This window comes from Paraburkholderia sp. BR14320 (genome assembly GCF_040948665.1).
GTDB classification, from domain to species: domain Bacteria; phylum Pseudomonadota; class Gammaproteobacteria; order Burkholderiales; family Burkholderiaceae; genus Paraburkholderia; species Paraburkholderia youngii.
In genome coordinates this window covers 1-57,671 of record NZ_JBFPKG010000033.1, presented here as the reverse complement: position 1 = coordinate 57,671, position 57,671 = coordinate 1, and the positions used below count along the sequence as shown (strand labels likewise).

Here is a 57,671-nt window from a genome sequence, read left to right as displayed (position 1 = left end):
ATTCGCGGTTACTGATTCAAGGCTTCGACTACTCCGACGACTCGCGGCAGCGGAACGCCTACGACACCCGCGTCGCCGGCGCCACACTACGCAGCGTCGTCGCCGTCGCCGGCAGATACTCCGGCACCCAGCGCCGCAGATCGCGCCGCACTTCATCGTCGGCCGGCACGCGATGCTGCATGAGCCACGGCAGCAGGTTATCGATCAGGCTGTCCGGCACTTCGCGCGCCTGCGCGATGCGCAGCTTCGGGTGCGGCGTGCGCGTGGTGGTTTCGTCGTCGGCGAGCAGTTCTTCGTAAAGCTTCTCGCCCGGGCGCAAACCCGTGAACACGACCCGAATCTGCTCTTCGGTGAAACCGTACAGGCGAATCAGATCGTGCGCGAGATCGGCGATACGCACCGGCTTGCCCATGTCGAGAATGAAAATCTCGCCGCCGCGCCCCATGCTCGACGCCTGCAACACGAGTTGCGACGCCTCCGGAATCGTCATGAAGAAGCGTGTGATTTCCGGATGCGTGACCGTCACCGGTCCGCCGCGCGCGATCTGTTCCTGGAACTTGGGAATCACGCTGCCAGCGCTGCCGAGCACGTTGCCGAAGCGCACGGTCTCGAACTGCGTGCGCCGCGCGCCCTGCTGCTGCAGCGCCGAGCACGCCATCTCCGCGAGCCGCTTGCTCGCGCCCATCACGTTGGTCGGGTTGACGGCCTTGTCGGTCGAGATCAGCACGAAATGCGCGACGTCGTGGCGGATCGCCGCGCGCGCGACGCGGTACGTGCCAAGCACGTTGTTGCGCACCGCCTGCCAGGTGTTGACCTCTTCCATCAACGGCACGTGCTTGTAGGCCGCCGCATGAAACACGATGTGCGGACAGTAGCGCGCCATCACCTGATCGAGCAGCAGCGAATCCTTCACGTCACCGACGAGCGGCACCACCGACACTTCCGGATACTTGTCGCGGAGCTCTTCGTTCAGGCGGTAGATCGAGAACTCGGAGATGTCGAACGCGACCAGTTGCACCGGACCGAAACGCAGGATCTGCCGGCACAGCTCCGAGCCGATCGAGCCACCCGCGCCCGTCACCATTACGACGCGGTTTTTCAGCAGCGCGGCGACGTGCTCGGTGTCGATCGTCACGGGGTCGCGGCCGAGCAGGTCTTCGAGATCGATCTGCCGCACCCGCGACAGGAACGCCTGGCCTTGCGTGAGCGGCGTGAGCGCGGGCAGTGTCATCGCGCGTACGCCGGCGCGCACGCACAGGGTGGCGATGCGCCGATGCGCCTCCACCGACGCCGACGGCACCGCGATGATCACGTGCTCGACCTTCAGCTCCGTGCAGATTTTCTGCAGATCGCTGATCGCGCCAACCACGCGATAGCCGTAGATTTCACGGCCCTGCTTGATCGGATCGTCGTCGAGCAGACCGACGAGGCGCCATTGGCCCGAGCGCTTCAGCTCGCGCACGAGGTTCGCGCCGGCATTGCCCGCGCCCAGCACGAGCACCGGCTTGCCCTGGCCGACCAGCCCGCCGTAGCGATAGAACTCCTTGGCCGCGCGATACAGCGCGCGTGAGCCGCCCATGGTCAGGAACAGCAGCATCGGCGACACGATCAGCACCGAGCGCGGCACCACCGGCGCCGGCTGCAACAGCGCCGAGCCGATCACGACGACGAGCGCGCCGACGCCGATCGCCTTCGCGATCCGCACCAGATCGGGCAGGCTCGCGAACACCCACATGCCGCGATAGAGGCCGTAGCTGCGAAACATCACCGCATAGATCAGCAGCACCCACACGAGTGCATGCAGCCCGCTCGACCAGAACGGCGCGGGCACCGGTCCGTTGAACCGGATCACATAGGCCAGCAGCCAGGCCATGGCCACCGCGCACAGGTCGAACGCAAACGCACTGAACGAAAGCCATCTGGCTTTGAAGCTTTTCATTGCGCAGAACCTCAGATTGGCCCGGAACGGGACACATGGCGCCGCCAGCGGCGATCAATACACAGCCCCGCTATGACCAGCACGGCAGCCCATGCGACGACAACCAGCCATTGATACAGAAGAGCGAATTGTAGCGCCCAGACAGCAAGCATTATGCCCGCCGCCATGAACAAATACCAAATCCACGCGGTCGATGCGTGCCCCAAACCCGACTGCACCAGTCTTTGATAGTAGTGTTCACGATGCGCCTGCCAAAATTTTTCACCGCGCAGCAGGCGCTTGAGCAGCGTGACCGACGCATCGCCGATGAATGGCGCGAAGCACAGCGCTGGAAACCACACCGGCCAGACGCCCTCGCGCCAGCCCCAATAGCCGAGCGCGCCGGCCAGAAAGCCGAGCGGGATCGAGCCGGCGTCACCGAGAAAGATGCGCGCTGGGTGAAAGTTGAACAGCAGAAAACCCGCGGCCGTGCCTGCGACGATCAGGCTCGCCGTGGCGAGCGCAGGGTCCGCGTGCCTCGACAGCGAGGCCGCCACTGCGTAGCCGCCGAAACCGAACAGCGCCATGCCGCCCGCCAAGCCGTCCGAGCCATCCATAAAGTTGTAGAGATTGACGAGCCACACCAGTAGCACCGCCATGCATGCGAGCGCCCACCAGGGCACGTCGGCCGGATAGACGGCGATCAGCGCCGCCACCGCCGCCGCATGGCCGCCGAAGCGCACGCGCGCTGGCAGGCCGCGTCGATCGTCGATCTGCGAGAGCGCCGCGAGCAGCGCCGCGGCAAGCGCCGCCAGCCACAGCGACGGCGCCGCGAGCACGATCAGCAGCACCGCGACCGGCACGATGCCCCAGCCGCCGACGCGCGGCGTCGGGCGCGTGTGCAGCGAGCGGTCGTTGGGGATGTCAGTGGCGAGCCGCCACGCGAGGCCGGTGCGCAAGAGCGTCCACAGGATCGCGGCGCAGGCGGCAAGTGCGGCGACGGCCCACACGAGCAGATGGAACAACGGGCAAGTGGTGAGTGCAGCGACTGGCATCGCCTTTTGTGGAAGCCAAAAGCTTAGAATTCTAAACCACCGCGTGTGTGCCGGCAGTCTGCATGGGGCAGCGCCATACGCGAGTCTTCCAACTGTGGGTCGCTCCGACGCACTTCGCGCCTGCGGTGTTACCAGACTGTACGTGCGACGCAGTCGCTTGGCCCTCCCGGCAACCAACCAAGGATGTCCTGGAACCCGGTATGATCGGAGCCCCAATTGAACCCTGCCTCAGAGGATGAATGTGAGCATAAATCAGGTGTGGATTGAAGTCTCACTTCTGGAGCACTGGGGACCAAAACCGCACGGCATCCCGCGCGTCACGCAAAACATCTTCCTGCAAAGCTTGCGTCGCGACGATGTGCGGTATTTTTACTACCACCGCACGGAAGAATCGTTCATTGCCATCCGGGACGTCGCGTACTTCAAGCGGCTTGCCGCTGGAGACGAACCGTTCAACGCGGACCGCTGCCCCGCAGGTCACCCGCTCACATCGCAGCTTGCGGAAGGCGATCGGATCTTCTTTTGCGAAGTCGGCTGGGACCACGCGCCGTACTATGGTTGTATGGCCGAATTGAGGCGTGAGCACCCGCGTACGATCTTCGAGTATCTTGTCCACGACCTGATCCCGATCAAATCGCCGATGTTTTTCGAGCAGGAATTCGGCAACCGTGCGGCTCAATTCCTCAGGTTGCTTCCGACTGTCGTCGACCGGTACGTCTGTGTATCGGATAGCACAGCCCGCGATGTGCGCAGCATCCTGGCACCGCGGGCCGAGACGGTCGTGATGAAGAGCGGCAACGATATGGGCCAGACGGGCGTCGCGCCGGACATCGACCGGCCATATGTGCTCAGCGTTGGAACGATAGAGATACGAAAAAATCATCTGCTGCTGTACTACGTCTGGCGAAAACTTGCGGCAGACCTCGCTGAACGCTGCCCAAAGCTGGTTCTGGTAGGTCGCGCGGGATGGCTGGCGAGCGATCTCGTCTATCTGCTTTCGCATGACCCGCTCGTCAAGGATCTGATCGAGATCCGTCACGGCATCACGGACGAACAGCTGGTCGGCTTGCTGAAAGGCTGCATGTTTACGGCATTCCCGTCGCATGCCGAAGGATGGGGTTTGCCTGCGAGCGAAAGCCTGTTTTACGGCAAAGTATGCGTCACCTCGAACAACACGAGCCTTCCGGAGATCAATCCGTTCCCTGCGCTGATGTTCGACTCGTACGACACGGGCCAGGCCTATAGGGTGATTCGCGGTCTGATCGACGACCCCGAACGACTGAAGGCCTATGAAGCGCAGATTCCACAGTGGTTCGAGCGACAAACGTGGGAAAAAAGCTTTGACGAACTCTTTGGCCTAATCGAAGCATAGTCGTCTAAAGCAAGTGCAACTCGGCGTCGCCTCATGGAGGACCGACGTAAATCCGTTCGGCAACGCGTTCGCCCGCGCTGGCGCATCGGGCGGCGCGCGTTGCGCGGGATCGGCTGCGCCTACTCGGTGAAAGAGGACTTGCGGTCATGCTTCTCCCTTGCGCAACCAGGACAGCCAAACGGCCTCTCGCAGCGCTCGCAGAGTGGATTATCGCGGCATGATAGTTAGCGATTCGATGCCGATTCCGATGCGGCGGGGATCTTCGATGCCGAGCCCAGGCAGATCTTTCGGCCGGCAAGGATGGGGAATGACGAACTCCAGCGCATTTGCGTCCACATCGTTGAAGCAAAATTCATAGGTCGTCGCCTCTTCGATCGGCGCGAGCTTCTTAGCGGACGTCTTTGCGCCGGCGCGTACCTGCAGGTCTTTTCTCACGTTGGGACCGAAGACGCTTTTGAGTTCCAACCTGAGCGCAAAGTCGCGTGGCAGCTTGTGCGTAAATTCAAACTTCACGATATCGCCGATAGTCCATCGTCCCCAACTTTCCGCTACCGAGAGTCCCGAAAACGAGGAGACATAGGCAGGCATTCCGTCGATGGATAGAGCTATTCCATCCTCCAGCGCAGCGGCATAGCGGCTCCCGTTATCAATCGTCCGATTGACGGTATTGAGAGGCTTTTGGCCAATGACGACTTGAGAAAGCGGGAGCGCGTCGACACAGCTGAACGTTTCGATGGAAAGCCCGAAATCGTCGAATAGCCGCTTGATATACGCACGCGTAAATCCCAATTCGAGCCAGCCCCAGCGGCGCATCGCCCGCAAGGACTCCCCGTCGAGGCGCGGCCCCCAAGGATAGGGAAGCAGCGAGTTCTCCTGTTCAAGGATAGGTTCCGCCGCCAGTATTATCTTTGCATCGAGCTCCAGGTGATTAATGAGCATTTCGCGCAGACAGTCTCGATGATCGATGACGTGATGGAACGACTCGAAAAAGATAACCGCGTCGTACTTGTAGTTTGCAGTCCTGGACGCTAACCATTGGTCCAATGTTTGCGCGATGACGTTTGGCGGCTCGGGATAGTGCTTCGTTGCATCGCGAATGATCTTGCACTGCAACTCGTTCGGATCGAGAGCGTCGACGCGATATCCCATGCGCGACAGATTCGTGGTCAGCGAACCCACACCGCAACCCACTTCAAGAATGCGCGCGCTCGGCGGAAGGTTGGCGACCTTGATAAGAAACCCATATGCAATCAGCGATATACCCACGGTCCCTGCGGATTTGGTACCCCAAGGATACGGCCAGTCCCGTTCATGCTCCGGATTGAGGTTCGCGTCCGGCAACCCTTCGAGATGGGCGTCATGCGTCCGACCAATGATTTCCTCGTGTACCGATTTCACACGGGCAATATAAGTATCGGAAACCGGGTCGAGGCGTTTCATTTCAGAAAGATCGCCACTGGGTGAGATAGAAAACGCCGCCAAGCGCCGAACGAGATCAGCATTATCCTGAGCAGCATGCTCGACATCTGCAAGCATGCGATCCAACTCTGCGAATTCGGCTTGATTAAAGAGAGTCATGGGTGCTCCTTTCTCCTCATGAGTTAAGTCGCACGGACGGCGGGTTCTATTCAGCCATTCAGAACGCCGCACGGTCTTCGCGGCGCCCCGCTCATTCGGCACTCGCGCTGGAGTTGCCGGCGCAGTCTGGTCTATTTCCGAGCGAGCTTTTCTTCAAGTGCCCAGATCAATCGCTCCTTGTCATTGACGACCTTCTCCAGCACTTCGGAACGGTACTCATAAATCCTCGCGCGTTCTTCCGCGGCTTTCGCTCGAGCGATCAATGCATCGATCTCATGCGGCAAAAGCCCCGCCCACGCTGGCAAATGGGCAGCGCGCCGCTCCTTGTATCGTTCGATGGCCGTAGCGACGCGATCCTTGTCGAACCCGGCAATGAGGTTGGTAAATTTGTTCTGCGTCAGGTGCTCATGAGCGACGTAATAGGCGACATTCTCGACGCGCATATCGCACGCTTCCAAACCGTGGATGGCGTAGATGTAAGGAAAGATGGAGAGGAGCCGTTCGCGAAAATCTGGAATAGTCATTCGTCGAAACATGGAAAGACACCAGTGATTCATCTCCATGAACACCAGAGGCTTGAAAGTTTCGAGGGTTGCGCGGGCGCCTTCGAAGACATCGAGCTCGAAACCCTCGACATCGACTTTCATCGCGTCAACACGCGCGAGGCCCATGGATTCGAATGCTTCGTCCAGACGATAGACCGGCACAGTGTCTACGAAATGGATGCCGTCGTTGATCGAGAACTTGTCGGCAACGAACGATCCAGCCAGGAAGTCAGGATTTCCCTGCATTTTCAATTCGCCAGCCTGCGCGCCCAACGCGAAATTAAGACGCGACACGTTAGTCACTCCAGCCGCGGACAGGTTTTTCTCCAATAGCTCGAAAGTTCGAGGCACAGGTTCAACGGCGGCAATCTTGCCGTTTGGGCAGAATGTAGAAAAAGCGATGGACGTAAATCCGATGTTCGCGCCTACGTCGATAACATGCGACTCGTTGGTAACCAGGGAGTGCAGCACGTCGAGCGTCGCCGGCTCGAATGTGTCGCCCATGCTGGTGAGATAGCCGCTGTCGCCAGTAATGTCGAAAATGGCATCAACAATGCGTACCTTCCTGCTTTGTAGACTCATTTGCAATCCTGAGGTGTAAGTATTTGTATACGATCCGCAGCTAGACAACGATTCTCTATAAGCAGAAGCGCAAATATGGCGTCACCCGAAGTCCCCACGCACCCGCCCGGCTTTGACATAGACGCGATCCCGTGACTCGAGCGGTACTCAACGATGAAATCGGCGAACGAGACTGCCACCATCTGTTGCCGGAGGTTTGGGCGTCGATCGCCGATACCATCTTTGCGATGATGTGCACGTCCCCTCGCCTGCAGTCAAAAGCTTTTCTCCGCACCGGACGATTCGCTACAGTTCGCGGAACGCAATTGAGCGAATTCCGACTCCGATCTGGCGGGCGTCCTCATTGCCCCACTCTGGCACTTCTTTGGGTCTGCCTGGACACGGGATCAGCAGCGTCAGCATCTTTGTCTTTACGTCACGAAACCTGAACGAATATGACTTTTTGTCTTCTACCATCCTTAGAGTCTCGACCTGAGACTTCTGGTCGATCACTACAGTGAGGTACTTGCCGACATTTGGCCCAAAGACTTGATGAAGTTCGAGCAGTATTTCCACGTTTGACGGTAACTGCTCGTTAAACACCAACTCAACGCGAGAGCCGACCGTCCATCGCCCCCAGTCCTCCCTGAACGAGAGGCCAGAGGCCCATTTGAGGAAGCTTGGGAACCCTTCTGCGGCGAGATTGAACCCCTCTTCGATCGTAGCCTCGTAACGACGAGAGTCGTCTTTCAGTAGAACTTCACAATATGGACGTTGAATGCGGCGCGATCCGACGACGATTTGCGATAACGGAAGGGCCAGGTCCGTTTCGAGACGCTTATATTGCATGCCAACCCGAGCCAATAAGTCTTGCAGATACCTTCGTGTAAACCCGAGTTCAAGCCGCCCCCATTTGCGCATCGAGCGCAGTGATGCGCCATCCAGACGAGGCCCCCAAGGATACGGGAGCAGCTCGGAAGTGCTCGGAAAAATTGACTCTGCGGCAATGATGATTTTGGCGTTATCTTCAATGTGCCCGTCTCGCGTAAGCTTCTCGAGACAAGACTTGTGATCCATGATACGGCGGAACGATTCAAAAAAAATCACTGCGTCGTATTTATAGCTTTTTTGGCGTTTATCGATCCAGTCGTTAAGCGTCGACGCGATGACATTCGGCACGAATGGCAGATCCCTGGTCGTGGCGACGACCGAATCGCATTGCGCGAAGCTCGGGTCGAGCGCGTCGACTCGATATCCCATACGCGCCAGATTCCAGGTCAGCGAACCCGTACCGCAACCGACTTCGAGGATGCGTCCGTGACGCGGGATGTCTGCAACCTGGATCAGGAACCCGCATGCGATAAGCATCGCAGCAACCGACTTCGGATGTCGGGCATCCCATGGATACGGCCCCGAACTTTCACCTTCATGGTTCGACTGACGCGTGGCTCGCGGCTCCAAAGTATGCATTTGACCCACGATCTCTTCGTGAACTTGGCGAATTTTCGTCAGGTACTCGTCGGAGAAGGGATCCATCTCGTTCAGCGTACGAAGTTCGCCGGCAGCTCTGATCGAAATCCTCGCCAAGCGGTCCTGCAAGTTGACGTCACGAGTGGCTCCGTTCTCGATGGAGGCCAGAATCTCGTCGATTTCTTTCAGTTCTCCCTGGTCGAAAATTGCCATAGAATCCTCGGAAAGTTAATGGACCGTTGCCTGGTCGGCATCCCGGCGCGGCCTGAAATAAGCCAGCGGAATACTCAATGGCGGAGCACGAAAGGTAGTTTTCGCGGTCAATCAAGCTGCATATGTGCTATCGAAAAGTTCGTCTCGCAACCTTACCTCAAAAGGTGTGTTCATGGTTCGCAGTCGAAACCGTTGGGGATATTTACGCTCGCCAATATATCTATCCGCATTCATTGTCCTCACGGTAACGTACTTTTCGCTGTTTCATTTTTTGGCACGAACCAGCGATGACGTGAACTCGTTGTTGGCAGCCCGAGACATAGTGCTCGGCAATCCTCTGCTTCGCGGTTGGGAATTCCCCCCCGACCCATTCTATTTCACGGATTTGCTTCCAGAGGGTGTGTTGACTCTCTTCCTGGGGTTAACCCCTCGAATCCTGTTTATTTTTCCAGCGATGGTCTGGGCAGCTGTTGTCTGCTACTGCATCTGGATGACCGGTCAGATCACCCCGGATAGCCGATGGCAACAGGCAGCGGTGTTCGTGTGCCTGGGACTTCCAATCGTCATCGACGACCACTCGATGCGTGTTCTCGGCACCGCACCCACGCACATCACGACGATCCTTCTCGGGGCAGGTCTGTTCTGGTTCGCGTATCGTCAATGGTGCGCGCCACAGCTTTCGAAGGCAATTTTTTTTTGGCTGGCGTTGCTCGCGTTCATGGGGAGCTTCAGCGACCCCTTTATCGTATCCGCCGCGATCGGACCCGCAATCGTGGTTTGCGGATTGCACTGGCTCGCTGCAGTCAAGCGCGACAAATGTGTCTGGGTCGCCGCTTCACTGGCGCTCGGCCTCGTCATTGGAAGGTTGGCCATTGTGGTGGTGGCAAAGGTCCACGGCTTCGCGATTTCGCCTCAACCTGCGGCCTTCGCGGATTTCGAACGGCTTTCGGGTAACTTCGCGCTAGTGACTCGCGGCTTGCTGATGATCTTTGGCGCGGACTTCACAGGCAGACCGCTAGCTCCCAGCGGCGGCATGAGCTTCAGAGAAGCTCTGGCCGCGACGCCGGTTACGATGTTCGCTCGCGTCGTATTTCTGGTCGCCGCGATCGCTGGTAGCCTGCTGATGGTCAGACGCATGTTCTCGGGCAGGCTCGAGCAGCTCAGAAACACAGACTTTCTATTGATGTGCTTCGCGTGGTCTAGCGTCATCGCCATGCTCGCCGCGCTTCTCAGCGACCAGATGCAGAACCTGACGTCGTATCGCTATCTTTTGCCGACGTTGGTGTATGGATCGATCGTAGGTGCAAAGCTGCTTGGCGGCAGCACTTTGGGACGATTGCTAATCGTTGCTGTCGGCATATTGTCGGCCGGATCGTTTTGGGGAACGCTCCATGTAGCGCGTGAAAACCCGACTTACTTTGGCCCTGCAATCCAGGGTCTTGCAGCGTGGCTTCAAGAGAATCGCTTGACTGACGGGTATGGGCCATATTGGTCTGCCTCGTCGACCACGCTCGCGTCAGGCAACTCCGTGCGTACGCGCGCCGTAATAAAAGGTGCGGATGGCTTGATCCGGCCATACTTGTGGCTATCGCGGCACGAGTGGTACGGATCTCCCACCGGGAAGCGATTCATCCTCGTCGACACGGTTAATCCGGACAACTACACCACAGCCGATGTTATCGCGCAGTTCGGCCAGCCCTCTGTGCTAAAGCGCGTGAACGGTTACGACATACTCATCTATGCCGACCCGGACTCGCGCCTTTCTCAGCTTGTGGCCAAGTGATGCCGGACGACGGATGGCGGAAAAAAATGTCGGCCGTTAACGGGAGCGCTGGCAAGGTGGTGGAATCGAGATTCGCCAGCAGCGATTTTCAGCGCGTCGCCCGATACCATGCTGCAGTTTGCAACAGTCCTTGTTCGACAGTGTGCGGCGGATACCAGCCGAGCGTCTTACCGATGTGCGAGCTATCGAGCCGTAACTCGCCGATCAGCCGGTCGACTTGCGCGGAACGCCCGCTAATCTTGCCCAGCATGCGCAGCACGCTTGGCGGCACAGGCACGAGACGGCACGGCGCGTGAAGTTGCGTCGCGAGCATGCGAGCCAGTTCGGCGACGCTCAAATCGTGCCGGTCCGTCACGTGAAACGTCTCCCCCGCCGCGCGCGGATCGGTCACGGATTGGACGATCGCATCGGCGAGATTATCGACGAACACGAGGCTGCGCCGCGCGGTAATCGCGCCAAGCGGCAGTGGAAGACCTCGGGATATTGCATCCATCAGCTGCAGGAAATTCGCCCGCACGCCCGGCCCATAAACCAGCGGCGGGCGCACCACGACCACTTCCAGTCCGCTTTCACGCGACAAGGCGAAAAGCGCCCGTTCAGCTTCGAGCTTGGATACACCATAAGGATCGCATGGGGCCGGCTCGTCGCTCTCGCGCAGCGGACGGCCCTCATCGCGTTCGCCAATCGCCTTGATACTGCTAACGAATACGAACCGGCGCGCACCGGCGCGGAGCGCTGCCTTGGCAACACGCAGCGTCCCTGCAACATTGGTCTCGCGGTAGGCGGCCAGTGGATCGGTACTGGTGTCGCGCATCATGTGCACTCGCGCTGCCAGATGCACCACCGTATCGGGAACGAGCGCCGCAGGCCAGCGACTGCCGACCTCCAGGAAGTCACTCGTTTCGAGAACCCACTCGCGCACTCCGTCGCAAGTAGTGCCCGGCTGGCGCACGACGCCTGTGACGGCGTCTCCGCGCTGCAGGAGAGCACGCGAAACGGCATGACCGACGAAACCGTTCGCGCCAGTGATGAGTACGGTGTGAGTCATGGTGGAATGCGCAAAATAAGGTGGTCCGGCACGAACCTCTGCACGCCGTAAGGTATGCGCGGGCTATGATCCGCGCATCGGCCTCGTTTCGGCCGGCAGAACAGTTCCGGGTTCGGTGCGGATGCACCCGATCGAACAGCAACCCATACGCGGTCTCTCCCGATCCGGTTCACATTCGCTCAGCGGTCGCTACCTGGTCGTACAGCCGTCGGTACGCGCGGCCTAGGGCGGGCGCTGAACACAACCGCTCATAACGGGCCCGCGCCGCCAGTCCCATCTGTCCAGCCAATGTTTCGTCGGCGAGCAACTGGCAAGCAGCCGCGGCGAACTCACGCGGAGATTCGGGCGGAACGACGAAACCAGTCACATTGTGCTCGTTCACAAACGACGTGCCCGAACCGACCTCACAGCAAACCATGGGTTTGCCGAACATCGATGCTTCGACCAGCACCATCCCGAACGCTTCCGAGCGGAGGTGCGAAGGCAGGAGCATCGCACGGCACCCCTTCAGCAATGCGATTTTCTCTTCTTCGCTGACCTGGCCGGCAAAGATGACATTGGAAGCACCGACATCCGCCGCGAGTTTCTTCAGGTTTTGCATCTCTGGCCCCGATCCCGCGATTACCAGGGTTGCCGGAATCAAGGGCGCGGCTTCGATCAGCGTGTGTAAACCCTTGTAGTAGCGCAGTACACCAAGCGAAAGAAAATACGGTTTATCGCCGAGTGCCATGCGGGCGAGCGTTTGCGGTCCGCATCGCTGGGCGAAATCGCTGTTCGCGTAGTCGCCGATCCCTAGCGGTATGACTTGCAGCCGCTGCGGCGCGACCAGCGAAGCCAGTACGGTGCTCGATTTCGCGTAAGCCGGCGAGGTCGCGACGACGGCCGACATCGAAGACAACGTGCGCGCCATCAACGGCCCGTATATGGAGCCGAGGAAGCGCTGACGGACGACATCGGAGTGATACGTCATGACGGCGGGTTTGCCGCTGCCGCCCATCATGCGCAACACATCGCCGAACGGCCAGGGGAAATGGAAATGCAGAACGTCGGCCCACTCCGCGAGCCTACGATATTGCCGGAACGCATCGAGACCGCCAAGATCGCAAGACGCGGGCGCCGCCCATGATTTGGATCGAATCACCTGCCCTTCTGCAACCGTCAGTTCGCGCGGCACAGGCTGAGGTGAAAGCGTAAATATCTTCGATTCGACGCCGCACGCCTTCGTCGCCAGGCTGATTTGCCGGATCGCCTCCTGAAGGCCGCCAGGGGGATCGGGAAAATAAGTGCGGTATATATGCAGCGCCTTCATACGGCTTCCTTCGCGCGGCAGACACGCATGGTTACGGAGCGCTCCGCGCTGGGCGTCCGATTCCGTCGTCGCGTGATCTGGTGGATTTCGTCGCCCAGCCGGTAAAAGAGCGGGCTCGTGGATTCGCGAGAACGTGGCCGAGCCCGTGCAGCGTTCCCCACCGCACGGTCACGACCGGACATCCTGTCGCGCAAGACTGCCGACATGCGGCTACGCGCGTTGCTGCAATTGCGCCGCGGCCAGACGAGCAAAGCGTTGTGCGCTCAGCGCCCACGTGTCGAATGTGAGACGACGCGGGTCCGGCACCTTGCCTTGCGCGTGCAATTCGAGCCAGCGGTGAATGGCCTGCTCGAGATCCGCCGCCTGCGTGCCGGTGAAATAGAAAGCCGCGTCGCCCGCGACTTCGCGAAAAACCTCGATGTCACGCGCGATCATGGGAAGACCGTGCTTGGCAGCTTCGATCAGCGGCAAACCGTACCCCTCACCTTCCGACGGCGATAGCAGGCAGGATGAAACGGCATAGACCCGTTCGAGATATTCGTCGCTGATGCCTTCCAGCCAGAAAAGGCGCTTGCCGAGTTCCGGCGCGTTGCGGATCGCCTCGACCGTCGCGGGAATGGTGCGCCGGTCGCTGGCAGGCAACGACTTCCACCCCTCGTAACCGACGATCACGAGATTGACGTCCACCCCCGCCTTCCACAGCTGCTCGAAAGCCTGAACCGCCTGCAAGTGCCCTTTGCGCGGTTCGATCGTGCCGACCATCAGAAACGTTGGACGCAGCTTCATCTGCTCCAGGGTCGCCTCCGCGTCGTCGGGCAGACCCGAGCTCGGGAACGATGCGTTGACATCAGCACCGTGATGCGACACCAGCAGGACCGGCTTGCGCGCCTGCGACGCATGGTGATCGGCCAGCCATTGAGCGACGTCTTTGCGCACATGTTCGGAGATGCAGAAAAGCATGTCGGAGTTAGCGCAGATCGTCGCAGCCCACGTCTTATGCGTGTCATGCGCCCACGGCGGGAAAAACTCGGGACGGGTAACTGGCAACAGGTCGTGTACAACGAACCCGATCTGGGCTCCCGCTGAGCGCCAATAGTTATACAGACCGTTCCCAGCCGCGGCAGCGACACCGTCCGAGTACAGGTCGAGCGCGATCAACGCATCGCCTCGTGCGGGGATGACGAGCTCGTCGATCGGATCGACAAGCTCGTAACCGGGCTGCTTCGACAGGTACGTCTGCGCCTTCCGCACGCGCCAGCGGCCGTTTTCCTGATTCAGATACACGGGAACGATGTTGTAGCCGTTCGGCGGGGTGACGAGCAACTCGCGCAGCAGCGAGCGGGCCACGCGCTCGATGCCGGTCTTCAGATCGTTGCGGGCGGTCGCCGAAATATCCAGGTAGATGCTCGGCTTGACGGGCGACGCAAGCAGATTGGTGGCGACCTGCACGCTATGGCGGTCCAGCGCCGCGGAAGGCGGGAACTGACGCCAGAACCGGGTCGCGGTCTGCTTCGTCTGCTGAAGCGCCCGCGTCTCGTATACATGCTCGATCACCGCCGCATAGCCAGCAGTGGTCTTGTGCGGCTCATGATTGTCGTAGATGTACTCTTTCGCTCGTGCGCCGAGCCGCTCGCGCAGCGACGCGTCGCGCCACAGGCGTTCTAGCGCGGCGACGAGATCGCCGGTCTTGAACTCGTCGTCGAGCTTGATCAGCGTGTCATCGGGATACTCGGCCATTGGACCGTTCGCGTTCACGATCAGCGAAACACCATGCACGAGACAGTCGAGCACGGTGCGGGACGTTTCTCCACGCGAACACGTGCGCAACTGTACCGCCACGTCGACAACCGACAGATAGTCGACGAACGACTCGTGGTCGACGAACCCCGTGATGCTGATGCGCGATGCACCTTCACTGCGGCTGATCGTCTCGTCGATGCTGAGGCCGTAGTCCGACTCTTCGCGGCCACCGACGAAAATCAGTTTGCAATGCTTGTCCTTGACGAGCGCCGAACGATCCCACGCTTCGAGCAACGTGTGATTCAGCTTCGTGAAGTCCATGAAGCCGAACGCGCAGACGACGAAATCGTCACTGGCAAGGCCGAGCTTGCGTCGTGCCTCGTCTCGCCGCGTGGTGTCGACAGCCGCTCGATGCTGACGGACGACGCGCATCTTGCCCATGAACGCTTTGCCATAGAAACTGCCGGCGAGTTCACGACTATAGTTCGAGTGAACGATCACCCCGAGCGCGTTCGACATCACGTCCACGCTGCAGGGCCACTGACGCTTCGCGGCCTGGCCGCCTTCGCGCGCATACTGCTCGAGCGCGCCGTAGCCATGCGAACGGACCAGCGCGTGCTTCATCGCGTCCGGCTCGCGACCGGTCATATCCATCCAGAGCACCAGCGAACTCAGATAGAAGTCGTGCGCCACGACAACGCCGGGATAGCGACGCATCAGATCGAACATGTGTTCGTGGAATGGCGAATTGCCCATCTGATACACGACACGATCGAACAGGTCCGCGTTTTGTTCGAACCACGCGATAGGCTTGACGTCGAAGATCTCGCCCGCTGGGCCGGGCAAAACTTCATCTCCCTGCTGATCCGAAATCACAGTGATTTCATACGTCTCGCCGAGCGTCGGCAATAATTCCGACACGTAATCGGCAATGCCCGTGCGTTCGGGCGGCAGCGGCGACACCATCGCAAGGCGTGGCCGACCCACCGGCGTCGCGGCACCGGGCTGCCCGGCACCGCGCCGCGCATCGTGTGCACGACGTTCGAGTTGCGCGGCCACGCCCGACTCGATCGCGCGCAAGGCGCGCTGCGCCGTCTTGTCCCACGAAAATTCCTGTGCCTGCTGAAGCGCGCTTGCGCGCAGAGACTGGCGGAACGAGTCGTCAGTAAGCGCTTTGGTCATCAACTCGCGAAGCTGCGAAAGCGACGCCGGATCGAACATCGCGTCTTCGCGCCCGATGACCTCGGGTACGCTCGTCGCATTCGAGCCGAGTACCACCGCACCGCACGCCATCGCCTCGAGCGGCGGCAGCCCGAAGCCTTCATGAAACGACGGAAAGACGAACAGTTCGCATGCCCGATACAGCGAAAGCAGGTCCTGGTCCGTTACATGCCCCAGTACGCGCAGCTGATCCGGTTCGAGCCCGACTTCCGCGGCGAGAGTCTCGATCTGTCTGATCCGCTCTTCGTCGGCGCCCCCGACGAGGACGACCTGACGCCCGTTGCGCAGCTCGGCCGGCATCGATGCGAAGGCCCGGACGAGTTGCGCAAAATTCTTGCGCGGTTCGAGATTACCGGCGCTCATGACGAACCGTTCGGCAAGACCGAACTTGTCGCGTAGCGCAGCAAGTTCGCCTGGCGCAAACCCTCCCGGTGTGAACATACTGTCGCAAGCTGTCGACATGTTCACAATTCGGCCTTCCATCTCCGGCAGTGCGCCAAGGCACTCCAACCGCGCGTAATCCGAGATCGACAGAAGCAGATCTGCGCGTCTTAGCGATTCGATCTTGAGATCGTAGTAATTCTTGTAGTGCGCGGGCCAGTGAGGATCCGGATTCAAATAGGGAATCAGATCGTACAAGGTCACGGCCGTGAATGGACCATCCCCGAGCAAGCCCACGGTAGTTACCGCGTCGTCGACGAAACCTTCGAACAGACTGGTGAGGAACACCGCGTCCGGATTGATCGACTGGATCAGACGCTCGCGGGCCAACTCCGCCAGACGCGCGCGGGCCTCGTTAGCCGTATCGAATGCGGCAACAGGACCTTCAGCATCGAAAACGATGATGTCTTCGGCAGGCACATCGGCCTGCAGCTGCTGGCGCAGCTCGTCGAGTCCTTCGGTGTATAGACCATTAAGCAGCAACTTGATCGAATGGTCTCCGCGGTTGCGTAGCACACCCTTGACGAGCGCGAGCGAATAGCGACCGATACCACGAAAACGGCTGGCCGATTGACAACCTTGAAGGTCTAGTACGATTTTCACAGTTATTTCTTCGCGAGCAGGATGGATTATCCGAGCAGTGACCGGTAGCAACGCACGATTTCAGGCATGACGAGCGGCCAAAGCAAACGATGGCGCGCAGCCCATATCGAGCGATCCGGCGACGATGCGATGGCCGCAGCAATCCCCGCACGCAACGAGTCTCTTGACTTCGGATCGACCCAGGTGACGGAGTCACCGAAATATTCTGTCGTGGAGCCGACTTGCGTCAGCAGCACTTTGGCGCCCAGCGCAGCGGCCTCAATCGCAGCGATGCTCGGCGTCTCGAGCAGGCTCGGCATGGCGAAGAACTCGCAACCGGCCATCGCCGAGCGCAACATCTCCGACGCGTACGGAAGCGTTCCAACGATTTTCAACTGATCGCCACCCGCCTCGATACAGGCACGTGCGTATTGCTTGTCGCGCGCGGCCCCGGCGATGACGAACTGCAGGTCAGGCCGCTCTTCGCGCAACACCCGAATAAACTCGAGCTGGTTTTTGCGCGGCTCGAGATTCGCAACATTCAGTACAAACGGGCCATCGATATCGTGAGCTTCGCGAAACACGTTGGTGTCGGCGGGCACGAGAAAATCCGCCTCGGCGGCGTTGTACACGCAATGAAATTTTTCGCGCGCGATGCCGAAAACATCGCTCAACGCGTCGCCTTCCATGTGCGAATTGACGATCACCCGATCAGCCAATTCCAGGATATTCCATATCGCCGCATAGGGATAGTCGTCTTTCGTCTCGCGCGTGATCCACAGGTTCGGATTCACGACGAGCTTGAGCCCGCGCTTCTTCGCGAAATCGCACATTTCGACAACGCCGGGCATGACCGAGAACGCGTGGAAGATCTGATAGTCATCCAACGAGGGGTTCCACATGTCGTACAGATCGGCCTGCACGCCGAACCGCGGCAGGTGATGCGCATACGCCGCCATCTGCCGCTCACCGCCGCCGGGGACGTCCATCGCCCAAGGGTAGTTGTAGAAAAGCGCTTTCATTCATTGTCCCGAGTCAACGCGTCACGAGACGCAACAATTGTTATTTGCAGAATCACGACTGGTTCCACACCGTATGCATCAACCAGTCACGCCCCGTCACACCCGATGCCTCATCCGAAACAAGAAACGCCACCAGGTTGGCCACTTCGGCTGGCGTATTGAACCGCTTCAACTCGAGCGGCGCACAGGTTTCTTCATAAAACTGCTGCGCGCTGATACCTCGTTCGGAAGCCATCCGTTCGATATCCTTGAATGACATCTCCGTGCCCACCCAACCCGGACACACAGCATTCACGGTAATGCCTTCGGCGCCCAGCTCTTTCGCCCAGCATTTCGTCATGCCGATCAGGCCGAACTTCGACGCGCAATAGGCCGAATAGCCGGCCCGGCCTTCCTGCCCCAGTTGCGATGCAATGTTGACGATACGTCCCGGACGCGCCAGCCGAGCGATCAGGCCCTTCGTCAGCAGATATGGGCCGATGAGGTTGGTGCCCAATACTTCGTCCAACGGATCGTCGCCACTGTCCAGCAGGCCGAAGGTCTTGCAAATCCCGGCGTTATTGACAATGGCCCACAGTTCATCCCGCCAGCTGCTCGCGAATCGACTGACCGCCTGGGCGTCGGCAAGATCCAGCGCATGAACGCGCGCCTGCATATCGGTCACGAACGGCTCGCCGCGAAGTGCGTCTGCCGATGCTTCGCTGCTCGTCAACAGGTCCAGAGCATACCCCTTGCCTGCCAGCGTTTGCGCGATCGACAGCCCGATGCCGCGACTCGCACCTGTCACGAGAATGCGTTTCGTCATGTTCCGATACTCCAGAAAAATTCGTCGCCGCGCATCTTTCCGACTGCGCGCATCAACTGCATCGCCGACTCGGGCCACGACAGCACTTCCATGTTGTCCGGAAAGAGTATCTCGCCGTTCGCGCGCTGGCTGATCCACTGCTGAAGCAGCGCGTGCAACTCAGTGTGCGACGAACCGGTGAAATAGGTCGCCGCATCTGCGCAAATTTCGCGGAACACCGGAATGCTGCGGGCGATCAACGGAAGCCGGTAGTGCGCGGCCTCGACGAGCGGCAAGCCGAAGCCTTCGGCGCACGACAGCGCAAGCAGCGCCGACGACGCCATGTACACTTCTCTCAGATACTCGTCGCTAATGCCGTCGAGCCAGAACAACTGCCTGCCCAGGCGCGGATGGGTCTTGAGCCGCTCGATCAGCCGCTCGATCTTCCAGCCCGCCCGCCCGACGAAGACCAGATTGACGTCTTTGCCTTCGGCCCACAGTGCCTCGATCGCATCGAGCGCCAGTTCATGCCCTTTGCGCGGTTCGAGCGTGCCCACCATCAGGAAAGTCGTAGCGGACTTGAGGCGCGCCAGTACTTCGCCAGCTTCTGCTGGCAGTCCAGTCGAGGGAATGCTTTCCGCGATGTCTGAACCGAGATGGAAGTAACCTAGCTGAGGCGGCTCGGGGCGCCTCAACGGATGTTGCCTGATCCATGCCTGCACGTCGGTTTGCACCGACTCCGAGATACAGATCAGTCCATCGCCTTCCTCGCTGACGCAATCGAACCAGTAGTTGAAAAGCTGCAGGTAGTCATTGCCTTCGAACCAGGCATTCGTCCCTTCGAACCATTCTGGGTACATCAGAGGTATCAGGTCGTAGACGACGAAGTAAATGCCGACTCCGTGCGAGCGAAAACGAACCAGTTCCTCGCGCAACGACGGCGTGATGTTGTACGCGAGGTCGACGCTCAGAAAGATGTCGCCCGCAGCGGGCTCGATCGCAATTTCGTCGGGCGATTCCGGTTGCCCTGTCAATTGGTGCTCAGCCAGAGAAGTCGCCGTCACGAACCGGCCGCTCGAGCCGTCGCCACGTACGGCCACTACTTTCCAGTCTTTCGGAGGTCGCTGCCTCAACGCTTGAAGCAATGCCCGCGTGACCCGCTGGATGCCCGTGCCCTTGTCGAAGCCGGCAAGTTCGGTCACGTCAAAATATAGTCGATGGCGCATGAACCGTTCGTATCAATAGTGTGCTTGACGTTGTCCCCAAAGGAATCCATCGTCTATCTGGGTTGTCGCCCCCATCTACGCAAAGTCCGGCATCGCGTGTGACTCGATGCCGGACTCGCGCACAACCCGTCGACCGCAGTTAGCTGACGCGCCGTGCGTCGCGCTGGCCCTGCTGGCGATTCTTTTCGATGGCTTCGAAGATCACGGATTGCTCAATGTAGTGACCGAAGTTGCCATTGTTGGTCGGCGCCATGACGCCGGCCGTCCGGACGAGACCCATATAAGCCTTGCCGCTCAAAAAGTGCTTGTCATAGCGGATTTTTTCCCACAGATCCGACAGCGAGAAAGCTTCCGGTACCGTGGTGGGCAAGCCCATACGGCGGAACACGTCGTAATGTAGCTCGACCGTTTCCTCGTCGGACAAGCCGAGCAGCAATGCCACTTCCGCCGATACGCACATGCCGATCGATATCGCCTCTCCGTGGTACACGTCGCCCTCGGACAGGTGTTCGACGGCATGGCCGATCGCGTGCCCGTATTGCTTGAGCGTTTCATCGTAATCCGAATCGAGATCGCCGCTCATCACCTCGAGCTTCAGTTCAATCGACTTCTTTACAACTTCGGTCAGGAAGTCCGGATCCACCAGATGCTCGCTGTTGGACATCAGGTACGACAGGAATTTGGTGTCCTGACAGATCGCATGCTTGATCGTTTCGGCAAGGCCGTCGCGAATCAGACGAACGTCGAGTGTTCGCAGCACGAGCGGATCGACCACGATCTTCGACGCCGGGTAATAACTGCCGATCAGGTTCTTGCCGTGATCGAAGTTGATCGCCTGCTTGAAGTCGATCGCCGCGTCCACCTGCGACAGCAGGCTCGTCGGAAAATGCACGAGGCCGATACCGCGATACAGCGTCGAGGCGAGAAAGCCCGCGAGATTGTTCACCACGCCGCCGCCCAGACTGAAGATCACGGAATGCTTGTCGAATCCGTAGTCGAGCGCCTTCTCGACCAGCTGAGAGTAGATCTTGAAGCTCTTTGAGGCTTCGCTTGCCGGCACGACCAACGTACGCACCGACCGCCCCGAGCGCTCGATTCCTTCGAGCACGCGGCGCAGGTACAGCTTTTCCACATTCTTGTCCGTCACCAGCAGGTGCTTGGACTCTTTCCGGATGTGGTTGAACACGCCCATTTCGTCGAGATGACGCAGGGAATCCTTCTGAACAATGACCTCGCTAACCAGCCTCTTGTCAGCGTGGAAATTGAAGTGGCGTACGTCTGTCTGGTCGCTCATATGAATCTGATGCACGGCAGCCCGTGCCGAATGAATTGAAGACGCGGTTAAGACCGCACGCGCAAGACCCGGACCAACGGCTCCAGACATTGCGGCATCAGGTACTGGTTGTGTACATTGCGCTGCAACTGGGGCGACACCGGCGTATTAAGCGCCGCTTCGACGCCCTTCTGGATCGATTCGGTCGACATCGGATCGACCTGATGAACCAGTTCGTTGCCGAAATGCTCTTGCGTCCACGGCCCGCTCGACAGCACCATCGGTACGCGTGCCAGCGCCGCCTCGAACGCGGAGAAGCCGGCGGGCTCGAGCGACACTTCGATGAACGCCTTGCAGCCGCGCACAGCCGAGCGAAGAATTTCCGACTTCGGCGCCAGGTACGGGAGGAACTTGAAGTGCGCCGGCGCGGCTTTCACACAAGCTTCGTAATATTCGCGGTCGCGGTAGTCTCCTACGAATACGAGCGGAATTCTGGAGTCGCGCAGAGCATGGATAGCCGCAAGCTGGTTCTTACGCTCTTCGATGATACCGACCGACAGCAGATAATCGTCGACCTTATAAGCCTGTTTGAAGAGATCGCCGCTGATCAGCTCTTCGAAGCAGGAATCAGCGCCCCAACGACAAAACGCGACTTTCGACTGGTCGACGGGAACGTGCGCGTTGACATTCTCAAACTCTGATTTCGACTTGAAAACGATCATGTCGGCCAGAGCGAAGAACGCCGCGGCGGAATTCTTCTCCCCTTGCGACGGCTCCTTCGACCACCACAGGCTCGGCATCAGCACAAGCTTCTTGCCCTCCGCCTTGACTTCGCGAACGAATTCCATGCCGGTTGGGATAACGGAATAGTGCAGCACGACGTCGTATTTGTTCAGCGGTTGGGCCGTCGGGCCATACAGGTCCGCTCGCACACCAAGCTGCCGCAGGTTCACCATCAGGTCGACGAGTTCGAGCTCACCGCCGCCGCGATGCAAGAACGCAGCCGGATAAGTGGTAATAAGTACACGCGAATCGGTCATTCAACGCTCCATTTAATGTCGCCAGCCAACGGGTCGGTGCTCGACTCGACCGGCTCGGCCCATACCAGATCCAGCATTTTAGCGGTTCGGGCATCCCAGGTATTATCGCCCACGTATTGGCGCGCCTCCACGGGATCGAGCCTGCCGCGTTGCAACTGCCGCTCGATAGCGGCGATGAACGCTTCGGGCGAGCCGCCCACCTCCAGCCCCGCGAGGCGTTCCTTCGTAAAGTCGAGCGGCGTCGCGACGACCGGCAGCCCGGCCGCGAGGTACTCGAAGAACTTCATCGGAAACATCGACCGGGTGTAATTGTTCAGCAGCGTCGGCAGCAGGCCGACGTTCATGCCTCGCAAATACGAGGGCAGTTGCTGATAGCTCCGATACCCCAGGAAATGAACGTTCGGCAGCGCCCTGAGCCGCGCAACCATTTCGCTTCGCTGACCTTCCCGCTCTTCACCGATAAAAATCCACTGCCAGTCCGGTCGCCGTTTCGCCGCTTCGTGGATCAGCGGAAAGTCGACCTTAAAGTCCGACAGCACACCGTGATAAATCAGTCGGGGGGCGGGGATCGATGCGACATCGGGCGGCAGTTCGCTTCCTTCGAATGCTCGCCCGAAATGGCGCGCATCCACCACATTCGCGAAGTAATGAGTGTTGGCGTTGTAGCGCAGACAGTGATCGCGAAGCGCGACTGCCGTGGTGAAAACGGCCTTGCTCTGCGCCAACAATTGCTGCTGCGCGACATCGAAAGCCTCGACGTCGACGCCCGGGATGGCCGCCAGATCGTCCACACAGTGATAGACGAAGGCGCCATGCGGCAAGTCTTCGATCGCGCCCAGCATGAAAGGGTGATACGTCCAGACGAGCGGATCGGCAAACCGATGCTTCCGCGTGAACCGGGCAATGCTCCATTTCAGCAAGGCCTGATTGAACATCCGGAACATCGGCATGTGATGCCTGGCCGGAATCATCAGTGGCGATAGGACCCAGACGTTTTTCTCGCGCTGCGGTGGCGCAACGAAATTCGAACGCAAGCCGCTCCACAGCCGCCGCCAGATTCTTGCCCAATCCTTCCCGCTCGACACCTTCGGCGAGCGCAGCCCCGGACTTTCCACATACAGCACGCGCCAGCCATTCTGCGCGAGGATATGCGCGGTGTGCTGCTTGTTCGTCCAGTAGGGTTCGTCCCAATCGGCGGTCGAAAACAGAATGCAATCGGTCGTTCGCCGCCTGGCGTGCACGCCCTCACCCATTGAAGGCCTCGACTGCATGATCCAACAGGCTCGCCACCATACGTTCGGAGGCGCGACCATCTCCATACGGATTCGGCCGGTTGCGCAGCGCCCGGCGCCGCTCCGGATCGTCGAGCCAGTCGATCACCGCGGCTTCGATGCTTTCCGGACGCTGACCGGCAAGCGTCGAGAAGCCGGCATCGACGCCTTCCCTTCGCTCGGTATGACTGCGCATCACGACGACGGGTACGCCGAAGGTCGGCGCCTCTTCCTGGATGCCGCCCGAATCGCTGATCACCAGCGCACTGCGGCTCATCAGGTACAAGCTGGACGGGTAATCGACGGGCTCGATCAGTGCGAGATTGCGAATGTTGCCGAGTTCTTGCATGACCGGCTCACGCACGGCGGGATTCAGATGGACGGGGAAAACCCATTGGTATTGCCCGTATCGGCTGCACAACGTGCGTAGCACATGGCAAATCCCCAGCAGCGTGTCGCCGAAATTCTCTCGCCGGTGACACGTCACCAGGATCGTCTCGCGGCCTGCCTCGCCGCCCGCAGGCAGCACCAGACTCTGCGATGCGCGCTGCCACGAATCGCGCGCCATCATGATCGCATCGACGACGGTATTTCCGGTCACCATGATCTTCGAGTCGTCGATGCCTTCGCGCAGCAGATTTTGCCGCGCGAGTTGCGTAGGTGCGAAATGACGGCTGACGATGCGGCCAAGCAGACTTCGATTGGCTTCTTCGGGGAACGGGTTCTGCAGGTCACCGGTACGCAGGCCGGCTTCCACGTGGGCCACCCGAATGCCCCGGTGAAACGCCGCGAGGCCCGCGCAAAACGCCGTGGTCGTATCGCCTTGCACGACGACCCAGTCAGGCCGCACGCGGGAGAATACCTCGTCCATTTCCGTGAGCAGACGCGCCGAGAGGATGTTCAGCGAACTGCCAGGGCTCATCGTTTCCACACTGACATCGGGCACGATGCCGAAGAAATCCAGTGCCTGCGCGAGCATTTCGCGATGCTGGCCGGTCGCGCACACGATCGTATCGACCTGCTTGCGCAGTGCCGCGACGACGGGCGCCAGCTTGATGACTTCGGGGCGCGTCCCCATGACGACCATGATTTTCATGTCAGGCGTGTCCCGTTCAAGGCTTGCACCGATTCGCCCTGCCATTCGAGCGTCATGCCATACGGCGCCGGCGCCGCCGCCGAAAGCTGCACGCGCCACGCTCCGTCATCGGCAATCACATTGGCCAGCGATTTCGCGCGCAGGAAATCCATTGCGTCGTCTTCGTGCATGAAGAGCGGCTTGCGAGCCCGCGCCTGCATATAAGCGATGAACTGCTGGTGCGCCTCGATTCGCGCATCCTCGTCTGGCCAGCCATATTGATACCGCTCGGAGAATGGATGATCGAGATAGCCGAATAGCGTGTGACTGTCGAAGGCCAGATCGAAAGCCTGTTTGAATACCGCGAGCGGGTCGCCCGAAGCCAGCATGCAGTCGCCATGCAGCATCGTTTGCTGGCTATGGCCGATGAACCCGGCGGGAAGGCCTGCAAGGCCACCACCACGGGCTATCAGGAACTCGGGGTCGTTGCGGATGATGCCGCCGATACAGCCGGCGTAGCCCGCATCCGATAGGGCCGCGAGCGCATAGGGCGGACTTTGGTGAAAGGGCGATACGGCATACCGCACCGGCTTGCGAATCACCTCTTCAATGAGCCGCATGGATTCGCTGCCTTCGACCAGTGCGGCCTCCAAAGAGCCGCCCCAGTTCGGCGCGTGCGTCGCTGTATGCGACAGGATTGCGGCGCGCGGATCGGCGGCCAGTTCGCGCAGGATTCTGTGATTAGCCTCGTTGCCGAGATTGCTCGTATGCACGGCCAGCGAGAACGGAACGCCGAGACGGCGGTACGCATTCCACAGCGGCCGTGCCGATTCGACGTCCTCGTCGCAATCGAGTCGTGAAGTGATTGCCGCGTCGTGGCCCCAAGGAATCTCTGTGAGCACAGGCTGGCATGCGGTTCGATCGCTCCGATGCGACGACACGAAGTTTTCGACCAGGCGCCATTCGAACGAATCGATGGGTCCAACTGGCCGGTTGAACCACAACACGCTGGCGGCATCGCGTTCCCACAGCGCGGCATAGGTAAAACCGCGCTCGTCGTCGATATCCACCGAAGCGAGACGGCAATCTTGCGGCGCGTCGATCGGTGCGCTGGTCGCCCAAATCGAGCCGTCCGCGCGAATGGCCCCGAAGCCGAGGTTGTTCCACTCGTCGGTAAAGTCAAAGCGCTCGAACGGCCGGAGCCACGCGCGCCCGCCAAGTTGCGACGCGCGTTTCGTATATCGCACGACGGCGCGGCTTTGCGCGGTCTCGCGACTGGGAGCCGAAGGACTGCGCGCTGCCTGCTGGAAGCCGTCCGGCCAGGGGCGTTCCTGGCAGCCCAGCTCGCTTGCCAGCGAAAGAGGCAGCCGCCCGAATACGATGAGCTTGTTGCGCGGTTTGCCCAACCATTGCACCAGCGCATCGCCCCATGCATCGGGAACGTCGACGGCCGTAACGATCGTCGCTCCAAGATCGCGCAACATGCCCGGCGAAATGGCGCGAGCACCAGTCGAGCTGACCGAGCGGCGCAGTGCGGCCAGCACATACTCGCCGGCTTCCTTCGAGGCGCAGGAGTGGAGTACGCCGATCATGCGGTCACCACATGGCGGAATTTGGCCCGGCGTCCGACGCGAAGGAGTTCGCCGTGACCGACATACGAAATCGCGAAGGCGTCCTTCCAGTAACCCTTCAGCTTGCGCGTCGTATCCTCCTCGTTCGCCCACGGTTCGAGCACGATGCGCAGTGTCGGCGGAGAAGTGCGCAGGTCGATCTGGAACTCCTGGATGCCGCCGACGCGATGGTCGAGCATGTCCTGAATATGGTGCGTCGGATGTGCGACGCCGTTGATCGGAACCACATCGTGAATTCGCCCGACGACGTCGGTCAGGAACAGACCGGTGCTGCGTTCTTCGACGGTCGCGAGGTCGCCCGTGGCATAGCGGATCAGCGGCATCAGGCGGTTTCGGAAACCGGTGAAAACCAGTTCATTCCTGCCGTCCGCGCCGTCGCCCGCATCGCTGGGGACCGGACGGTTTTCCGGCCACCCCTCGGATTCGAGGATCTGGAAACCGTTCTGGTGTCCATCGAGCTCGTAGGCCATCACGCCCAGCTCTGCCAGACCGTAGCGATTGATCACGCGGCAGCGCAGCGCTCTTTCGATCACTTCGCGCTGATGCGCCTCGAGCAGCTCCCCGCTGGATTCGAATATTTCGAAGGCTTTGCCGGTTTGGTATTTGCGCTCGATATAGCATGCGAGCGCGTACATCGTCGACGGGTGGCCATGCGCGAGATAAGGCCTGCGTCGCTTGAGCGTGCGCCACATCTCCTCGAGTCCTTCGTCATCGATCCGATCGAAAAAGATGTTGCTGCGGTTCATCGCGAAGCATTTGAAATCCTCGCGCGATGGCCATTGGGGCACGACCTCGTCGGGAAACCGGCAGGCGAAATGCAATTCGGATCGGTAACCGCGCTTGCCTGCGCGGCGTCGCGCGTAGAACGTGACGGCCGACGAATAGTCGGCGGCTTCCTGGTCGTAAAAGATCGTGCAGGACAATCCCGTCGAACCGCCGGTCTTGCAGGCGTGATGGCGCGTACCTTCAAGCGGGCGAGAGAACAGGCGTGCGCCCTGCTCGCGAATGACGTCCTTGGTCAGATACGGGAGTTCTTCCAGATAGCGCGGGTCCTTCCCTGCCTTGATGGGATCGAACTGCTTTTCGCGAAACAGATCGCGATAGTAAGGAACGTGCTCGCCAGCGAATTGCAGGATCGATGTGAGGCGCTCAAGCGCGATGCGGCGCCGCGCTTCGAATGGCAGCTGGTAGTGCCGACGGAGTTCGGCGATCTTCGGCCGCACGCTGCGCTTTTCCCGGCTTTCGGCAATCGGATAGGCGACGTATGCGCCTGCAACGCCCTTCAACAGGCGGAACGGTTGATGCAAAAACAACGATTCGCCATAGCGAACCAGAGGGTGATCTGCGCGCATGGATGCATGCCTTAGCTTTGCCCCGGTTTAGCAGGAGCCGAAATAGAATAAGCTTCGAGCCACGCGGCCCGGACGGGCCGCGGCCTTTCGCTTGACACAGGTCAAACGGACGAAGCCGGAAGGCTCAGAGCTTCCGCTTCCACCGGACGAACCACCGGTTCGTCCGCTGTCACTTTCCCATGCTCGAGGCTGATCTTGCGGGTGCAGACCCGCTCGATCAAACCCGGATCGTGCGTTGCGACGACCACGATGGATGCATTACCGACAAGCGTCTCGAGACGTTGCGCAGCCTTGACGCTGAAATCGGCGTCACCGACGCTCAGCCATTCGTCCATGATCAGAATGTCTGCTTCGATGCTGGTCGAAATAGCAAACGCAAGCCGCAGCATCATCCCGCTGGAATACGTTCGAACCGGCAGATTCAGGTATTCGCCGAGATCGCTGAACTCGGCAATTTCATCGATTTTGGCTCGGATCCTGGCCGGCTTCAAACCGTCGATCACGCCTCGCAGATAGATGTTTTCGAAGCCGGTGGCATCTGGATCGAGGCCCATCGACACATCGAGCAGCGAAGCAATCTTGCCACGCACCGTCAGCTTGCCACGCACCGGCTCATAGACGCCGGAGAGCGTTCGCAACAACGTCGTCTTGCCGGAGCCGTTGTGCCCGACGAGTCCGACGCGCTCACCGTCCTGGAAGGTGAAATTGAGGTCGTCGAGAGCCCGTACGATCGCGTGATGGCCGGCATCCTGCCCGATGCGACCGCCCGTCGTCAGATTCAGCACAGCCTTTTTCAGAGAACGATGAGAATTCTCGTAAATCGGGAACTCGACGTAAATTCCCTCGGCAACAATAGATGAACTCACGATATCAAAGCCAATAGGGAACGCGATTGCGAGCGCGACGCATCAGGAACTGCGAAAAAGCAAAGCCGACGATCAGCAAGCCGATCGACCAGACCCACGACTCCCAATGGATCGGGCGGCCGGTGATCGGCGCACGCACCGTTTCGATCAGGTGATACAGCGGATTGTATTCGGCAACCCATGCACGGTCTTTCAGGATTTCCGGCGACCACATGACAGGGGTAAAAAAGAAAACCACCTGAATGAGATTGGTCACGATCGGCGGAATATCGCGGAAACGCGCACACAGCACACCCAATGTGACACCAACCCAGATGCCATGCAGCAGCAGCATGAACAACCCGATAGGCACCAGCAGGAACTCGAAAGTTGGCCAACGACCGAAGACAATCAGCAGAACCACCACGACGGGCAGGCTGTGCAGCAGAATCACGAAATTGCGCCACACGATTCTGCACACATGAATGGTCAGTGGTATGCGTATCTGCTTGATCAGATAGGATGCGCCAATGAACGCATTGCAGCCCTCGTTCGCGACTGAAGACAGATAGCCCCAGATGACCAGCCCCACGGCCAGATAAGGCAGATAGTCCTCGACGTTCTGGTGCAGCAGCGTCGAGTACAACGCGCCCAACACCAGAACCATGATGGCCGTGCTGAGCGTGAACCAGAACGGGCCGATGACCGAGCGGCGGTAGCGCTGACGAATGTCGTGCCAGCCGAGCGTTCCCCACACGCGCACGGACCTGATTCCGACCGCCAGGTCATCGCTTCCGCTATGAGCTGCAAGGTCGGACTTGCCGCGATCGATTGCTGCTATGTCCATCTCAGGCCCTTCCGTACACGTCCTCGAAGCGGACAATGTCGTCCTCGCCGAGGTATTCGCCACTCTGCACCTCGATCATCACGAGACCGATCACGCCAGGGTTCTCGAGGCGATGCTTGTGGCCGGCAGGAATATACGTCGACTCGTTGGTCGAAACGAATAGCGTGTTCTCGCCGTTGGTCACCTTCGCCATGCCGCTGACGACGATCCAGTGCTCGCTACGATGATGATGCATCTGCAGGCTGAGACTGGCGCCCGGCTTGACCTCGATGCGCTTGATCTTGAACCGCGACGCGTCTTCGAGGACCGTATAAGTACCCCATGGCCGATGTACCGTGCGATGCAACTTGTGCGCCTCATGGCCGCGGGCCTTGAGTTTCGAATAGATGTGACGAACGTCCTGCGCACGGTCCCGGTCCGCCACGAGCAGCGCATCCGGCGTATCGATCACGATCAAGTTTTGTACACCCACCGCACCGATGACCCTTTCGCGGCTCATCAAATAACAGTTCTCGACGTCGTGCAGCATCGCATCGCCTTCTACCCGATTGCCGTTGCCATCGGGCTTGCACAGATCGCTGAGCGCGGTCCATGAACCGATGTCGCTCCAGCCGATAGAACACGGTACGACCGCCGCCTTATCACAACTCTCCATGACTGCGTAGTCGATGGAATCATCCGGTACGGCGCTGAAGGTTTTCGGTTCGAGTTGAACCTGCGTCCAGCCGTTGCCCTCGGAAATGCGGGAGACCTTCATGCAAGCGTCGACCGCCTCGACGATTTGCGGACAGTGTCGACGCATCTCGCTCAGCATGGCGGCAGCGGTGAAACAGAACATTCCCGAGTTCCACAAGAAACGCTCGCAGGCCACATATTCGCGCGCCGTTTCAAGCGGCGGCTTTTCAATAAAACGCACGACCGCGTTGCCGTCCGCCTCGATGTATCCGTAACCCGTCTCGGGCCGGTCAGGCTGGATACCAAACGTTACAATTTTACCTTCCTGCGCGAGCGCCGTTGCGCGCTCGACGGCAGCCGCAAAAGCGGCCTGGTCGGAGATGAGGTGGTCGGCGGCCAGCACGAGCATGACCGCGTCCGGGCCTTTCTTCCCGGCGATATGGAGAGCGGCTGCCGCAATCGCAGCGGCGGTGTTGCGGCCGAAAGGCTCGCAGATGAACGACGCGGCCACATTGTCGGTATTCACCTCGCGGAACTCGTCCTCGGCTTTGAAAAAGAGTTCGCGGTTCGCGACCGTCAGAACCTCATTCACATGCGGCAGAGCGACAGCCCTCAAGAAAGCCTTCTGCAGCAGACTTTGTCCATCCGAAAGACGAATGAAAGGCTTGGGGTGCAGCTCACGGGAGACCGGCCACAGTCGGGATCCCGCACCTCCGCATAGGATGATAGGTGTCAAACTCACAAATTCCTCTCTGTCAACTTTGGAAGCGGCGCTTCGCAGTCTTGATATTGGTGCGGCCAAGGGTTTGACGGGTGCGCGTTGCGCAAACCAGGTTCATACATTCGGCCGCTTTAACCTCGAACGAATTGATCATTCTATCGTACGGCGTAGGGCGCTGAACACAGCGAAGGGATTGTAGGGCCGCATTGACACTGGCGGAGCGTGGCAATGCTACAAATTGCAAGCGGCAGAAACCCGAGCAGCGGTAAATAACGGGCCGAGTCGTGCCGCCGCGCCCGGTTTCGACGAACGTCGCCACGCTCAACAGTGAATGATGCGTTCCGTTGTCGGCCCGCATACCTAGGCCCATGAACTGGAGGCGTGACATGGTGGCATCCACATCCCGCAATTGAACGGTGTTTCGAATTTGTTGCGAATGACGGTTCGGCATCTGCAGCGATGCCCCCGGTGCGCTGGAATCCAGATTGCCTACCATCCGGCGTGACGGCCGCAATGGTATGAGTCCGCACTGTTTAGCGCCAGCCACCCGCCAACGGGGCAGACGCTGCTGGCTTTCCCCAGCGCGGGCGCTCGCCAGGCAGCGCTGGCGCTTACAATCGCGGGTCTTCGCCGCCAACCATCCATTTGATGGTTTCGGAAAAGTCGAATGGCTGCACGCCGGGCACGAGACGACGCAATTTCTCGGTCGAACCCACCAGGACTCTGACCTCGTTGGCCCGAACGAACGCCGGATTGACACGCACCTCGAGCTGGTGTCCGGAGACCTCGCTCACTGCCTCGAGCACTTGCTGAAGCGTATAAGGCTTGCCGCTGCACACATTCACTACCTCGGATTCGACATTCGACTCCAGCAGTCCGCGATAGACCTTCGCGACCGTGCGCACATCGGAAAAGTCGCGCGCCACATCCAGATTGCCTAATTCGATGACAGGCAGTCGCTTGACGAAGTGCGAAACGATCTTTGGGATCAGGAAACGCTCAGCCTGGCCACGCCCGGTGTAGTTGAACGGACGCACGATCACGATCGGCAACCGGTCAAACCACGTCTTGACCAGATGCTCCATCGCAAGCTTGCTGGCCGCGTAATGATTAATGGGCGCCGGGATCACACCTTCGTCGATCACGCCGCCGGAATTGCCATAGACGTTCGCGCTGCTGACAATCAGAATCTTGTCCGGCCGGTGGCCGACGTCGGCGCAGGCCTGAAGCAGATTGAGCGTACCAAGCACGTTGACCCGGTACATGTCGAGTGTCACTTCGTGCGCGACGAAGCTGATTGCAGCCAGATGCGCGATGCAATCAGGGCGGACCGCCTCGATCACGCGACGGCAATCGTCGAGCGACGTGATGTCGAGCTGCAGCTCGCTTCCTTGCCGAAGATCGCCGACACAGGTACCCGTCACCTCATACCCGGCGCTCAGCAGTTCCTCGCGAAGATAAGCGCCCGTAAAGCCATGGGCACCTGTGATCAAGACGCGGCGCATAGGCATATCAGAACGAGAAACCAATCTGGTTGCGGCGCCGATCCGACTCGACCATCAGTGTGCACAACTCTTCGAGCGTAGTGCGTGGCGTCCAGCCAAGTTTTTCCTTCGCCTTGGTGGCGTCGCCGATCAACAGATCGACTTCCGCCGGACGATAGAACTCCGGATTCACACGCACCAGTACCTTGCCGTTGGATACGTCGAGCCCTTCTTCTTTCTCCGCCTTGCCACGCCACTCGATGTCCGTGCCGATAGCACGGAAGGCCATCGATACGAAATCGCGCACGGTCTCAGTGCGGTTGGTCGCAAGAACGAAGGTGTCCGGCTCGTCGGCTTGCAGCATGCGGTACATGCCTTCGACGTATTCCTTCGCGAAACCCCAGTCGCGCTTCGCGTCGATATTGCCGAGTTCCAGCACGTCGAGCTTGCCGAGCGAAATCTTGGCGACCGAGTCCGTAATCTTCCGTGTGACGAATTCACGGCCGCGCAGCGGCGATTCGTGATTGAACAGAATGCCGCTCGAGCCAAAAATATCGTAAGACTCGCGATAATTGACCGTGATCCAGTGTGCGTAAAGTTTCGCTACGCCGTACGGACTGCGCGGATGGAACGGGGTGTCTTCCTTTTGGGGGATCGCCTGCACCTTGCCGAACATTTCGGAGGTGGACGCCTGATAGAAGCGAATCGAGCGATCGACGATGCGGATCGCCTCGAGCACGTTCAGCGCCCCGACACCGGTGATCTCAGCCGTAGTGGCCGGCTGCTGGAACGACACGCCGACGAAGCTCTGCGCCGCCAAGTTATACACCTCGCGCGGCTTGGCCATTTCGAGCAGGCGAATCGTTGCGCCGAGATCGGTCAGGTCGTGCTCGACCAGATGAAGCTTCGGATGCTGCAATACACCCACTTCATCGAGACGCCAAAAGTTGACCGAGCTGGTACGCCGATACGTGCCATAGACGTCGTAGCCACGTTCGAGGAGCAATTGCGTCAGATACGCACCATCTTGCCCGGTAATGCCAGTCACCACAGCGCTCGTCAAGTCCTTCTCCTTCAGTAAGCCGCTCACGCAAGTCCCCGCGTTGAGCATGGGTAATAATGAACGCCGATTATAGCCGACGGGGCAACCCTGCCGGGGCGCCGAGATAGTCGCGGACGGCGCACGTGCCAGCTGCCGACCGATTCCGCTGGGTATCGATGGACGGCTCCGGGACCGAATCCGCCGGCACGCTGACACGCGACGAGCATGCGATTCGCCCCGGCACCGAGTCCGTCACTCAGCCCGCGAACGCGCACCACGCTGGCAGAAGCTCGATCTTCCTGGCGGTAAGCGCGCGCTCGCAAGACTGGGTGATGACGAGCCCGTGCGCGTCCAGCGTGTCCTGGATGTGATCCCGGCGGGAATAGCGCAGGTTCTCGCGCACATTCGGCGCTGGAGAAATGCTTACGCGCCGCCCTGCCAGCTCGGCAGTGAGCGGCGCAAATACATCCTTGTTCGTTTCGATGTCCGGGACGTCGATAAAGATCGGCCCTCTGAAGCCGCTAGCCAACACGTACGCTGCCACCGTCCTGGCCACTGCAACCCCGGCCGGCAGCGTCGGCGGGGGCGCGCCACGCCTGAGGACCAATACCGACCTGATATCTTCGAATTGCACGACAGTGAGCAGAGCGACGACGAGCGCGAACACGGTGATGCCGGACCGCCACGATCCGCTCGATCGGGCGCGCACATGCCGGTAGAGGTTCGAGAATACGACGAGCAAAACCGGATAGACCACGAACCATCCATAGCGCCCCGAGGCGCGGAAGGGCGACACCAGCCCCATTAACGCGCGTGGAAGCTCGATTCCGAACACCAGCGAGGAGCCCAGATAGACCTGATTCGAAAGACTCAGTATCGTCAGCGCCAGCCATAGCGACCAGACGGGTGCGTCGACGCCTGCAACGATCCGGCGCCCGAGCATGAACCCCGCCATCAGGACGAACAGCAAGAGGCCGAGACCGAGATATTGATAACCCTCGTACTGTCCGGCAGTGCCGATCGGCAGCGTCGATACATACCTCGACGTATCTTCTCCGTCTGCGCCTAGCGGATTGATGAACGCGTTCAGGTTCATCGAGTAGAAGCCGAAGCCGCTGCTGTCATCACGGAAATGCTGGAAATAGCCGGCCGCGAACATTGCCGACAGCATGAGCGCGAGAATGATGCAAGCCTGACGCGCAACGAAGCGCAGCGTTGCCGTATCGGCGCGGTAGCTGCATGCACGCCACTGTGTCAGCACCGCCATCAGCACGAGAGGCGGCGTGAAATAGAAGTGCGTGAATACCGAAAAGACGATTAGCGCGAGAAAAACGCGCAACCGGTCGCTAGACGTCATCGACGCGGACAGAAGCGTGCCCCAACCGATGATGATCAGAAAATGCGGCAACAGGTTGAGATGGCCTACCCGGTAGTAAAACGTCGGCAGAAGCCCGATCAACAGCGCGCCCAGGAACGCGCACACCGATGAGACTGCGAGCTGCCTCAGCGCCCAATAAATGGACCAGAATTGCAGCAACGCGCACAGATAAACCCAGGCGCCGTAGGTCTGCGCCGCCGGGCCGAGGAACGGCGCGAGCAACTTCGTGACGATCGCCAATAGCAGGTTACCGTCCATGAACACGATGTTTGCGCCCACCGGAAAATCGCTCGTCTCGATATGTCCTAGCGGAAACTGCCACGACGAGCTACGGAACAGGTTGAGCGCGGCCAGATTCCTCCGGTAGTCGCCGAGGTACAACCATTCGAGATGCGAAGGATGCAATGCCGACAGACCCATCCAACCGTCAAAGATGAATACCGATACCGCCAACAGCAGCGCGTACGCGACGAGATCGAGCGATACGCGCGGCGCACGCTTGGGTGCGGGCGCATCGACGAGGCCATTCGGTCTTGAATCGACGGACATGGATCGAAGACGTCCAGTGACGATGATTCGGATGCGGGGCGCCGCCGCACGCTTGCATCAGGCAAAGACGAACCGCCTGTCGAGTCGGTACTTCACGACATAGCCGATCGTCAGGCCGATGGCGCCGCCGAGGAAGCGTGCCGGCTCGGAATGAAAGATGGCGTCGGCGCCAAACTCGAATCCCCAGAAGATGAACGTGGTCGCCACGCCCATCAACGAATACAGAAAGAAGCTCGCCACCCCATGCGAAAGATTATTGTGGCGGTAGCGAAAAATCCAGATCTTGTCGAGGACGAACTTCAGTACGAGACCGCCTCCGGTGCCGACCACCACCGAGAGCATGACGTCGAAAGGACCCTCGTACACAATCAGCGACAGCTTTTGCAGGCCGATGTTCACGACGATCGACAGGGCCGCGAAGACTGCATAAAGAATGACGAGGTGGGGGGTGGCGAGAGGTTTGGCCGATGAATTCACGGTATCGTTGCGTTGATCTATCGACTGTCTGAAAGCGGTCGGCCTGCGCGAGCGCGACTGGCCCGCCGGCCGGCTTCCATTACAGCGACAGCCGGTTGAAGATGCGGCGCGGAATCGAGCGAATGATCAGCATAATGCCCGCCCAGAACCACGGGGTATACAGCACGTCGCGGTGACGCGCCACGGCCTTCACGATGTCGGCGGCCACAGCCTGCGGTGTCGCCACGAGCGGCTTGGGCAACGGCAGGCCCTGCGTCATCGGTGTAGCGACGAAGCCAGGCTTGATCGTCACCACATGTCCACCGACCTTTTTCAGGCGTGCATTGAGTCCTTCGCAGAACGTGGCAAGTGCGGCTTTCGCACTGCCGTAAAGGTAGTTCGACGGACGTCCACGATCGCCGGCGACCGAGGCGATCACCGCCAATGTGCCGCTGCGCTGTTCCTCGACGATATTAGCGAAACGCGTCAGTAGCGCGATCACCGAAACGACGTTCGTCGTGAACTCGCGCACCGCGACGGCTGCGTCGCGCTCGCATTCGCGCTGATCGGGCAAGGTGCCCGGCGCAACCAGCACGATGTCGATGCTGCCGAGAGCGGCCCGGCATGCCTGCACGACCGCCTCCTGCGCGCCGAGATCGTCGATATCCAACTGGTGGCAGCTAACGAACCCGGCGCCGCGCGCCTTCAGATCGTCGGCGGTTTCCTGAAGGCGCCGCGCGTTGCGGGCGACCAGCGCGAAGCGTACACCCGGTCCATTCCATGCACGCGCGCAGGCCGAAGCGATGGCCGAAGTGGCTCCAATGATGACGATGTTCTTCATGAGCGAGTCGTTCGTTCCCAGAATCGAGAAAGCAAAGCAGGATCCCTCAGTGTCTCCAGGTCGGTCCACCGCGGGTAGGCCGCGCGGAAATCCTCCCCCGACATGTGCGCATCCTTTGCCGGATACAGACGTCCACCGCTCGCGCGGACGATCGCGTCGAGCGTATCGAACAGGCGCCGGTTGGACGCCTCGCGCTGCGGGAAGTCGAGCGCCAGCGAAGTGCCCTCCCGTGGAAAGGAAAGCCACCCCGGCGACCGAAGATCACCGCAGCGCTTGAGCACGGCAAGAAAGGAGCCGGTGCCGCTGCGCGAAATCGCATCGAGCACGTCGCGTATCGCCGCGCGCGCGCAATCTGGCGGGATTACGCATTGATATTGCTGGAAGCCGGAGCGTCCATAGATGCGGTTCCACTGCAGTAGCGCGTCGAGCGGATAGAAATAGCTATCGTATCCGACCTTCGCCTTGGTCTCGCCAGCGGCCTGGCGGCGATAATACGCCTCGTTGAAAAGACGCAGCGTCAGTTTGTTGAACACAGGAACGGGCGAGACGATAGGAACCGTGTGCTTTTTGCGGCGCTCGACTGCGAGCGGCCCTTCCGGCGCATGATCGCCGACCATGAAAATCCCCCGTCCGAGCGCCGCGCCACGGCTCTGGCAATCGATCCACGCGACGCTGTATTCGTGATGCGGATCGAGGCGCTCGGACAGGACGAAGAATTCGTCGACATTGTCGAAGCGGATGCTCGATACATCCATCATGCTCGTGCGGATTCGCATCAGTTGAATCTCGACCCACGTGATCAGTCCCGTGAGCCCCAGTCCGCCGATAGTCGCACCGAAAAAATCGGGCTCGGCGTCCGTCGCGTTTCTGGGCGCGCATTCGCGCTCGCTGCCATCGCTGCGCAACAGGCCGAAGCGGCGCACATGACGGCCGAAGGTGCCTCGGACGTGATGGTTCTTGCCGTGAACATCGTTGGCCACAGCGCCACCAAGCGTCACATATTTGGTTCCCGGCGTGACCGGCAGCATCCAGCCGCGCGGAATCGCGAGCTCGAGAATCGTCTCCAGCGTGACGCCCGCCTCGGCGCGCAGCACGCCACTCGACGCGTCGAAGTCGATGAGCCTATCGAGACCCCGCATGCACACGACCTGGCCCGAGGACGCGAGACAGCTGTCGCCGTAGCTGCGGCCCTGGCCGAATCCGAGCGTCGTGCCGCTAGCCGACGCCGCCGAGCGCCAGGCTGGCGCTACGCCGTCGCGCCACGCCGGTGTGTGCGGATTCTGCGGCGCATAGGGATAAAGCCCCCAGGACTGAACGTGCGCCATGTTTCAGATGGCCAGCCAGAACACGACAGCGCACAACCCGATGACGGCCCAGCTACCTCGATCCTTGGCGGCGAAAACGACAGGATCGTCGTGCATCTGACCACGATGGGCGATGATCCAGATACGGCTGACCCAATAGAGCAGAAGCGGACAGGCCAGCCAGATGAACTGGGGATGGCGATACAGCAAAAGCGTGTTGGCGTCCTGGATATACAGCGCCAGCACCAGCACGGATAGATAGCCAGCCGCCGCTCCGAGCGATGAGACCAGCGAAAGATCACCCGCCACATATCCTCGGCCCCGCGACGTGACGAGCCCGCGCGCCTGCAGCAGGTGCAGTTCGGCAAAGCGCTTGACCAGGGCGAGACTGAGGAAAATGAACATCGAGAAAGCGAGCAGCCAGAAGCTCAGCCGTGCATCGATGGCCGCGCTCCCCGCCACGATTCGCGATGTGTATAGGCAAGCGAGCGCCACGACGTCCACCATGACGTGCCGCTTCAGATAGAAAGAGTAGGCGAGCGTCAGCGCGTAGTAGGCGATCAGCGCCAAGGTGAATCGGTACGGCAGTAACGCGTGGGCGATTCCAAACCCGATCACCAATAGAACCGGAAACAACATCGCGCCCTGCCATAGCGGCAAGGTTCCTGCCGCGAGCGGGCGCCGACGCTTGGTCGGGTGGTGCCGATCGTCCTCGAGATCGAGCAGATCATTCAGCAGGTAGACGCTCGATGCGCACAGCCCGAACGATATGAAACCGAGGGCGGCCATGGCGAGCAGATGCATCGACGTTGCCTCGTGCGCGGCCAACAGCGGCAAGAAAATCAGCAGGTTCTTGAGCCACTGATGCAACCGCAGTGACTTCGCCCACACCCGGGTGCGAGGCGGACGCGTCTCGATGACGGTCTCGACGTTGCCCCGCCTGCGCGCGACCCGCTCGACACCGACCGATGGGTTGACCACGTAGGCGCGGTCGGCAACCTCCCACACGGGAACGTCCGCATGCGAATTGCCGGCGTAATCGAAGCCCTTTTCGCTGAATTCCGCGACCAGCCGATCGCGCTTGTTGCGCGAGCTCAGGTTCACGTTGCCATTGGTCGCGAAGGTTTGGTCGAACAGACTCAGGTGATCGGCAATCGCATGCGCGAAGCGCTCATGGCTCGCGGTGGCAAGCACGAGGCGGCGACCGGCGGCGCGCTCCTGCTTCAGCCAGTCCAGGACCGTCTCGTCATAGGGCAGCACCGTCACGTCGATATTGGTCGTCTGCGCGAGACGCGACTTGAGCCCAGGCTTGCCAAAGCGCAACAGCCAGAGCAGCGGCTCATAAAAACGATGAGGCGCGGCTTTGAAAAATGCGAATGCGCTTTCGATCAGCACATCGGAGCGCATCAGCGTTCCGTCGAGATCGACTACGAGGGGCTTTTGACTCATTTGAGCGGGCCTAAACAGAGAAAAGTGTGATCACGCGAAACGCTCTTCCGCTCCCCCACTCCCCGAATGATGGCAATCGCTGGCGGCCAACAAGGATCTCGTTCGCCGAGTGATATTTACACCGCCCTTCCCGGCATAGGGTTGGCAACATGGGCGCCCGCATTATGCGAGGCGCTCGTCGCGCGACAGGCACAACTTCAACGCCTCCTTCCAATGCGGCGCGGCGAGCCCGAACACACGCGCCAGTTTGTCGTTCGACATCCTCGAATTGGCGGGGCGCTTTGCGGGCGTCGGGTAGTCCGCGGCCGGAATCGGCAGCGTGTTCGGCCTGTTCGGCAAATCCGCGAGTTCGAAGATGGCCGACGCGAAGCCGTGCCACGACGTCGAGCCGCCCGCGCACAGGTGATAGATGCCGGAACGCTCGTTCCACCACTTCACGCCGTCTTCGGCGGCGAAGCCCTGCGCGCACAGATGCGCGGTCAGCGTCGCGATCGTGTTGCACCACGTGGGCGCGCCGAACTGGTCGGCCACCACCTTCAACTCGGCACGATCGGCGCCTAGCCGCAGCATCGTCAGCAGAAAGTTCTTGCCGCGCGTGCCGTACACCCAGCTGGTGCGCAACACGAGATGATTGACGCCGCTCGCCGCGATTGCCTGCTCGCCCGCGAGCTTGCTGGCACCGTAGACGTTCTGCGGATCGGTCGGATCGTCCTCGACGTACGCGCCTTCCTTGGCGCCGTTGAACACGTAGTCCGTCGAATAGTGGATCAGCGCGGCGCCGACCTTTCTCGCTTCGTCGGCGAGCACGCCCGGCGCTTCGCCGTTGATGCGCATTGCCAGCTCGCGCTCCTCGTCGGCCTTGTCCACCGCCGTGTACGCGGCCGGATTGACGATCAGCGCGGGACGCAGCTCGCGCACCACTGCGCGAATCTGATCGAGGTTCGACAGATCAAGCCGTGTGCGATCGACCGCCACCACGTTGCCGAGCCCTTGCAGCGTGCGAGCGAGCTCATAGCCGACCTGGCCGTTTGCGCCGGTGACGAGAATCGTCCGTGTCGCGTGGTGTGCGCTCATGCGATCCCCTTATGCGTAGACTTCGGCGTCGGCGAGACGCTTGCCCGCCGCATCCTTGGCCGCGAGCAGCGGCTCGAAGTCGATCGGCCATTCGATGCCGATCGCCGGATCGTTCCACGCGATGCTGCGCTCGTGTTCCGGGAACCAATAATCCGTGGTCTTGTACAGGAACTGCGCGGACTCCGACAGCACGACGAAGCCGTGCGCGAAACCGGGCGGCACCCACAGCTGCCGGTGGTTCTCCACCGACAACGTCACGCCGACCCACTTGCCGAAGTTCGGCGAACTCTTGCGGATGTCGACGGCGACGTCGAACACCTCGCCCTCGACCACGCGCACGAGCTTGCCCTGCGCATGCTGGATCTGATAGTGCAGACCGCGCAGCACGCCGCGAGCCGAGCGCGAGTGATTGTCCTGCAAGAACTCGACGCCCGGCTCGACTTTGTCGGCGAATTCGAGCGCATTGAAGCTTTCGAAGAAAAAGCCGCGCGCATCGCCGAACACCTTCGGCTCGATGATCTTGACTTCGGGCAGCGAGGTTGGGGTTACCTGGATGGCCATGCGACTCGATCCGTCAGAATGTTTTGCAGGTACTGGCCGTAGCCATTTTTCGCGAGCGGCCTGGCGAGCGCGAGCAGTTGCTCGCCGTCGATCCACTGACGCCGGTACGCGATCTCTTCCGGACACGCGACCACCAGACCCTGGCGCTTCTGCAGCGTCGCGATGAAGGTCGCGGCTTCGATCAGCGAGTCGTGCGTGCCGGTGTCGAGCCACGCGTAACCGCGGCCCATGATCTCGACGTTGAGCGCCGCGTTCGCGAGGTAGCGCGAGTTCACGTCGGTGATTTCGAGCTCGCCGCGCGCGGACGGCTTGATGTCCGCGGCGATGTCGCAGACCTGCCTGTCGTAGAAGTACAGGCCGGTGACCGCGTAGTTCGAACGCGGCTTGGCGGGCTTTTCCTCGATCGACAACGCGCGGAACTGCTTGTCGAATTCGACCACGCCGTAGCGCTCCGGGTCCTGCACGTGATATGCGAACACGGTGGCGCCTTCGGTCTGATCGTCCGCGCGTTCGAGCTGCTTCGCGAGATCGTGGCCGTAGAAGATGTTGTCGCCGAGAATCAGCGCCGACGGATCGTTGTTCACGAACTCGCGGCCGATGATGAACGCCTGCGCGAGCCCATCCGGCGACGGCTGCACCGCGTACTGGATGTTCATGCCCCACTGGCTGCCGTCGCCGAGCATCGCCTCGAAGCGCGGCGTGTCCTGCGGCGTGGAGATGATCAGCACGTCGCGAATACCCGCCACCATCAGCGTGGACAGCGGGTAGTAGATCATCGGCTTGTCGTACACCGGCAGCAGCTGCTTGGAGACGACGTGCGTGATCGGATACAGGCGAGTGCCCGAACCGCCCGCGAGAATAATGCCTTTGCGCGCCATTGCCGTGCCTTTACGCGCGCTGCGCGTAGTTGGTCTCTACCCACTTCCGGTATTCGCCCGAAGCGACTTCGTCGACCCATTGCTGGTTGTCGAGATACCACTGGACCGTTTTGGCGAGCCCCGTCTCGAACGTTTCCGCCGGCTTCCAGCCGAGTTCGCGCTCGAGCTTGCGGGCGTCGATCGCGTAACGGCGGTCGTGGCCCGGACGATCCGTCACATAGGTGATCTGGTCGCGATAGGAGCCCGCCGCCTTCGGACGCTGCTGGTCGAGCAGGTCGCACAGCGTGTGCACGACCTCGAGATTCTTCTTCTCGTTCCAGCCGCCGACGTTGTACGTCTCGCCCGGCGTGCCGCGCGCGAGCACTTCGCGGATCGCGCTGCAATGGTCGCCGACGTACAGCCAGTCGCGCACGTTCTGCCCGTCGCCATACACCGGCAGCGGCTTGCCGCCGAGCGCGTTGGCGATCATCAGCGGAATCAGTTTTTCGGGGAACTGGTACGGACCGTAGTTGTTCGAGCAGTTGGTGGTCAGCACCGGCAGGCCATACGTGTGATGGTAGGCACGCACGAGGTGATCCGAGCCGGCCTTGGTCGCCGAATAGGGGCTATTCGGCGCATAAGGCGTCGTTTCGGAGAACTGCGGATCGGTTGCGGACAGCGAGCCGAACACTTCGTCGGTCGACACGTGCAGGAAGCGGAATGCGGCACGCTCCGCTTCACCCAGCGTGTTCCAGTAGCTGCGCGTCGCATCGAGCAACGTGAAGGTGCCGACCACGTTGGTCTGCACGAAATCGGCCGGACCGTGAATCGAGCGATCCACATGGCTCTCGGCCGCGAAATGCAGCACGGCGCGCGGCTTGTGTTCGGCCAATAGCGCGTCGAGCGCGGCGCGATCGCAGATGTCGACGCGCGCGAAAATGTGTTTGGAATTGCCCTGTAGCGACTTCAGCGTGCCCAGGTTGCCGGCGTAGGTCAGTTTGTCTACGTTGAGCACCGCTTCGTCCGACGCATTCAGCCAGTCGAGCACGAAATTGGCGCCGATAAATCCGGCACCGCCCGTTACGAGGATCATGTAATTCCCTTGTGGGTGTGAGCGGCGCCCGAAATCGACTCGCCGACCTTCTCACGATGCGTAATGGTTTCCGATTCTGCAGCAATCCGTTGCATTCGCTTGTGCGCAAGCAAACGCTCGGACGCTATTCTTATGATGACCCGATTATACGGTTGTCCACGCCAAAAATTCGAATTCAACCATTTGAAACAGCCTCACCATTCTGGCTGCCATTTGCTGTCCTAGTGACTGTTTATGCGGTCGCTAACACGAACCGAGCACAGAAACGCCATGACATGTCGCGCTCGACACCGTTAATGGATCGTATCCAGTCGACCGGACGCCGCCGCGGCGTGTGCTGTGCCCTGCGTGTCAGGCTCACCCGCCCCCACACCGCTTCGATCACGGTGTGCCCACGCCCGCTCAACTTCTCGACCAGATAGCGGCCGGTAAAACCGTTCGCACCGGTGACGAGCGTGCGAATCAATTGCTTCGCGACGGGAGACGACATGCTGGCTTCGTTCACGAGAGAGTCATCCTGTTGTTGTATTGGAATAGCGCACGCGGTCCATGCGGGGTTGCCCGCGTCCCACAACGTGATCGCGCAATGTCCGAACCCCAAACGGGCTATTATGTCACGCTAGCTTGCTGCTCTGCCCAGCGTGGCACGCGTCGTGCAACACCGCGCGTGTCGAATCGACCTGATTTCCTCGATGACATCCCACAACGCTTCCAGTACGTCCGCTCCCCTCGTTCCTCTTGCATTCGGCGATCTGCAAGGCTGCCGTGCGCCGTTTCAGCAACTGCTCGCCAAAGCCGCGCCGCCGGACGGCACACCGCTGTGGTTCGCCGGCGATCTGATCAACCGCGGTCCCGACTCGCTCGACACTTTGCGGGACGTCATCGCGTTCGGCGAGCGCGCGGTGCCGGTGCTCGGCAATCACGATCTGCATCTGCTGTCGGTGTCGGCGGGGATTCGCAAGTCGAAGAAAGGCGACACGATCGAAGACATCCTCGCCGCGCCCGATGCTGCCGATCTGCTGGAGTGGATTCGCCACCGGCCGCTCGCGCATTTCGACAACGGCATGCTGATGGTGCACGCGGGCGTGCTGCCGCAATGGGATACGACGCTGACGCTGGAACTCGCCGACGAATTGCAGCGCGCGCTGCGTGCGCCGAACTGGAAAGAAACGCTTGCCGGCCTGTACGGCAACGAGCCGAACCGCTGGAAGCCGGGCCTGAAGGGAATCGAGCGCCTGCGCGTGACGTGCAGCGCGTTGACGCGCATGCGCTTTTGCAGCGCCGAGGGGGTGATGGATTTCAGCAGCAGCGGCACGCTCGCATCCACGCCGAGCGGCTGCATGCCATGGTTCGACGTGCCGTCGCGCCAGACCGCCGACGTGACCGTCGTGTTCGGTCATTGGGCCGCGCTGGGCCTGATGCTGCGCGATAACCTGATCGGCCTCGATTCGGGTTGCGTGTGGGGGCAGAAGCTGTCGGCGGTACGGCTCGCGCGAAATCCGGCCGAGCGTACGTTGACGCAGGTCGATTGCGATTCGTGCGGCGTGCCGCGCGGGGGCAATTGAACAGAAGGCGGCGACGCTGCCCGGCAGCACCGCCGCTCAGGCCGAGCGGCGCGGCTGATCGACGGGCTCGATCAGCGTTTCCGGCGTCTCGGCGGCGTCGCTCGACGGCGCGGCAGCTGCCACGTCGCCCTCTTGCGCGACCGTCCCCGCCACTGCGTTGCCGGCCTGCATGTCCCGCAACGCGTTCGCCACCACATTCTGAGCCTGCGCCGCGAGCACCCGCCGGTCGGCGTTCGGCGCGAGCGGTGCGCCGACATAGACGTGAGCGGTTAGCGGACCGCCACGCAACAGCATGTCGAGCGAGTCGGACAATGACACATCGTCGATATACGCGGGTGCGGTCGACTGCCGGCCCTGCGCATCCTCGTACATGATGCACAGCGGCTGCACCGGCACACCGGCCGACACCGCCGCCTGGAACATGTTCGCGTGAAAGGGCAGCAACTCGAGCCCGTTCGACGTCGTGCCTTCGGGGAACACGCACATCAGTTCACCCGCACTGAGCCGATCGGCGAGTTCGTGCATGATCCGCTTCGCGTCGCTGCGCTTCTCGCGCTGGATGAACACCGTATCGAGCTGCTGCGCGAGCCAGCCGACCACCGGCCATTGCCGGATCTCCGCCTTCGACACGAACGGCGTCGGCCGCCACGCGTTGATCACGTAGATGTCGATCCACGAGACGTGATTGGCGACGACGAGCGCGCCACGATCGAGCCGCACCGCATCGTTATGCACGACGAGGCGCATGCCGCACAGCCGCAGCATCTTCAACGACCACGCGCGATTGAGCGCGTGTCGCCGCTCGGCGCTCGCGTTCGGAAAGCGCGTCGCGACGGTCCACATGCCGTGCAGCAGATGCGTGATGAGACGGATCTTGCGTAACGCGAGCTTCATGGCCGGAGCTTTCCTTGACTGGACCGAGACGATGCCCGCTCAGCGCTGTTCGTACGCGAGCTGACCGGACACGACGGTCGCGCGCACCTGCGCCGGAAGTTCGTAGCCGAGGAACGGCGTGTTGTGCCCCTGGCTCTTCAGCGCGCGCGGCTCGACGCGCCAGTGAGCGTGACGGTCGAACACGCAGAGGTCGGCCACCGCGCCGACCGCGATACGGCCAGCCGCTTCGAGGCCCAACACCTGCGCCGGCGCCGCGGTGATGCGATTGAGCGCGGTCGCGAGCGGCACGCCCGCTTCGTCGGCCCACTTGACCGTCAGCGACAGGAACAGTTCGAGGCCAGTCGCGCCGGGCGTCGCTTCGGCGAACGGCAGCAGCTTTTCGTCGTCGTCGACCGGCGTGTGCGCGGAGCAGATCGCGTCGATCGTGCCGTCGACGAGGCCCGCGCGGATCGCTTCGCGATCGCGCTGTTGACGCAGTGGCGGATCGAGCCTGAACTGCGCGTCGAAATAGCCGATGTCGAGGTCGATCAGATGCACGTGGTTGACCGTGACGTCGCACGACACCGGCAGGCCTTCGGCCTTCGCCGCGCGCACGAGCGCGACGCCCGCCGCCGACGACACATGCGACACATGCACACGCGCGCCGGTCACGCGCACGAGTTCGAAGATCGTATGCAGCGCGATCGTTTCGGCCGACACCGGCACGCCCGACAGACCGAGCCGCGACGCCAGCGCGCCGCTCGCGGCGACGCCGCCCTTGCCGAGGTACGCATCGACGGGACGCAGCCACACGGTGAAGCCATAGGTCTTCGCGTATTGCAGCGCGCGCATCAGCACCTGGGTATCGACGATCGGCGTGTCGGCCTGCGAGAAGCCGACGCAGCCCGCCTCGGTCAGCTGGACCATCTCGGTGATGACTTGCCCCTTCAGACCGACCGTCAGCGCACCGAGCGGATACACGTGCGCCTTGTTCAGATTGCGCGCGCGGAACTTCAGCATTTCGACGAGGCCCGGCTCGTCGAGCGTCGGATCGGTGTCCGGCGGACATACGAGGCTCGTCACGCCGCCCGCGAGCGCCGCGGCCATTTCCGAGCCGAGCGTCGCCTTGTGCTCGTAGCCCGGCTCGCGCAAACGCGCGCACAGGTCGACGAGACCCGGCGCGATCGACAGACCGTGGGCGTCGATCGTGCGCTCCGCCTGGAAGCCGGCCGGCGCCTGGCCGAGAGCGGCGATCTTGCCCGCCTCGATAAAAATGTCCTGCTGCTGTTCGGTGCCCGCTGCCGGATCGATCAGCGTGCCGCCTTGAATATGAATCTTCATGCGCTGCCTTTGTTAAACCTGTGGTTCAGCCCTGTGGTTCAGCCTATCGTTCGGCTTCCCGATCAGTCGTCGCTCAGTCGTTATTGCCCGCGACGATCCCCATCACCGCCATGCGCACCGCGATACCGAACGTCACCTGATTCAGGATCACCGATTGCGGGCCGTCCGCGACCTGCGAGTCGATCTCGACGCCGCGGTTCATCGGACCGGGGTGCATCACGATCGCATCGGGGGCGGCGAGCGCGAGTCGCTCGGGCGTCAGCCCCCAGCTCTTGAAGTACTCCTGCGACGACGGCAGCAACGCGCCGCTCATGCGTTCGTTCTGCAGGCGCAACATGATGATCACGTCGACGTCCTTCAGCCCTTCGTCGAGGTTGTGGAACACGCGCACGCCCATCTGTTCGAGGCCGCCCGGCAGCAGCGTGCGCGGACCGATCGCGCGCACTTCGGGCACGCCGAGCGTGGTCAGCGCATGAATGTCCGAGCGCGCGACGCGCGAATGCAGGATGTCGCCGACGATCGCCACGCGCAGCTTCGTGAAGTCTTTCTTGTAGTGGCGGATCGTGTACATATCGAGCAGACCCTGCGTCGGGTGCGCGTGACGGCCGTCGCCGGCGTTGATCACGTGCACGTGCGGCGCGCAGTGCTGCGCGATCAGGAACGGCGCGCCGCTCGACGCATGACGCACGACGAACAGATCGGCGTGCATCGCCGACAGGTTGTTGATCGTGTCGAGCAGCGATTCGCCCTTGCTCGTCGACGACGCGTTGATGTTCAGATTCAGCACGTCGGCCGACAGCCGCGTGGCCGCGATCTCGAACGTGGTACGGGTGCGCGTCGAGTTCTCGAAGAACAGGTTGAACACCGACTTGCCGCGCAGCAGCGGTACCTTCTTCACTTCGCGATCGGTCACGCTGACGAACTGGTCGGCGGTCTCGAGAATGTGATTGACGATGGCCTTCGGCAAGCCCTCGATCGACAGCAGATGCTTGAGCTCGCCGTTCTTCGTGAGCTGCGGGTTGCCCTTCAGGAAGCCGTAGCGGAAGCGCTCGGATGCGCTAGCGGAGGAATCTTGCGGAGCCTGGGTGGCGGTGTTCATGATGTACCTGCTTCAAATACGGGCGTCAACGTGATCGAGGTCGGCGCGTCGCTCGCGCGAGTTTCAATCGACGCGTGCTTCAGTGTGAAAAGAGAACCGCTGGCCGCCCGCGCCGTCGTCTTCGTGGGCCAGCACGAGCGTCGCGTCGGCCGGCACGTCGACCACGCCGCCGACGAAGCGCGCCGCCACCGGCAACTCGCGTCCGCCGCGATCGGCGAGCACCGCGAGTTCGACCGATGCCGGCCGGCCATAGTCATACAGTTCGTTTACCGCCGCGCGAATCGTGCGGCCCGTGTACAGCACGTCGTCGACCAGCACGATGCGGCTGCCATCCACCGCGAACGGCAGCGAGGTCGGGCTCGCCTGCGCGTGCAGCCCTTTCTTCGCGTAGTCGTCGCGATGCAGCGCGACATTCACCACGCCGAAGCTCGCCAGGTGCAGGTCGCGCGCGAGCCGCTCGGCGAGCCATGCGCCGCCGCTATGGATACCCGCTAGCACCGCCGCCTGGGCGCCGTCGTGCGCTGCGGCGAGCTGGTCGCCATAGGCCGCGCGAATCTGGTCGAGCAACGCGCGATACAGCGCTTCGGCGTCAATGGAACTCATGATCGTCGGAAAGTCCGTCAAGATATTGCTGGAGGATGATGCTCGCGGCTTCGGCATCGAGCATGTCGGCGCGGGCGTTGCCGGCGCGGATTTCCGCCTCGGCCTCGACTGACGAGTAGCGCTCATCGACCCACGTGACCGGCAGATTGAAGCGGCCGTTCAGCTGGTTGCCGAAGCGCTTCGCGAGCTGCGTGCGCTCGTGCGGTGTGCCGTCGGGGTGCATCGGCAGGCCGACCACCAGCGCATCGGGCTTCCATTCGGCGATCAGCTTGCCGAGCGCTTCGAAACGGTAATCCTTGCTGCGGTTCTGCACGACGACGAGCGGCCGCGCGCGGCGCGTCAGCGAATTGCCGACCGCCACGCCGATGCGTTTCACGCCGTAGTCGAACGCAAGCAGCGTCGCCTCACGTCCGGCCGGCAGATTCATGCGCGGCCCCTCATGCGTGCCCGGCCTCGCCCGACAGCATCGACAGCGACACGCCGAGCAGCGCGAGCGCCGCTTCGAGACGATCTTCGGCCGGCACGTCGAAGACGATCTTCGGATCGGCCTCGACCGTCAGCCAGCCGTTCTTCGAGATTTCGTCTTCGAGCTGACCGGCGCCCCAGCCGGCGTGGCCGAGCGTCAGCAGAAAACGCTCCGGACCGTTGCCGCTCGCAACGGCCTCGAGCACGTCTTTCGAGGTGGTCATTTCGAGCCCGCCCGGCACCGACATCGACGACGTGTACGCGCTGCCGCCTTTCGGATCGTGCAGCACGAAGCCGCGCTCGGTTTGCACCGGGCCGCCGAAATACACGGGAACATGGAGAAGAGGTTCGATCTCGAGCTTCAGATCGATGCGATTGAAGAGCGCTTCCAGGTCGATATCGGTCGGCCGGTTGATCACGAGGCCGAGCGCGCCGCGCTCACTGTGATCGCAAAGGTAGACCACCGTTCCTGAAAACGTCGGATCGGCCATGTTCGGCATGGCGATCAGGAACTGGTTGGTCAGATTGATGCGATCGGTACTCTTGGACATAGTTCGGATTTTAGCAAAGACGATGCGCGATGGCGGGCTGCTTTGAGCATGGCAACGCGTTGGGTTGCACGCTACGTGCGGCGTCATCGACGCCGGATCAAGTTCCACTCTATCACGCGCGCGACTTGCGCCATGCCGCGATCAGGCGCCGAAACACCGCGTAGAACGGCAGGTTTGACGCGCGTCGCGTAGTAGCGCAATTGTGACTTGTCACAATGGGTTTCAGCGGATTCGGCACGCTTCGGTCGAGACGTAGCCGACGCAATTCGCGCGCCACGTCGCGCGTTTGGTTCAAGTTTGCTTGCGCTTCACGCGCCGCCCTGCTCGATTGCGCGCGTGAGCGCGGCGAGCGCCGCCTGCGTGGAGCTGCCGCCGGCCGGCCCAACACCCGCGGCGACCTTGTGCAGCGACGCGCGCAACGCCTCGGCGGCCTGTTCGAGCGTGTCGGCCGCCGGCGCGCCGACGATCACGTGTACGCGCACCGCCGGCGTCGCGACCGCCGCATGCGCACGACGTCGCCATGCGAGCCCGAGCGCATCGGCGAGCAGCGCCACGTGACCAAGGCCGAGCGCGCAGGCGGCCGAGCCGAGCCGGTAGGCGGCGTCGCCCGCCTGCAGCGCTTCACTCGGGTCGGCTTTCTCCGGCTGATCGGCCGCGCGGGCATGGGCGGCGAGCGCCTCGATCGACGCTTCGGCGGTCTGCAGGAAATCTTCGTATGCGTTCGCGTTGACGCTCAGCACGCCGAGATCACGCGTGTGCGGCAGCGACTGCGCTTCGAGCGCGCGCGCCTCCCACAGCGCTTCCGACGACTGCGTGCCGGCGACGTGCCAGTCGACGGTCAAGCCGTAATCGTGCAGCACCTCGACCTGGTCGGCGTCTTGCGCGGCCGCGCCGAACAGCGCGTAGTCGCGCCACAGCAGCGCGAGCGTGGCGCGCACCAGCGAACGCGGCGCCCGCTCGATGCCGCGCGCGTGATCGGCGAGCGCCAGGTTGCAGCGCGCGTAGAAGCGCCGTGCGTCGATATCGCGAATTGCATGGCCGCGCGCGCGCAGCGCCTTGGCACAGGCGCGCGCGAGCCGCCAGAAGTCGTAGGGATCGGGGCCGGCGAGTTCGGCGAAGACGGCGTCGAGCTCGTCGAGCGCGGCGTTGGTGACCGCAAGCGCCACCGCGCTACCCGTGTCGGCCTGCGAGCGCAGCACCGGCAGCAGAGCGCGCTCGTAGCGTGCCCGCAGATGCGCCAGCTGGTCGGCGGATTGCGCGTGCAGCGACGCGGGCGGCACCGGCCGCGCGCACAGCGCGAGGTCTTCGAACGCGACGGCGGCGCCCGGCGTGGGTTCGACGAGTTGCGCGCACAACTCGCGGTAGTGGTTGAACAGCGTCGGCGAGCAGCTGAGCTCGCGCAGATTGTGACGTTCGAGCGCCGCGCGGAAGTCATGCAGCGCCGCGCCGAACACCGGCCGGGCGCTTTGCGCTTCGGCCGACTCGTCGCTCGCGAGCGGCGAGAGCCGCACCAGCGCGTCGGCGAAACGCTGCGCGCTGAGCCAGCCCGCCGTGCGCAATGCATGCGACGCGCGCAGCAGCGCGGCACCGCTCTCGTGGCGCTGCTCAAACGCGAGCGACGCCTCGGCGAGCGCAAGTTCCGCGGAGCGGACAGCGCCGCCGCGCGGATTCGGCAGTGCATCGATGGAAACGGGTGCAGCGGATCGAAGAGTCATGGGCAGGCGACACGAAGCTGACGGCGCCGTCGCTTCGCGCCGCGTGCCGAGTGAGCGGCCACCGCGCGAACCGGCGACAGGACAATGACAGACTACCGTTGCGACACGACGCGTCCGGCGATGTTCCGCGCCAGCGCGCTCTGACAGGCGCCGGGCGCGCCGGACGCATCAAGCGATTGCAGCAATTGTGCGGTGGAGACACCGCTCACCTTCGGGATTGAAGCTCAGGGTTCAGGTTGGGTTGGGGACCGAACCTCGGGACCCCGTTTGGAGGCCGAAGCTTGCGGCGGCTTGCCGTGCTTCAGATCTGGACCATTTCGAAGTCTTCCTTGCGCGCTCCGCACTCAGGACACGTCCAGTTGATGGGCACGTCTTCCCAGCGCGTGCCCGGCGCAATGCCTTCGTCGGGCAAGCCGGCCTCTTCGTCGTAAATCCAGCCGCAAATCAGGCACATCCAGCTTTGATATTCCATTCTTTTGTCGCGTCGTTGAGTCCGTGGAAACGGGAGCCATGATGGTACCGTGTTGCCGCCCCCATGCCTAGCAATCGAAAACGCGCAATCGTAGCGTGGACCGGCCTTCGGCGGGGCGCCCACGCGCCGTGCCGGCGCCGCTTGCGGCGTCTTGCCACGCGTTGGGCGGGCGCCAGCGGCACCGTAGAGTGCGCCCTCGGGCAAGCTGCGCGAAAAAACGCCCTGTCAACGGTTTAGGCCGCATAATTGAGCCACTTGCGCACTGTGCGCCGAAATCCTGCTTTTCTCATCCATTTTCATGCCCAGCGACACGCCTCCGATCGTCCTCACCTTCGGCCTCTCCGATCCCACTGGCGGCTCCGGCCTGCAGGCGGACCTGATGACACTTGCCAGCATGGGCTGCCACGGCGTTTCCGTGCTCACGGGCTACACCGTGCGCGACTCGGCGAGTTGCGATGAAGTGACCGGCCTCGACCCGGACATCGTCGCGACGCAGGCGCGCATGCTGCTCGAGGACATGCCGATCGCCGCCTTCAAGGTCGGCGCGTGCACGCGCGCCGAAGTGGTCAGCGCGATCGCGGAAGTGGTGGCCGACTACGACGATGTCCCGCTGATCCTCGCCCCGGACTTCACGCTCGACGACGAACACGTGCTCGCCGCCGACGAACTGCGCGAAGCGATCGCCGATCTGCTCGCACCGCAAACCACACTGCTGGTCGCCGACGCGTCGACGCTGCTTGCGCTCGCGCAGCCCGACGGCGACGCCGAGGCGCCGAGCCTCGACGCCGCGATCTCGCACCTGCTGTCGCAGGGCTGCGAATACATTCTGTCGACGGAAACCGGCACGCACCGGCTCGTCAACACGCTCTTCAGCGAGGACGGCCAGTTGCGTCAGGACATGTGGGACCGCGCGCCCCATCGGCTGACAGGCCTGACCGATACGCTCGGCGCAGCGATCGCCGCGCTGCTCGCCAACGGCCAGGAGCCCGCGGAAGCTGTGCGCGAAAGTCAGGAGTATCTGTATCAGGCGGTGCGCAATGCGTTCCGACCCGGCATGGGGGCGTACATGCCCGATCGGTTCTTCTGGGCACGCAGCAGCGACGACGACGAAACCCCGCCCGCGCAAGGCAAGGGCGCAGCGCCCGGCGAAGCGCGGCACTGACCTGGTCATTCATCGGTAATCGATCGCGGATTCCACGGAACGCCTGCACAACGCTGGCACGTCGCGACAAGGCTGGCACTGCGAGTGAGCCAGAGGAGTCAGGAGAACTTTTACATGAAAGAGCCGCCCAGCTTCGTGCAACGCTTCCCCGGCAAGATCGCGGCGCAGGACCGCCTGCGCATATTTGATCAGACGCCCGCCACGATCTGGCTGACCGGCCTGTCCGGCGCCGGTAAATCGACACTGGCGTTCGCGCTCGAGGAGCGGCTGATCGCGCTCGGTCATGCCTGCTATGTGCTCGACGGCGACAACATCCGCCAAGGTCTGGCGAGCGATCTGGGCTTCGAGCGCGACGACCGGCGCGAGAACATCCGCCGCGTCGCGCACGTCGCCCAGTTGATGAACGACGCGGGTTTGATCGTGATCACCGCGCTGATTTCACCGCTACGCGAAGACCGCGCAATGGCGCGCGAGATCATCGGAGCAGACAAGTTCGTCGAAACCCACGTCTCCGCCTCGCTCGCCACCTGCGCGAGCCGCGATCCCAAAGGTCTTTACGCGAAGGCGAGGTCAGGCGAGATCAGCTCGTTCACCGGCGTATCGGCGCCCTATGAAGCACCGATCGATCCCGACCTGCACGTCGACACCGGAGCGCTGAGCCCCGCGCAAAGCGTCGCGCAGATCTTCCACTACCTGCGCGAAAAGTGTCTCGGAAGATCGGCTCAGCGTACGGCTCACGCCGCGGGCGCCTGATCCGAACTCAGGGCGTCCGGAAGCGCTCGCCGGCCGCCACATCAACCCCGACGCCCAAACGAAAAAACCCGCCTGAGCGGGTTTTTTCGTTTGGGGAAACGCCTCGCGGTGCACTCCCCCTCATGGACTTCCAACCGGGCCTCGTCCGTGATCCAGACGCGCGGCAATTCAACCACGCGACCGGACCACGAGGCCCGAGCGGAATTACATGTCCATGCCCATGCCGCCCATGCCGCCGGGCATGCCGCCAGGCATCGGAGCATCTTCCTTCGGCAGTTCGCAGACAGCTGCGTCGGTCGTCAGCAGCAGGCCAGCAACCGAAGCTGCGTTTTGCAGCGCCGTGCGCGTCACCTTCGTCGGGTCCACGACACCTGCGTCAACCAGGTCGACGTACTCGCCGGTCGCTGCGTTGTAGCCGTAGTTGCCCTTGCCAGCAGCAACCGCTGCCACGACGACGCTCGCTTCTTCGCCACCGTTGGTGACGATCTGGCGCAGCGGCTCTTCCATTGCGCGCAGAACGATCTTGATACCTGCGTCCTGATCGGCGTTAGCGCCCTTCAGGCCAGCGATCGCCGTACGTGCACGGATCAGCGCGACGCCGCCACCAGCGACGATGCCTTCTTCCACAGCTGCGCGCGTTGCGTGCAGTGCGTCTTCGACACGTGCCTTCTTTTCCTTCATTTCGACTTCAGTCGCAGCACCGACCTTGATCACTGCAACGCCGCCTGCCAGCTTGGCAACGCGTTCTTGCAGCTTTTCACGGTCGTAGTCCGAGGTCGCTTCTTCGATCTGCTTGCGCACTTGCTTGACGCGAGCTTCGATGTTCGCTGCTTCGCCAGCGCCGTCGATGATCGTGGTGTTTTCCTTGCCCACTTCGATACGCTTCGCCTGGCCCAGTTCAGCCAGCGTTGCCTTCTCGAGCGTGAGGCCGGTTTCTTCAGCGATGACCTGACCGCCGGTCAGGATCGCGATGTCTTCCAGCATCGCCTTACGACGATCGCCGAAGCCCGGTGCCTTGACAGCAACGGTCTTCAGGATGCCGCGGATGTTGTTGACCACCAGCGTTGCGAGCGCTTCGCCTTCGACGTCTTCAGCGATGATCAGCAGCGGACGGCCAGCCTTCGCGACTTGTTCCAGAACCGGCAGCAGATCACGGATGTTCGATACCTTCTTGTCGTGCAGCAGCACGAACGGGTTGTCGAGCACGGCAACTTGCTTGTCCGGGTTGTTGATGAAGTACGGCGACAGGTAGCCGCGGTCGAATTGCATACCTTCGACGACGTCAAGTTCGTCTTGCAGCGACTTGCCGTCTTCGACGGTGATCACGCCTTCCTTGCCGACCTTGTCCATGGCTTCAGCGATGCGCTCGCCGATCGACGAATCGCTGTTCGCCGAGATCGCGCCAACCTGGGCGATTTCCTTGTTGGTCGTGCACGGCTTGCTGATCTTGCGCAGTTCTTCGATTGCGGCTGCAACAGCCTTGTCGATGCCGCGCTTCAGGTCCATCGGGTTCATGCCCGATGCGACGTACTTCATGCCTTCGCGGACGATCGATTGCGCGAGAACCGTAGCGGTCGTCGTGCCGTCGCCTGCGTTGTCGCTGGTCTTGGAAGCGACTTCCTTGACCATTTGCGCGCCCATGTTCTGGAGCTTGTCTTTCAGTTCGATCTCTTTTGCGACCGACACACCGTCCTTGGTGACCGTCGGGCCGCCGAAGCTGCGCTCGAGGACCACGTTGCGGCCCTTCGGACCCAGCGTGACCTTCACGGCGTTGGCGAGAATGTTCACGCCTTCGACCATCTTGGCACGGGCGGAATCACCGAATACGACGTCTTTAGCTGCCATCTTCTAACTCCTTGAATACTTTGGATATAACCGGGGAAGTAGCGACGTTGCGCTTACTTCTGCACCACGGCCATGATGTCTTCTTCGCGCATCACAAGCAGTTCGTTGCCGTCGACCTTGACGGTCTGGCCTGCGTACTTGCCGAACAGGACGCGGTCGCCGACCTTCACGTCGAGGGCGATCGCTGCGCCCTTGTCGTCGCGCTTGCCCGGGCCGACTGCGAGGATTTCACCTTGATCCGGCTTTTCCGCTGCGGCTTCGGGGATCACGATGCCCGACGCGGTCTTGGTTTCCTGATCCAGACGCTTGACGATCACGCGATCATGCAAAGGACGAAGGTTCATACATACTCCTCTCTGATTGAGACTGAAGAACGCTGAGAAAACCCGGCTGGACGAGCCAACCGGAGATGTTGTTAGCACTCTCGTGCAGCGAGTGCTAATTATATGGACGGGTAGTGACAAATTCAAGAAGTGCGGAGGAGCGACACCGCGGGCGGGGTTTTGCCCGACCGGCGGGGTGCGGGCGCATCGGCGCGGTCATGCGCGTGAGCTGCGAACCCGAGCAAAAACAAATACTTGCAGCGAGGTTCGCGGCCTGTCGCCGCACCGAGAGGGGGCGGTATCGCAGACAAACAGCAGCCGCGCACCGTACTCCATCCCGTCGGATCTCCTGTTTCCAGGGAAAACCCCCGTCCGGTCGAGCATAAGGTCGCAAGGCCCGTACGGCCCGCGACACCGACCGGCTCATCCGGTTCGACTCACTTCTGCGCAGGCGGGCGCAACGCATTACCTGCCATCCACTTGAGCCGTTCGCAATTGACCTTGATGCGCGCTGCGAATTCCTTCGGATCTCGCTCGCGCAGTGCGTTCATCTGGCTATTGGTGTCGTCGGCGCGATGCCAGCCCGCGTCCCAGCGCTGATCGAAATCGGTCGCTCCGGTCAGCACCTTTCGGAGCCGCTCCTTATAGGCGCCGATCCGCTCGGGCGACGCGCCGCAAAACGCCTGCGCGAAATTCGCCCGCTCGCCCGCCGTCTCCGCGCTCATGTTGGCGTCGCTCGCGCCGCTCGCGAGCGGCGCCGCGAGCGACAGCATCGACCAACAAAGCGCAGCGCAAAGCGGTCGATAGCGATACGATAGGTTCTTCATCTTCGACTCCTGACGATCCTTCGTGGCGACCAGGGATTGTCCCGATCTGCAACGCCGCCTTGCCGATTGTGTCCTGATTGCACTGCACGATGGCGTTTTCGCGCGCTATTCGATGCATCGCGCGGCCAAGCCGCGGTGCTACGCTCGTTAAACCGGCATTCGCGACGTGCCCTTCCGGGGAGCCGTGGCACGAGCACCGCAACGCCACGGCCTATCGGCAGGCCGCGACAGAAACACGAGCGCCAGGCATCAACAACAAGCTCGAAACGACACGAAATCAAACACAAAAAGGCGAGACATCGCTGCGGGAGTGACTGCGATGGCATTTAAAACATATACCGTACTGACGCTATTGGTGACGAGCACAGCCGCGTTCGCGTGGCGGCCAGTCACCTATCCGATCCGAAGTCAGAGCCCTTACGAGCGCAGCATCGATAACGCGATGTGCTACGCCGAGGCGAACCGCGTGACCGGGGTCAACATGGCCCACGAGTCGCAGATTCCGCCGCGTCAGCCGCCGGCGGCCAAAGGTGCGTCGACCGGCGTACCGTCGAAACCCCCGCTTCCCCCCAGTTCCTTCTCGGCCACGCCGCTGCCGTGGAACGCGAGCGCGCCCGAAGCCGCGAGCGCGCCGCTCGCCGGCGCGCAAGCGCCTGGCGGCGCAGCGTCGGCGAAGCCCGTGAACGAAGCCGCGGCCGGCGCCAGCGCGCCTGGCGCGCCGGCCACCGCGGCGGCGAATGCACCGCCGAACGCATCGGCGGCGGCACCGGGCGCAACGGCGGCACCCGGCGCATCGGACGGAGCGGCCGCTTCGACGCAGGCCAACGCGGCGTCGAACGTGAAGCTGCCGCCGCTGCCCGCGCCCGAGCCTCCGATGACCCGCTATTGGGCCGCCTACGGCGCGTGCATGCAGGCGCGCGGTTACGTCGTCCAGTAGTTCGGCCGACGCCGCCTGCGAGCGTCGTCGCATTCATTCTTTTGATGGCGCCGGCCTTCGGCGCCAGTGGAGCGACACGGCCATGCCGCGCGACTCGACTTCCGACCAGCCGTTTTTCCATCACTGCGCATACTGCGGCGTGCCGCTGCCGGGCCGTTTTTCGCCGTGTCCCGCATGCCATGCGCTACCGATCGATTCGTTCGATACCGACGACAAGCCCGGCGAGCGCGCCGCGCGATCCCGGGCGCTGAGCACATCGCGCGCGCAACTCGACCCGCTGCCAGCGGCCGCGAGCTTGCCCGCGGACCGTGCGTCGCGACGCTCTGCGCAAACGAAGATGAGCCCCTACGAACTGCTCGACGAGGCCACGTTCGAGCCGGGCGGGCGTCGACGGCGGCACCCGCTCGCGCTAACCGCGGCCGCGCTCGCGACGCTCGGCGCGGTGTATATCGGC

At 61.8% G+C, this 57,671-nt stretch carries 50 protein-coding genes and 1 pseudogene; 7 read left to right on the top strand and 44 right to left on the bottom strand.

All coding sequences use genetic code 11. The annotated features are described in order from the left end of the window. Nucleotides 1-58 precede the first annotated feature (58 nt). Nucleotides 59-1,939 carry a nucleoside-diphosphate sugar epimerase/dehydratase gene (locus tag AB3X89_RS26240; protein WP_176109369.1) on the bottom strand — a complete coding sequence of 627 codons (1,881 nt, stop codon included), beginning with the start codon at nucleotides 1,937-1,939 and terminating at the stop codon, nucleotides 59-61. Between the two features lie 11 nt (nucleotides 1,940-1,950). Beyond that, a complete protein-coding gene (locus AB3X89_RS26235; protein WP_368585889.1) occupies nucleotides 1,951-2,973 on the bottom strand; it encodes a glycosyltransferase family 4 protein in 1,023 nt (340 codons plus the stop codon). A gap of 256 nt (nucleotides 2,974-3,229) precedes the next feature. On the opposite strand from AB3X89_RS26235, the gene AB3X89_RS26230 reads away from it, so the two are divergent. Further along, the gene (locus AB3X89_RS26230) at nucleotides 3,230-4,345 is read left to right on the top strand and encodes a glycosyltransferase family 4 protein (protein ID WP_368585888.1); all 1,116 of its coding nucleotides are present in this window, start codon (nucleotides 3,230-3,232) and stop codon (nucleotides 4,343-4,345) included. A gap of 207 nt (nucleotides 4,346-4,552) precedes the next feature. Here the strand turns inward: AB3X89_RS26230 and AB3X89_RS26225 are convergent, their stop codons facing one another. From AB3X89_RS26225 to AB3X89_RS26215, 3 genes are all read right to left on the bottom strand, one after another. Continuing rightward, on the bottom strand, nucleotides 4,553-5,923 hold the full coding sequence (locus AB3X89_RS26225; protein WP_368585887.1) for a methyltransferase domain-containing protein: 1,371 nt from the start codon (nucleotides 5,921-5,923) through the stop codon (nucleotides 4,553-4,555). Between the two features lie 131 nt (nucleotides 5,924-6,054). Next, the gene (locus AB3X89_RS26220) at nucleotides 6,055-7,050 is read right to left on the bottom strand and encodes an FkbM family methyltransferase (protein ID WP_368585886.1); all 996 of its coding nucleotides are present in this window, start codon (nucleotides 7,048-7,050) and stop codon (nucleotides 6,055-6,057) included. A gap of 285 nt (nucleotides 7,051-7,335) precedes the next feature. Continuing rightward, nucleotides 7,336-8,712 carry a methyltransferase domain-containing protein gene (locus tag AB3X89_RS26215; RefSeq protein WP_368585885.1) on the bottom strand — a complete coding sequence of 459 codons (1,377 nt, stop codon included), beginning with the start codon at nucleotides 8,710-8,712 and terminating at the stop codon, nucleotides 7,336-7,338. A 322-nt stretch (nucleotides 8,713-9,034) separates the two neighbouring features. Between AB3X89_RS26215 and AB3X89_RS26210 the strand changes: the two genes are divergently transcribed. Then, entirely contained in the window at nucleotides 9,035-10,495 is a 1,461-nt protein-coding gene (locus tag AB3X89_RS26210) for a hypothetical protein (protein ID WP_368585884.1), read from the top strand. A gap of 88 nt (nucleotides 10,496-10,583) precedes the next feature. Here AB3X89_RS26210 and AB3X89_RS26205 read toward each other — a convergent pair whose 3' ends face one another. From AB3X89_RS26205 to AB3X89_RS26070, 28 genes are all read right to left on the bottom strand, one after another. Further along, nucleotides 10,584-11,543 carry a UDP-glucose 4-epimerase family protein gene (locus AB3X89_RS26205; RefSeq protein WP_368585883.1) on the bottom strand — a complete coding sequence of 320 codons (960 nt, stop codon included), beginning with the start codon at nucleotides 11,541-11,543 and terminating at the stop codon, nucleotides 10,584-10,586. 169 nt (nucleotides 11,544-11,712) lie between these two features. After that, nucleotides 11,713-12,852, bottom strand: coding sequence for a glycosyltransferase (locus tag AB3X89_RS26200; protein ID WP_368585882.1), 1,140 nt, complete (start codon nucleotides 12,850-12,852; stop codon nucleotides 11,713-11,715). A 210-nt stretch (nucleotides 12,853-13,062) separates the two neighbouring features. Further along, nucleotides 13,063-16,857 carry a glycosyltransferase gene (locus AB3X89_RS26195; RefSeq protein ID WP_368585881.1) on the bottom strand — a complete coding sequence of 1,265 codons (3,795 nt, stop codon included), beginning with the start codon at nucleotides 16,855-16,857 and terminating at the stop codon, nucleotides 13,063-13,065. Between the two features lie 26 nt (nucleotides 16,858-16,883). Then, nucleotides 16,884-17,759, bottom strand: a complete 876-nt coding sequence (locus tag AB3X89_RS26190) for a glycosyltransferase (protein WP_368585880.1) — start codon at nucleotides 17,757-17,759, stop codon at nucleotides 16,884-16,886. A 151-nt stretch (nucleotides 17,760-17,910) separates the two neighbouring features. Next, complete coding sequence (locus AB3X89_RS26185; RefSeq protein WP_368585879.1) at nucleotides 17,911-18,663, bottom strand: SDR family NAD(P)-dependent oxidoreductase; 753 nt, start codon at nucleotides 18,661-18,663, stop codon at nucleotides 17,911-17,913. Beyond that, on the bottom strand, nucleotides 18,660-19,868 hold the full coding sequence (locus AB3X89_RS26180) for a glycosyltransferase family 4 protein (protein ID WP_368585878.1): 1,209 nt from the start codon (nucleotides 19,866-19,868) through the stop codon (nucleotides 18,660-18,662). Before AB3X89_RS26180 ends, AB3X89_RS26185 begins: the two co-directional genes overlap by 4 nt. 139 nt (nucleotides 19,869-20,007) lie before the next feature. Continuing rightward, nucleotides 20,008-21,162: a 2-deoxy-scyllo-inosose synthase gene (locus tag AB3X89_RS26175; protein WP_368585877.1), complete on the bottom strand. Its 1,155-nt coding sequence runs from the start codon at nucleotides 21,160-21,162 to the stop codon at nucleotides 20,008-20,010. Nucleotides 21,163-21,209: 47 nt separating this feature from the next. Then, on the bottom strand, nucleotides 21,210-22,181 hold the full coding sequence (locus AB3X89_RS26170) for a glycosyltransferase (RefSeq protein WP_152850832.1): 972 nt from the start codon (nucleotides 22,179-22,181) through the stop codon (nucleotides 21,210-21,212). Then, nucleotides 22,178-23,434 (bottom strand): glycosyltransferase, encoded by a 1,257-nt coding sequence (locus AB3X89_RS26165; protein WP_368585876.1) that lies wholly within the window; start codon nucleotides 23,432-23,434, stop codon nucleotides 22,178-22,180. Before AB3X89_RS26165 ends, AB3X89_RS26170 begins: the two co-directional genes overlap by 4 nt. Continuing rightward, entirely contained in the window at nucleotides 23,427-24,548 is a 1,122-nt protein-coding gene (gene wecB, locus AB3X89_RS26160; RefSeq protein ID WP_368585875.1) for a non-hydrolyzing UDP-N-acetylglucosamine 2-epimerase, read from the bottom strand. Before wecB ends, AB3X89_RS26165 begins: the two co-directional genes overlap by 8 nt. Beyond that, nucleotides 24,545-26,119, bottom strand: a complete 1,575-nt coding sequence (locus AB3X89_RS26155) for a polysaccharide deacetylase (RefSeq protein WP_368585874.1) — start codon at nucleotides 26,117-26,119, stop codon at nucleotides 24,545-24,547. The genes wecB and AB3X89_RS26155 overlap by 4 nt, the downstream gene beginning before the upstream one ends. Then, nucleotides 26,116-27,510 carry a phenylacetate--CoA ligase family protein gene (locus AB3X89_RS26150; RefSeq protein WP_368585873.1) on the bottom strand — a complete coding sequence of 465 codons (1,395 nt, stop codon included), beginning with the start codon at nucleotides 27,508-27,510 and terminating at the stop codon, nucleotides 26,116-26,118. The genes AB3X89_RS26155 and AB3X89_RS26150 overlap by 4 nt, the downstream gene beginning before the upstream one ends. Nucleotides 27,511-27,611: 101 nt before the next feature. Further along, a complete protein-coding gene (locus tag AB3X89_RS26145; protein ID WP_321576738.1) occupies nucleotides 27,612-28,379 on the bottom strand; it encodes an ABC transporter ATP-binding protein in 768 nt (255 codons plus the stop codon). A gap of 1 nt (nucleotide 28,380) precedes the next feature. Continuing rightward, nucleotides 28,381-29,202 (bottom strand): ABC transporter permease, encoded by an 822-nt coding sequence (locus AB3X89_RS26140; protein WP_152850837.1) that lies wholly within the window; start codon nucleotides 29,200-29,202, stop codon nucleotides 28,381-28,383. 1 nt (nucleotide 29,203) lies between these two features. Next, a complete protein-coding gene (locus tag AB3X89_RS26135; protein ID WP_321576734.1) occupies nucleotides 29,204-30,619 on the bottom strand; it encodes a mannose-1-phosphate guanylyltransferase/mannose-6-phosphate isomerase in 1,416 nt (471 codons plus the stop codon). Between the two features lie 13 nt (nucleotides 30,620-30,632). Continuing rightward, on the bottom strand, nucleotides 30,633-31,094 hold the full coding sequence (locus tag AB3X89_RS26130) for a hypothetical protein (RefSeq protein WP_368585872.1): 462 nt from the start codon (nucleotides 31,092-31,094) through the stop codon (nucleotides 30,633-30,635). 115 nt (nucleotides 31,095-31,209) lie between these two features. Further along, the gene (locus AB3X89_RS26125) at nucleotides 31,210-32,109 is read right to left on the bottom strand and encodes a GDP-mannose 4,6-dehydratase (protein WP_368585871.1); all 900 of its coding nucleotides are present in this window, start codon (nucleotides 32,107-32,109) and stop codon (nucleotides 31,210-31,212) included. Between the two features lies 1 nt (nucleotide 32,110). Further along, nucleotides 32,111-33,193, bottom strand: a complete 1,083-nt coding sequence (gmd, locus tag AB3X89_RS26120) for a GDP-mannose 4,6-dehydratase (RefSeq protein ID WP_193727360.1) — start codon at nucleotides 33,191-33,193, stop codon at nucleotides 32,111-32,113. Between the two features lie 187 nt (nucleotides 33,194-33,380). Further along, nucleotides 33,381-35,051: a DUF6311 domain-containing protein gene (locus AB3X89_RS26115; protein ID WP_368585870.1), complete on the bottom strand. Its 1,671-nt coding sequence runs from the start codon at nucleotides 35,049-35,051 to the stop codon at nucleotides 33,381-33,383. 57 nt (nucleotides 35,052-35,108) lie between these two features. Then, entirely contained in the window at nucleotides 35,109-35,528 is a 420-nt protein-coding gene (locus tag AB3X89_RS26110) for a GtrA family protein (RefSeq protein ID WP_368585869.1), read from the bottom strand. A gap of 79 nt (nucleotides 35,529-35,607) precedes the next feature. Beyond that, nucleotides 35,608-36,348 (bottom strand): SDR family oxidoreductase, encoded by a 741-nt coding sequence (locus AB3X89_RS26105; RefSeq protein WP_152850842.1) that lies wholly within the window; start codon nucleotides 36,346-36,348, stop codon nucleotides 35,608-35,610. Next, complete coding sequence (locus AB3X89_RS26100) at nucleotides 36,345-37,673, bottom strand: FAD-dependent oxidoreductase (protein WP_368585868.1); 1,329 nt, start codon at nucleotides 37,671-37,673, stop codon at nucleotides 36,345-36,347. The genes AB3X89_RS26105 and AB3X89_RS26100 overlap by 4 nt, the downstream gene beginning before the upstream one ends. A gap of 3 nt (nucleotides 37,674-37,676) precedes the next feature. After that, complete coding sequence (locus AB3X89_RS26095) at nucleotides 37,677-39,101, bottom strand: UbiA family prenyltransferase (RefSeq protein WP_152850844.1); 1,425 nt, start codon at nucleotides 39,099-39,101, stop codon at nucleotides 37,677-37,679. A 162-nt stretch (nucleotides 39,102-39,263) separates the two neighbouring features. Further along, the gene (rfbD, locus tag AB3X89_RS26090) at nucleotides 39,264-40,175 is read right to left on the bottom strand and encodes a dTDP-4-dehydrorhamnose reductase (RefSeq protein WP_368585867.1); all 912 of its coding nucleotides are present in this window, start codon (nucleotides 40,173-40,175) and stop codon (nucleotides 39,264-39,266) included. 9 nt (nucleotides 40,176-40,184) lie between these two features. Next, entirely contained in the window at nucleotides 40,185-40,736 is a 552-nt protein-coding gene (rfbC, locus tag AB3X89_RS26085) for a dTDP-4-dehydrorhamnose 3,5-epimerase (protein ID WP_368585866.1), read from the bottom strand. Continuing rightward, nucleotides 40,721-41,614: a glucose-1-phosphate thymidylyltransferase RfbA gene (rfbA, locus tag AB3X89_RS26080; protein WP_368585865.1), complete on the bottom strand. Its 894-nt coding sequence runs from the start codon at nucleotides 41,612-41,614 to the stop codon at nucleotides 40,721-40,723. Before rfbA ends, rfbC begins: the two co-directional genes overlap by 16 nt. 10 nt (nucleotides 41,615-41,624) lie before the next feature. After that, nucleotides 41,625-42,686: a dTDP-glucose 4,6-dehydratase gene (gene rfbB / locus AB3X89_RS26075; protein WP_368585864.1), complete on the bottom strand. Its 1,062-nt coding sequence runs from the start codon at nucleotides 42,684-42,686 to the stop codon at nucleotides 41,625-41,627. Between the two features lie 232 nt (nucleotides 42,687-42,918). Beyond that, nucleotides 42,919-43,191 (bottom strand): NAD-dependent epimerase/dehydratase family protein, encoded by a 273-nt coding sequence (locus tag AB3X89_RS26070; protein WP_368585863.1) that lies wholly within the window; start codon nucleotides 43,189-43,191, stop codon nucleotides 42,919-42,921. Between the two features lie 187 nt (nucleotides 43,192-43,378). Here AB3X89_RS26070 and AB3X89_RS26065 point away from each other — a divergent pair, with 187 nt between their 5' ends. Continuing rightward, complete coding sequence (locus AB3X89_RS26065; protein WP_368585862.1) at nucleotides 43,379-44,251, top strand: symmetrical bis(5'-nucleosyl)-tetraphosphatase; 873 nt, start codon at nucleotides 43,379-43,381, stop codon at nucleotides 44,249-44,251. A gap of 36 nt (nucleotides 44,252-44,287) precedes the next feature. Here AB3X89_RS26065 and AB3X89_RS26060 read toward each other — a convergent pair whose 3' ends face one another. From AB3X89_RS26060 to AB3X89_RS26025, 8 genes are all read right to left on the bottom strand, one after another. Continuing rightward, nucleotides 44,288-45,145 (bottom strand): lysophospholipid acyltransferase family protein, encoded by an 858-nt coding sequence (locus AB3X89_RS26060; protein ID WP_368585861.1) that lies wholly within the window; start codon nucleotides 45,143-45,145, stop codon nucleotides 44,288-44,290. A 39-nt stretch (nucleotides 45,146-45,184) separates the two neighbouring features. Further along, nucleotides 45,185-46,465: a dihydroorotase gene (locus tag AB3X89_RS26055; RefSeq protein WP_368585860.1), complete on the bottom strand. Its 1,281-nt coding sequence runs from the start codon at nucleotides 46,463-46,465 to the stop codon at nucleotides 45,185-45,187. Nucleotides 46,466-46,538: 73 nt separating this feature from the next. Beyond that, nucleotides 46,539-47,564: an aspartate carbamoyltransferase catalytic subunit gene (locus tag AB3X89_RS26050; protein WP_008920711.1), complete on the bottom strand. Its 1,026-nt coding sequence runs from the start codon at nucleotides 47,562-47,564 to the stop codon at nucleotides 46,539-46,541. A gap of 63 nt (nucleotides 47,565-47,627) precedes the next feature. Continuing rightward, nucleotides 47,628-48,167, bottom strand: a complete 540-nt coding sequence (gene pyrR, locus AB3X89_RS26045; RefSeq protein WP_368585859.1) for a bifunctional pyr operon transcriptional regulator/uracil phosphoribosyltransferase PyrR — start codon at nucleotides 48,165-48,167, stop codon at nucleotides 47,628-47,630. Then, on the bottom strand, nucleotides 48,154-48,594 hold the full coding sequence (gene ruvX / locus AB3X89_RS26040) for a Holliday junction resolvase RuvX (protein WP_368585858.1): 441 nt from the start codon (nucleotides 48,592-48,594) through the stop codon (nucleotides 48,154-48,156). The genes pyrR and ruvX overlap by 14 nt, the downstream gene beginning before the upstream one ends. A gap of 10 nt (nucleotides 48,595-48,604) precedes the next feature. Then, complete coding sequence (locus tag AB3X89_RS26035; protein WP_013088593.1) at nucleotides 48,605-49,183, bottom strand: YqgE/AlgH family protein; 579 nt, start codon at nucleotides 49,181-49,183, stop codon at nucleotides 48,605-48,607. Nucleotides 49,184-49,491: 308 nt separating this feature from the next. Beyond that, nucleotides 49,492-50,898: a hypothetical protein gene (locus tag AB3X89_RS26030; protein WP_368585857.1), complete on the bottom strand. Its 1,407-nt coding sequence runs from the start codon at nucleotides 50,896-50,898 to the stop codon at nucleotides 49,492-49,494. A gap of 301 nt (nucleotides 50,899-51,199) precedes the next feature. Then, complete coding sequence (locus AB3X89_RS26025) at nucleotides 51,200-51,370, bottom strand: rubredoxin (RefSeq protein ID WP_006047743.1); 171 nt, start codon at nucleotides 51,368-51,370, stop codon at nucleotides 51,200-51,202. A 298-nt stretch (nucleotides 51,371-51,668) separates the two neighbouring features. Between AB3X89_RS26025 and AB3X89_RS26020 the strand changes: the two genes are divergently transcribed. Both AB3X89_RS26020 and cysC read left to right on the top strand, forming a co-directional pair. Next, nucleotides 51,669-52,532, top strand: a complete 864-nt coding sequence (locus AB3X89_RS26020; protein ID WP_368585856.1) for a hydroxymethylpyrimidine/phosphomethylpyrimidine kinase — start codon at nucleotides 51,669-51,671, stop codon at nucleotides 52,530-52,532. 114 nt (nucleotides 52,533-52,646) lie between these two features. Further along, nucleotides 52,647-53,285: an adenylyl-sulfate kinase gene (cysC, locus tag AB3X89_RS26015; protein ID WP_368585855.1), complete on the top strand. Its 639-nt coding sequence runs from the start codon at nucleotides 52,647-52,649 to the stop codon at nucleotides 53,283-53,285. 204 nt (nucleotides 53,286-53,489) lie between these two features. Here cysC and groL read toward each other — a convergent pair whose 3' ends face one another. From groL to AB3X89_RS26000, 3 genes are all read right to left on the bottom strand, one after another. Beyond that, nucleotides 53,490-55,130, bottom strand: a complete 1,641-nt coding sequence (gene groL, locus AB3X89_RS26010) for a chaperonin GroEL (RefSeq protein ID WP_013088588.1) — start codon at nucleotides 55,128-55,130, stop codon at nucleotides 53,490-53,492. 53 nt (nucleotides 55,131-55,183) lie between these two features. Then, complete coding sequence (gene groES, locus AB3X89_RS26005; RefSeq protein WP_008923887.1) at nucleotides 55,184-55,474, bottom strand: co-chaperone GroES; 291 nt, start codon at nucleotides 55,472-55,474, stop codon at nucleotides 55,184-55,186. A gap of 416 nt (nucleotides 55,475-55,890) precedes the next feature. Further along, nucleotides 55,891-56,280 carry a hypothetical protein gene (locus AB3X89_RS26000; protein ID WP_368585854.1) on the bottom strand — a complete coding sequence of 130 codons (390 nt, stop codon included), beginning with the start codon at nucleotides 56,278-56,280 and terminating at the stop codon, nucleotides 55,891-55,893. 319 nt (nucleotides 56,281-56,599) lie between these two features. Here AB3X89_RS26000 and AB3X89_RS25995 point away from each other — a divergent pair, with 319 nt between their 5' ends. Further along, nucleotides 56,600-57,217: a hypothetical protein gene (locus tag AB3X89_RS25995; protein ID WP_368585853.1), complete on the top strand. Its 618-nt coding sequence runs from the start codon at nucleotides 56,600-56,602 to the stop codon at nucleotides 57,215-57,217. An 82-nt stretch (nucleotides 57,218-57,299) separates the two neighbouring features. After that, a pseudogene (locus AB3X89_RS25990) lies at nucleotides 57,300-57,671 on the top strand (hypothetical protein); the annotation flags it as partial.

Bases quoted from the DNA above. Each gene is read 5' to 3' on its own strand.
- AB3X89_RS26240 (WP_176109369.1), bottom strand. From the start codon at position 1,939: ATGAAAAGCTTCAAAGCCAGATGGCTTTCGTTCAGTGCGTTTGCGTTC.
- AB3X89_RS26235 (WP_368585889.1), bottom strand. From the start codon at position 2,973: ATGCCAGTCGCTGCACTCACCACTTGCCCGTTGTTCCATCTGCTCGTG.
- AB3X89_RS26225 (WP_368585887.1), bottom strand. From the start codon at position 5,923: ATGACTCTCTTTAATCAAGCCGAATTCGCAGAGTTGGATCGCATGCTT.
- AB3X89_RS26220 (WP_368585886.1), bottom strand. From the start codon at position 7,050: ATGAGTCTACAAAGCAGGAAGGTACGCATTGTTGATGCCATTTTCGAC.
- AB3X89_RS26215 (WP_368585885.1), bottom strand. From the start codon at position 8,712: ATGGCAATTTTCGACCAGGGAGAACTGAAAGAAATCGACGAGATTCTG.
- AB3X89_RS26205 (WP_368585883.1), bottom strand. From the start codon at position 11,543: ATGACTCACACCGTACTCATCACTGGCGCGAACGGTTTCGTCGGTCAT.
- AB3X89_RS26200 (WP_368585882.1), bottom strand. From the start codon at position 12,852: ATGAAGGCGCTGCATATATACCGCACTTATTTTCCCGATCCCCCTGGC.
- AB3X89_RS26185 (WP_368585879.1), bottom strand. From the start codon at position 18,663: ATGACGAAACGCATTCTCGTGACAGGTGCGAGTCGCGGCATCGGGCTG.
- AB3X89_RS26180 (WP_368585878.1), bottom strand. From the start codon at position 19,868: ATGCGCCATCGACTATATTTTGACGTGACCGAACTTGCCGGCTTCGAC.
- AB3X89_RS26175 (WP_368585877.1), bottom strand. From the start codon at position 21,162: ATGAGCGACCAGACAGACGTACGCCACTTCAATTTCCACGCTGACAAG.
- AB3X89_RS26170 (WP_152850832.1), bottom strand. From the start codon at position 22,181: ATGACCGATTCGCGTGTACTTATTACCACTTATCCGGCTGCGTTCTTG.
- AB3X89_RS26165 (WP_368585876.1), bottom strand. From the start codon at position 23,434: ATGGGTGAGGGCGTGCACGCCAGGCGGCGAACGACCGATTGCATTCTG.
- wecB (WP_368585875.1), bottom strand. From the start codon at position 24,548: ATGAAAATCATGGTCGTCATGGGGACGCGCCCCGAAGTCATCAAGCTG.
- AB3X89_RS26155 (WP_368585874.1), bottom strand. From the start codon at position 26,119: ATGATCGGCGTACTCCACTCCTGCGCCTCGAAGGAAGCCGGCGAGTAT.
- AB3X89_RS26150 (WP_368585873.1), bottom strand. From the start codon at position 27,510: ATGCGCGCAGATCACCCTCTGGTTCGCTATGGCGAATCGTTGTTTTTG.
- AB3X89_RS26140 (WP_152850837.1), bottom strand. From the start codon at position 29,202: ATGGACATAGCAGCAATCGATCGCGGCAAGTCCGACCTTGCAGCTCAT.
- AB3X89_RS26130 (WP_368585872.1), bottom strand. From the start codon at position 31,094: ATGGTAGGCAATCTGGATTCCAGCGCACCGGGGGCATCGCTGCAGATG.
- AB3X89_RS26125 (WP_368585871.1), bottom strand. From the start codon at position 32,109: ATGCCTATGCGCCGCGTCTTGATCACAGGTGCCCATGGCTTTACGGGC.
- gmd (WP_193727360.1), bottom strand. From the start codon at position 33,193: ATGCTCAACGCGGGGACTTGCGTGAGCGGCTTACTGAAGGAGAAGGAC.
- AB3X89_RS26115 (WP_368585870.1), bottom strand. From the start codon at position 35,051: ATGTCCGTCGATTCAAGACCGAATGGCCTCGTCGATGCGCCCGCACCC.
- AB3X89_RS26105 (WP_152850842.1), bottom strand. From the start codon at position 36,348: ATGAAGAACATCGTCATCATTGGAGCCACTTCGGCCATCGCTTCGGCC.
- AB3X89_RS26100 (WP_368585868.1), bottom strand. From the start codon at position 37,673: ATGGCGCACGTTCAGTCCTGGGGGCTTTATCCCTATGCGCCGCAGAAT.
- AB3X89_RS26095 (WP_152850844.1), bottom strand. From the start codon at position 39,101: ATGAGTCAAAAGCCCCTCGTAGTCGATCTCGACGGAACGCTGATGCGC.
- rfbD (WP_368585867.1), bottom strand. From the start codon at position 40,175: ATGAGCGCACACCACGCGACACGGACGATTCTCGTCACCGGCGCAAAC.
- rfbC (WP_368585866.1), bottom strand. From the start codon at position 40,736: ATGGCCATCCAGGTAACCCCAACCTCGCTGCCCGAAGTCAAGATCATC.
- rfbA (WP_368585865.1), bottom strand. From the start codon at position 41,614: ATGGCGCGCAAAGGCATTATTCTCGCGGGCGGTTCGGGCACTCGCCTG.
- rfbB (WP_368585864.1), bottom strand. From the start codon at position 42,686: ATGATCCTCGTAACGGGCGGTGCCGGATTTATCGGCGCCAATTTCGTG.
- AB3X89_RS26065 (WP_368585862.1), top strand. From the start codon at position 43,379: ATGACATCCCACAACGCTTCCAGTACGTCCGCTCCCCTCGTTCCTCTT.
- AB3X89_RS26060 (WP_368585861.1), bottom strand. From the start codon at position 45,145: ATGAAGCTCGCGTTACGCAAGATCCGTCTCATCACGCATCTGCTGCAC.
- AB3X89_RS26055 (WP_368585860.1), bottom strand. From the start codon at position 46,465: ATGAAGATTCATATTCAAGGCGGCACGCTGATCGATCCGGCAGCGGGC.
- AB3X89_RS26050 (WP_008920711.1), bottom strand. From the start codon at position 47,564: ATGAACACCGCCACCCAGGCTCCGCAAGATTCCTCCGCTAGCGCATCC.
- pyrR (WP_368585859.1), bottom strand. From the start codon at position 48,167: ATGAGTTCCATTGACGCCGAAGCGCTGTATCGCGCGTTGCTCGACCAG.
- ruvX (WP_368585858.1), bottom strand. From the start codon at position 48,594: ATGAATCTGCCGGCCGGACGTGAGGCGACGCTGCTTGCGTTCGACTAC.
- AB3X89_RS26035 (WP_013088593.1), bottom strand. From the start codon at position 49,183: ATGTCCAAGAGTACCGATCGCATCAATCTGACCAACCAGTTCCTGATC.
- AB3X89_RS26030 (WP_368585857.1), bottom strand. From the start codon at position 50,898: ATGACTCTTCGATCCGCTGCACCCGTTTCCATCGATGCACTGCCGAAT.
- AB3X89_RS26025 (WP_006047743.1), bottom strand. From the start codon at position 51,370: ATGGAATATCAAAGCTGGATGTGCCTGATTTGCGGCTGGATTTACGAC.
- AB3X89_RS26020 (WP_368585856.1), top strand. From the start codon at position 51,669: ATGCCCAGCGACACGCCTCCGATCGTCCTCACCTTCGGCCTCTCCGAT.
- cysC (WP_368585855.1), top strand. From the start codon at position 52,647: ATGAAAGAGCCGCCCAGCTTCGTGCAACGCTTCCCCGGCAAGATCGCG.
- groL (WP_013088588.1), bottom strand. From the start codon at position 55,130: ATGGCAGCTAAAGACGTCGTATTCGGTGATTCCGCCCGTGCCAAGATG.
- groES (WP_008923887.1), bottom strand. From the start codon at position 55,474: ATGAACCTTCGTCCTTTGCATGATCGCGTGATCGTCAAGCGTCTGGAT.
- AB3X89_RS26000 (WP_368585854.1), bottom strand. From the start codon at position 56,280: ATGAAGAACCTATCGTATCGCTATCGACCGCTTTGCGCTGCGCTTTGT.
- AB3X89_RS25995 (WP_368585853.1), top strand. From the start codon at position 56,600: ATGGCATTTAAAACATATACCGTACTGACGCTATTGGTGACGAGCACA.